The sequence below is a fragment of the Mycobacterium persicum genome (genome assembly GCF_002086915.1).
In the GTDB taxonomy this organism is placed as follows: domain Bacteria; phylum Actinomycetota; class Actinomycetes; order Mycobacteriales; family Mycobacteriaceae; genus Mycobacterium; species Mycobacterium persicum.
The window spans coordinates 4,492,535-4,550,205 of record NZ_MWQA01000001.1 but is presented as its reverse complement, the minus strand read 5'-3'; the positions used below and the strand labels follow the sequence as shown (position 1 = coordinate 4,550,205).

The 57,671-nt window shown below is 68.0% G+C and carries 47 protein-coding genes and 1 pseudogene (1 of these 48 cut by a window edge); 25 read left to right on the top strand and 23 right to left on the bottom strand.

The window, feature by feature from the left end; translation table 11 throughout:
- The 4 genes from B4U45_RS20755 to B4U45_RS20740 form a co-directional block, all read left to right on the top strand.
- Positions 1-571: the 3' portion of a sulfurtransferase gene (locus tag B4U45_RS20755; RefSeq protein WP_083153791.1), read on the top strand. The gene continues 323 nt to the left of window position 1, outside the view; the window shows 571 of its 894 coding nt (coding positions 324-894); the start codon falls outside the window, past its left edge; its stop codon occupies positions 569-571.
- Positions 568-987, top strand: a complete 420-nt coding sequence (locus tag B4U45_RS20750; protein ID WP_075547751.1) for a SufE family protein — start codon at positions 568-570, stop codon at positions 985-987. The genes B4U45_RS20755 and B4U45_RS20750 overlap by 4 nt, the downstream gene beginning before the upstream one ends.
- A 103-nt stretch (positions 988-1,090) precedes the next feature.
- Positions 1,091-2,887 carry an acetyl-CoA carboxylase biotin carboxylase subunit gene (locus B4U45_RS20745; protein ID WP_075547750.1) on the top strand — a complete coding sequence of 599 codons (1,797 nt, stop codon included), beginning with the start codon at positions 1,091-1,093 and terminating at the stop codon, positions 2,885-2,887.
- 231 nt (positions 2,888-3,118) lie between these two features.
- A complete protein-coding gene (locus tag B4U45_RS20740) occupies positions 3,119-3,523 on the top strand; it encodes an STAS domain-containing protein (RefSeq protein ID WP_241780268.1) in 405 nt (134 codons plus the stop codon).
- Here the strand turns inward: B4U45_RS20740 and B4U45_RS20735 are convergent.
- Positions 3,494-4,282 carry an RNA polymerase sigma factor SigF gene (locus tag B4U45_RS20735; protein ID WP_075547748.1) on the bottom strand — a complete coding sequence of 263 codons (789 nt, stop codon included), beginning with the start codon at positions 4,280-4,282 and terminating at the stop codon, positions 3,494-3,496. The genes B4U45_RS20740 and B4U45_RS20735 overlap by 30 nt on opposite strands.
- Complete coding sequence (locus B4U45_RS20730; RefSeq protein WP_075547747.1) at positions 4,279-4,716, bottom strand: anti-sigma factor; 438 nt, start codon at positions 4,714-4,716, stop codon at positions 4,279-4,281. Before B4U45_RS20730 ends, B4U45_RS20735 begins: the two co-directional genes overlap by 4 nt.
- Positions 4,717-4,874: 158 nt before the next feature.
- Here B4U45_RS20730 and B4U45_RS20725 point away from each other — a divergent pair, with 158 nt between their 5' ends.
- Positions 4,875-5,024: a hypothetical protein gene (locus B4U45_RS20725; protein ID WP_162877283.1), complete on the top strand. Its 150-nt coding sequence runs from the start codon at positions 4,875-4,877 to the stop codon at positions 5,022-5,024.
- 122 nt (positions 5,025-5,146) lie between these two features.
- On the opposite strand, the gene usfY is transcribed toward B4U45_RS20725, so the two are convergent.
- The 4 genes from usfY to B4U45_RS20705 form a co-directional block, all read right to left on the bottom strand.
- On the bottom strand, positions 5,147-5,458 hold the full coding sequence (gene usfY, locus B4U45_RS20720) for a protein UsfY (RefSeq protein ID WP_075547746.1): 312 nt from the start codon (positions 5,456-5,458) through the stop codon (positions 5,147-5,149).
- Between the two features lie 56 nt (positions 5,459-5,514).
- Positions 5,515-5,907 (bottom strand): hypothetical protein, encoded by a 393-nt coding sequence (locus B4U45_RS20715; protein ID WP_075547745.1) that lies wholly within the window; start codon positions 5,905-5,907, stop codon positions 5,515-5,517.
- Positions 5,908-6,002: 95 nt separating this feature from the next.
- Positions 6,003-7,352 (bottom strand): L-lysine 6-transaminase, encoded by a 1,350-nt coding sequence (lat, locus tag B4U45_RS20710; protein WP_075547744.1) that lies wholly within the window; start codon positions 7,350-7,352, stop codon positions 6,003-6,005.
- Between the two features lie 52 nt (positions 7,353-7,404).
- A complete protein-coding gene (locus tag B4U45_RS20705; RefSeq protein WP_075547743.1) occupies positions 7,405-7,857 on the bottom strand; it encodes an Lrp/AsnC family transcriptional regulator in 453 nt (150 codons plus the stop codon).
- A gap of 30 nt (positions 7,858-7,887) precedes the next feature.
- Between B4U45_RS20705 and hglS the strand changes: the two genes are divergently transcribed.
- Genes hglS through nei2 form a run of 5 tightly spaced genes read left to right on the top strand, consistent with a single transcriptional unit; the run spans position 7,888 to position 16,737 of the window.
- Positions 7,888-9,138, top strand: coding sequence for a 2-oxoadipate dioxygenase/decarboxylase (gene hglS / locus B4U45_RS20700; protein ID WP_099223251.1), 1,251 nt, complete (start codon positions 7,888-7,890; stop codon positions 9,136-9,138).
- Entirely contained in the window at positions 9,135-10,649 is a 1,515-nt protein-coding gene (gene amaB / locus B4U45_RS20695; protein WP_075547741.1) for an L-piperidine-6-carboxylate dehydrogenase, read from the top strand. Before hglS ends, amaB begins: the two co-directional genes overlap by 4 nt.
- 48 nt (positions 10,650-10,697) lie before the next feature.
- On the top strand, positions 10,698-11,375 hold the full coding sequence (locus tag B4U45_RS20690) for a TetR/AcrR family transcriptional regulator (protein ID WP_075547740.1): 678 nt from the start codon (positions 10,698-10,700) through the stop codon (positions 11,373-11,375).
- Positions 11,376-11,405: 30 nt separating this feature from the next.
- Positions 11,406-15,968, top strand: a complete 4,563-nt coding sequence (locus B4U45_RS20685) for an ATP-dependent helicase (RefSeq protein ID WP_122526382.1) — start codon at positions 11,406-11,408, stop codon at positions 15,966-15,968.
- Between the two features lie 4 nt (positions 15,969-15,972).
- The gene (gene nei2 / locus B4U45_RS20680) at positions 15,973-16,737 is read left to right on the top strand and encodes an endonuclease VIII Nei2 (protein ID WP_075547738.1); all 765 of its coding nucleotides are present in this window, start codon (positions 15,973-15,975) and stop codon (positions 16,735-16,737) included.
- Positions 16,738-16,884: 147 nt separating this feature from the next.
- Here the strand turns inward: nei2 and B4U45_RS30500 are convergent, their stop codons facing one another.
- The 5 genes from B4U45_RS30500 to pstS form a co-directional block, all read right to left on the bottom strand.
- Positions 16,885-18,861 (bottom strand): PE domain-containing protein, encoded by a 1,977-nt coding sequence (locus B4U45_RS30500; RefSeq protein WP_075547737.1) that lies wholly within the window; start codon positions 18,859-18,861, stop codon positions 16,885-16,887.
- A gap of 193 nt (positions 18,862-19,054) precedes the next feature.
- A complete protein-coding gene (locus B4U45_RS20670; protein WP_219859499.1) occupies positions 19,055-19,972 on the bottom strand; it encodes a CE1 family esterase in 918 nt (305 codons plus the stop codon).
- 51 nt (positions 19,973-20,023) lie between these two features.
- Positions 20,024-20,830, bottom strand: coding sequence for an MBL fold metallo-hydrolase (locus tag B4U45_RS20665; protein WP_075547736.1), 807 nt, complete (start codon positions 20,828-20,830; stop codon positions 20,024-20,026).
- Positions 20,831-21,060: 230 nt separating this feature from the next.
- The gene (locus B4U45_RS20660) at positions 21,061-22,215 is read right to left on the bottom strand and encodes a PPE family protein (protein WP_075547735.1); all 1,155 of its coding nucleotides are present in this window, start codon (positions 22,213-22,215) and stop codon (positions 21,061-21,063) included.
- A gap of 133 nt (positions 22,216-22,348) precedes the next feature.
- A complete protein-coding gene (pstS, locus tag B4U45_RS20655) occupies positions 22,349-23,404 on the bottom strand; it encodes a phosphate ABC transporter substrate-binding protein PstS (protein WP_240316588.1) in 1,056 nt (351 codons plus the stop codon).
- 452 nt (positions 23,405-23,856) lie between these two features.
- On the opposite strand from pstS, the gene B4U45_RS20650 reads away from it, so the two are divergent.
- A complete protein-coding gene (locus tag B4U45_RS20650; protein WP_075547734.1) occupies positions 23,857-24,210 on the top strand; it encodes a DUF732 domain-containing protein in 354 nt (117 codons plus the stop codon).
- Between the two features lie 30 nt (positions 24,211-24,240).
- Here B4U45_RS20650 and B4U45_RS20645 read toward each other — a convergent pair whose 3' ends face one another.
- Entirely contained in the window at positions 24,241-27,162 is a 2,922-nt protein-coding gene (locus B4U45_RS20645) for a sulfatase-like hydrolase/transferase (RefSeq protein ID WP_075547733.1), read from the bottom strand.
- Positions 27,159-28,013: a pseudouridine synthase gene (locus B4U45_RS20640; protein ID WP_075547732.1), complete on the bottom strand. Its 855-nt coding sequence runs from the start codon at positions 28,011-28,013 to the stop codon at positions 27,159-27,161. Before B4U45_RS20640 ends, B4U45_RS20645 begins: the two co-directional genes overlap by 4 nt.
- Before the next feature lie 511 nt (positions 28,014-28,524).
- On the opposite strand from B4U45_RS20640, the gene B4U45_RS29965 reads away from it, so the two are divergent.
- The 3 genes from B4U45_RS29965 to B4U45_RS20625 all read left to right on the top strand — a co-directional run bounded on the left by B4U45_RS29965 (position 28,525) and on the right by B4U45_RS20625 (position 31,076).
- Complete coding sequence (locus tag B4U45_RS29965; protein ID WP_075547867.1) at positions 28,525-28,824, top strand: hypothetical protein; 300 nt, start codon at positions 28,525-28,527, stop codon at positions 28,822-28,824.
- Positions 28,825-28,957: 133 nt separating this feature from the next.
- On the top strand, positions 28,958-30,709 hold the full coding sequence (locus tag B4U45_RS20630; protein WP_075547731.1) for a PPE domain-containing protein: 1,752 nt from the start codon (positions 28,958-28,960) through the stop codon (positions 30,707-30,709).
- A 19-nt stretch (positions 30,710-30,728) separates the two neighbouring features.
- Complete coding sequence (locus B4U45_RS20625) at positions 30,729-31,076, top strand: hypothetical protein (RefSeq protein WP_083155294.1); 348 nt, start codon at positions 30,729-30,731, stop codon at positions 31,074-31,076.
- A 17-nt stretch (positions 31,077-31,093) separates the two neighbouring features.
- Here the strand turns inward: B4U45_RS20625 and B4U45_RS30150 are convergent.
- The 3 genes and pseudogenes from B4U45_RS30150 to B4U45_RS20615 form a co-directional block, all read right to left on the bottom strand.
- A pseudogene (locus tag B4U45_RS30150) lies at positions 31,094-31,347 on the bottom strand (hypothetical protein); the annotation flags it as partial.
- A gap of 86 nt (positions 31,348-31,433) precedes the next feature.
- Positions 31,434-32,012: a hypothetical protein gene (locus tag B4U45_RS20620; RefSeq protein ID WP_082275466.1), complete on the bottom strand. Its 579-nt coding sequence runs from the start codon at positions 32,010-32,012 to the stop codon at positions 31,434-31,436.
- Between the two features lie 114 nt (positions 32,013-32,126).
- Entirely contained in the window at positions 32,127-33,146 is a 1,020-nt protein-coding gene (locus B4U45_RS20615; protein WP_075547729.1) for a magnesium transporter CorA family protein, read from the bottom strand.
- A 430-nt stretch (positions 33,147-33,576) separates the two neighbouring features.
- On the opposite strand from B4U45_RS20615, the gene B4U45_RS20610 reads away from it, so the two are divergent.
- Both B4U45_RS20610 and B4U45_RS20605 read left to right on the top strand, forming a co-directional pair.
- Positions 33,577-37,980 (top strand): cation-translocating P-type ATPase, encoded by a 4,404-nt coding sequence (locus B4U45_RS20610; RefSeq protein ID WP_219859577.1) that lies wholly within the window; start codon positions 33,577-33,579, stop codon positions 37,978-37,980.
- A 78-nt stretch (positions 37,981-38,058) separates the two neighbouring features.
- On the top strand, positions 38,059-38,667 hold the full coding sequence (locus B4U45_RS20605) for a DUF5994 family protein (protein WP_219859498.1): 609 nt from the start codon (positions 38,059-38,061) through the stop codon (positions 38,665-38,667).
- A gap of 48 nt (positions 38,668-38,715) precedes the next feature.
- Here B4U45_RS20605 and B4U45_RS20600 read toward each other — a convergent pair whose 3' ends face one another.
- The 3 genes from B4U45_RS20600 to B4U45_RS20590 all read right to left on the bottom strand — a co-directional run bounded on the left by B4U45_RS20600 (position 38,716) and on the right by B4U45_RS20590 (position 43,508).
- Positions 38,716-40,251, bottom strand: coding sequence for an FMN-binding glutamate synthase family protein (locus tag B4U45_RS20600; protein WP_075547727.1), 1,536 nt, complete (start codon positions 40,249-40,251; stop codon positions 38,716-38,718).
- The gene (locus B4U45_RS20595; protein ID WP_075547726.1) at positions 40,248-41,999 is read right to left on the bottom strand and encodes a glycerol-3-phosphate dehydrogenase/oxidase; all 1,752 of its coding nucleotides are present in this window, start codon (positions 41,997-41,999) and stop codon (positions 40,248-40,250) included. The genes B4U45_RS20600 and B4U45_RS20595 overlap by 4 nt, the downstream gene beginning before the upstream one ends.
- A gap of 78 nt (positions 42,000-42,077) precedes the next feature.
- Complete coding sequence (locus tag B4U45_RS20590; RefSeq protein WP_075547725.1) at positions 42,078-43,508, bottom strand: NAD(P)H-quinone dehydrogenase; 1,431 nt, start codon at positions 43,506-43,508, stop codon at positions 42,078-42,080.
- 165 nt (positions 43,509-43,673) lie between these two features.
- Here B4U45_RS20590 and B4U45_RS20585 point away from each other — a divergent pair, with 165 nt between their 5' ends.
- The gene (locus B4U45_RS20585) at positions 43,674-44,153 is read left to right on the top strand and encodes a gamma-glutamylcyclotransferase family protein (protein ID WP_083155292.1); all 480 of its coding nucleotides are present in this window, start codon (positions 43,674-43,676) and stop codon (positions 44,151-44,153) included.
- Positions 44,154-44,193: 40 nt separating this feature from the next.
- Here the strand turns inward: B4U45_RS20585 and B4U45_RS20580 are convergent, their stop codons facing one another.
- On the bottom strand, positions 44,194-44,841 hold the full coding sequence (locus B4U45_RS20580) for a DUF5134 domain-containing protein (RefSeq protein ID WP_158006354.1): 648 nt from the start codon (positions 44,839-44,841) through the stop codon (positions 44,194-44,196).
- Between the two features lie 197 nt (positions 44,842-45,038).
- Here B4U45_RS20580 and B4U45_RS20575 point away from each other — a divergent pair, with 197 nt between their 5' ends.
- Together B4U45_RS20575 and B4U45_RS20570 are read left to right on the top strand one after the other, a co-directional pair.
- Complete coding sequence (locus B4U45_RS20575; protein ID WP_075547723.1) at positions 45,039-45,338, top strand: DUF1490 family protein; 300 nt, start codon at positions 45,039-45,041, stop codon at positions 45,336-45,338.
- Between the two features lie 55 nt (positions 45,339-45,393).
- The gene (locus B4U45_RS20570; RefSeq protein WP_089025239.1) at positions 45,394-47,709 is read left to right on the top strand and encodes a copper-translocating P-type ATPase; all 2,316 of its coding nucleotides are present in this window, start codon (positions 45,394-45,396) and stop codon (positions 47,707-47,709) included.
- A gap of 495 nt (positions 47,710-48,204) precedes the next feature.
- Here the strand turns inward: B4U45_RS20570 and B4U45_RS20565 are convergent, their stop codons facing one another.
- Positions 48,205-49,374 (bottom strand): M20 family metallopeptidase, encoded by a 1,170-nt coding sequence (locus B4U45_RS20565; protein WP_075547721.1) that lies wholly within the window; start codon positions 49,372-49,374, stop codon positions 48,205-48,207.
- Positions 49,371-50,558 carry an amidohydrolase gene (locus B4U45_RS20560; RefSeq protein ID WP_075547720.1) on the bottom strand — a complete coding sequence of 396 codons (1,188 nt, stop codon included), beginning with the start codon at positions 50,556-50,558 and terminating at the stop codon, positions 49,371-49,373. Before B4U45_RS20560 ends, B4U45_RS20565 begins: the two co-directional genes overlap by 4 nt.
- Before the next feature lie 116 nt (positions 50,559-50,674).
- On the opposite strand from B4U45_RS20560, the gene B4U45_RS20555 reads away from it, so the two are divergent.
- Both B4U45_RS20555 and B4U45_RS20550 read left to right on the top strand, forming a co-directional pair.
- Positions 50,675-51,490: a purine-nucleoside phosphorylase gene (locus B4U45_RS20555; protein WP_075547719.1), complete on the top strand. Its 816-nt coding sequence runs from the start codon at positions 50,675-50,677 to the stop codon at positions 51,488-51,490.
- Positions 51,491-51,502: 12 nt separating this feature from the next.
- On the top strand, positions 51,503-53,083 hold the full coding sequence (locus B4U45_RS20550) for a phospho-sugar mutase (protein WP_083155289.1): 1,581 nt from the start codon (positions 51,503-51,505) through the stop codon (positions 53,081-53,083).
- Position 53,084: 1 nt separating this feature from the next.
- Here B4U45_RS20550 and upp read toward each other — a convergent pair whose 3' ends face one another.
- Complete coding sequence (gene upp / locus B4U45_RS20545) at positions 53,085-53,708, bottom strand: uracil phosphoribosyltransferase (protein WP_075547717.1); 624 nt, start codon at positions 53,706-53,708, stop codon at positions 53,085-53,087.
- Between the two features lie 91 nt (positions 53,709-53,799).
- On the opposite strand from upp, the gene B4U45_RS20540 reads away from it, so the two are divergent.
- From B4U45_RS20540 to B4U45_RS20525, 4 genes are all read left to right on the top strand, one after another.
- Positions 53,800-54,675: an alkaline phosphatase family protein gene (locus B4U45_RS20540; RefSeq protein ID WP_240316585.1), complete on the top strand. Its 876-nt coding sequence runs from the start codon at positions 53,800-53,802 to the stop codon at positions 54,673-54,675.
- A gap of 48 nt (positions 54,676-54,723) precedes the next feature.
- Positions 54,724-56,049, top strand: a complete 1,326-nt coding sequence (gene satS / locus B4U45_RS20535) for a protein export chaperone SatS (protein ID WP_075547716.1) — start codon at positions 54,724-54,726, stop codon at positions 56,047-56,049.
- 94 nt (positions 56,050-56,143) lie between these two features.
- Positions 56,144-56,437 (top strand): hypothetical protein, encoded by a 294-nt coding sequence (locus B4U45_RS20530; RefSeq protein WP_131808313.1) that lies wholly within the window; start codon positions 56,144-56,146, stop codon positions 56,435-56,437.
- A gap of 16 nt (positions 56,438-56,453) precedes the next feature.
- A partial coding sequence (locus tag B4U45_RS20525) for a PPE domain-containing protein (RefSeq protein ID WP_219859497.1) occupies positions 56,454-57,671 on the top strand: 1,218 nt, incomplete at its 3' end.

Here is a 57,671-nt window from a genome sequence, read left to right as displayed (position 1 = left end):
GTGGGTTTTCACCCTGTTCGGCCACCCCGATGTGCGCCTGCTCAACGGTGGACGTGACCTTTGGCTCGCCGAGCGCCGCGACACCACCCTGGAGGTGCCGGACAAGACGTCGACCGGCTACCCCGTGGTGCAGCGCAACGACGGCCCCATCCGCGCATTCAAGGACGACGTGCTGGACATCCTGGGCAATCAGCCGCTGATCGACGTGCGTTCGCCCGACGAGTACACCGGCAAACGCACCCACATGCCCGAGTACCCCGAGGAAGGCGTGCTTCGCGGCGGCCACATTCCCACCGCCCGGTCGATTCCGTGGAGTAAGGCGGTCGACGAGAGTGGACGGTTCCGCAGCCGCGAGGAGCTGGAAGAGCTCTACGGGTTCTTGAGCCCGGACGACAAGACCGTCGTCTATTGCCGCATCGGCGAGCGGTCCAGTCATACCTGGTTCGTGCTCACGCATTTGCTCGGCAAGCCCGGCGTCCGCAACTACGACGGGTCGTGGACCGAATGGGGCAACACCGTGCGCGTGCCGATCGTCGCGGGCGAAGAGCCGGGAGCCGTGCCGCAGCGATGAGTCTGCCCGCGCCGTTGGCCGAGGTGGTGTCCGACTTCGCCGAAGTCCAGGGCCAGGACAAGCTGAAGCTGCTGTTGGAATTCGCCGACGAACTCCCGGCACTGCCCGTCGACCTCGAGGAACAGGCCATGGAGCCCGTGCCCGAATGCCAGTCCCCGCTGTTCCTGCATGTCGACGCGAGCAATCCGCAGCGGGTGCGGCTACACTTCAGCGCGCCGGCCGAAGCGCCGACCACCCGCGGATTCGCCTCCATCCTGGCTGCCGGGCTGGACGGGCAACCGGCGGCCGCCATCCTGGCGGTGCCCGAGGATTTCTACGCCGAACTGGGTTTGGCCGCTCTGATCAGCCCACTTCGACTGCGCGGCATGGCGGCGATGCTCGCCCGGATCAAGCGCCGACTGCGCGAAACGGTTTGAATCGGGGAACCGCGTGACCGGCTCCACGGCGCGGCGCATAAACTTCCCCGAACAAGACTTGTAAGAAATTCTCTTAAAGACGTTCAGCCCTACAGGAGGCGCAGTGGCCAGTCACGCCAGCTCCAGGATCACTAAAGTTCTGGTCGCCAACCGCGGCGAGATCGCAGTCCGGGTGATTCGGGCGGCCCGGGATGCCGGCCTGGCCAGCGTGGCCGTCTACGCCGAACCCGACGCAGACGCCCCGCACGTACGGCTGGCCGACGAGGCGTTCGCCTTGGGCGGTCAAACCTCGGCCGAGTCCTACCTGGACTTCGAAAAGCTGCTCGATGCGGCGGCAAAGTCCGGTGCCAATGCCATCCATCCCGGCTACGGCTTCCTGTCGGAAAACGCCCACTTCGCCCAGGCCGTGATCGACGCCGGCCTGATCTGGATCGGGCCCAGCCCGCAGTCCATCCGCGACCTCGGCGACAAGGTCACCGCCCGTCACATCGCCGCCCGCGCCCAGGCGCCGCTGGTGCCCGGCACCCCGGACCCGGTCAAAGACGCCAACGAGGTGATCGCCTTCGCCAACGAATACGGACTGCCGATCGCGATCAAGGCCGCTCACGGCGGCGGCGGCAAGGGCATGAAGGTGGCCCGCACCATCGACGAAATCCCCGAACTGTACGAGTCGGCCGTGCGGGAAGCCACGGCCGCGTTCGGCCGCGGCGAGTGCTTCGTCGAGCGTTACCTGGACAAGCCGCGCCACGTCGAGGCCCAGGTGATCGCCGACCAGCACGGCAACGTGGTGGTCGCCGGGACCCGCGACTGCTCACTGCAGCGCCGCTACCAGAAGCTGGTCGAGGAGGCACCGGCGCCGTTCCTGACCGACGCGCAGCGCAAGGAGATCCACGAATCGGCCAAGCGGATCTGCAAAGAGGCCCACTACTACGGCGCCGGAACCGTCGAATACCTGGTCGGCCAGGACGGCCTGATCTCCTTCCTGGAGGTCAACACCCGCCTTCAGGTCGAGCATCCGGTCACCGAGGAAACCGCCGGCATCGACTTGGTGCTACAGCAGTTCAAGATCGCCAACGGCGACAAGCTCGACATCACCGAGGACCCCACCCCGCGCGGGCACGCCATCGAGTTCCGGATTAACGGCGAGGACGCCGGGCGCGGCTTTTTGCCCGCACCCGGCCCGGTGACCAAGTTCCACCCGCCCAGCGGCCCGGGCGTGCGGCTGGACTCCGGCGTGGAAACCGGCTCGGTGATCGGCGGCCAGTTCGACTCGATGCTGGCCAAGCTGATCGTCCACGGCGCCGACCGCGCCGAGGCGCTGGCGCGTGCCCGCCGGGCGCTGGCCGAATTCGAAGTCGAGGGTCTGGCGACGGTCATCCCCTTCCACCGGGCGGTGGTGTCCAACCCGGCGTTCATCGGCGACGAGCACGGATTCTCGGTGCACACCCGCTGGATCGAGACCGAGTGGAACAACACCGTCGAACCCTTCACCGGCGGCGAGCCGAGCGACGAAGAGGACGCCCGGCCGCGGCAGAAGGTGGTCGTCGAGGTCGACGGCCGCCGGGTCGAGGTGTCACTGCCTGCCGATCTCGCACTGTCCGGCGGTGGCGGGTGCGACCCGGTCGGTGTTATCCGGCGCAAGCCCAAGCCGCGCAAGCGTGGCGCCCACAGCGGTGCGGCTGCCTCCGGCGACGCTGTGACCGCGCCCATGCAGGGGACCGTGGTGAAGGTCGCGGTCGAAGAAGGTCAGGAAGTGGTGACGGGCGATCTGGTGGTTGTCCTGGAGGCGATGAAGATGGAGAACCCGGTCACCGCGCACAAGGACGGCGTCATCACCGGATTGGCCGTCGAAGCCGGGGCCGCAATCACCCAGGGCACGGTGCTCGCCGAGATCAGGTAGCCGCTCACCGCGCCAACCCCGCCTGACCAGCGATTCTCTGAGTCGGATCGGAGAACGTTGTCGCCCCGGCACCCGCCGGGTAGCCTCAAAACAGGTTGAGTTCACAGCCGCCCGGAGCTACGTCCTGTCAGTGCGTCAGGGTCGCGAGGGAGGCAAATTCCCTGCTTAAGCGGCGCAGCGCACACTCGACGTGGTCGACACCAAAGAATGTTCGATGGATGGAGTCCACGATTGTCTGTGATCCAATCCTGGCAGAAATGCGGAACCGCTGACTTCACCGCCAGCTATGGTTCGTCGTCCGGCGTGGTCACCGTAGAAGGTGAGCTCGACGCCGCCAACGCCGACCATCTCGCCGGATACGTCCAGCAATGCGTGAAGTACTGCCGGTGGCTGACCCTGGACCTACGGCGTCTGGAATTTATTGGGACTGCCGGGTTTTCCGCTCTTCACCGAATCAACGTGGTCTGCTCGGCGGCCGACACCCAGTGGGCGATGGTGCCGAGCCGGGCCGTATCGCGGTTACTGGAAATTTGCGATCCCGACGGCGCGCTGCCGGTCATGGAGCCGGTGAACCGGGTGAACGGCGCCCCCGACGGCGACCTGCGCCTACTCGAGCTGGTCGCGGAGCCGCGCTAGCGACTTGGCCAGCAGCCGGGACACGTGCATCTGGGAGATGCCGACCCGCTCGGCGATCTGGGTCTGCGTCATCGATTCGAAAAACCTGAGGATCAACACCGTTCGCTCGCGCTCGGGCAGCGCCTCGAGCAGCGGGCGCAGCGACTCGCGATCTTCGATTCGGTCCAGGCCGGCATCCATGTCGCCGAGGGTGTCCGCGATGGCGCGGGCGTCGTCGTCTTCGTTACCACCACCGCTGTCGATGGACAGCGTGTTGTAAGAGCTGCCCGCCACCAGCCCCTCGACCACCTCGCCGCGGTCCATCCCGAGTTCGGCGGCGAGTTCGGTGGCGGTGGGCGCCCTGCCGAGCCGCTGCGACAACTCGGCGGTGGCGGTGCCCAACCGCAGGTGCAGTTCCTTCAGCCGGCGAGGAACCTTGACTGACCAGCTGTTGTCCCGGAAGTGCCGCCTGACTTCCCCCATGATGGTGGGCACGGCGAACGAGACGAAGTCCGACCCGGTATCGACATCGAAGCGGACTACCGCGTTGACCAGTCCGACCCGGGCGACCTGAATCAGGTCGTCGCGGGGTTCGCCGCGTCCCTCGAACCGCCGGGCGATGTGATCGGCCAGCGGCAGGCAGCGCTCCACGATCTTGTCGCGGTGGCGCTGGAAATCCGGTGAGTCGGGGTCAAAACCGGCCAACTCACGAAACATCTCCGGGACATCGGCGTATTCGTTCGGCCGTGAAGCAGAACCGCCGGCAGCACGCGGCGTCACCTGCCAGAGGCCGCCCGTCGGGCCGTCAACACAATGCCGAACACACTGCCGGCGGCGTCAGGCATGCGGCCGTCGTGGAAAGTCTGGACGTCGTCGGCCAGCGACGTCAGGACATGCCAGCTGAAGCTGCCCGGCGCCACTACGTCGTGGGTGTCGCACATCGCGGACGCCTCCACCACGAGTTCGTCGTCGCGCGGGTCGACCACCAGCGTCAAGGTCGCGTTCGGTGTGGCGGAACGGATCAGCCGGGTACACACTTCGTCGACCGCCAGTCTCAGGTCGGCGACCGCGTCGAAATCCAAGTCCTCGAAGGTGCCGATGGCGCCGACCAGGGTGCGCAGGATCGCCAAATTCTCCAAGCGCGCAGCAACCTTCAGCTCGACGGCGCGCTCGCCGCGTTGGTGCCTGTTGGGACGCGCATCGGCATCGCTCATGTGGCCTCCCGGCAATTTTTGACCGACACTACTACTACTGATTTGGGTCCCGAGTTGACTGTCGATTTCGGTCCCTTTCCGATCGCCTCCCGGAGGCCCGTTTTGGGCCGCGCGTTCTAACCGGTTGGTCATGGCCGCCACCGGGTATTCAACCAGCCATGGACGAGGCGGACGGGACCGACACAATCCGGACGCGCCGGCTCCGGCGCGTCGCCGTGATCGCCGTGATCACCTTGGTGGTTTTCATCGCGGTCGCAGCAGCAATCTATGTCGGTGCCTTCGTGATTCTGTCCCCGATGATGGGGTGACAGCGCCGACGCGGCAAAGCCAGTACTCGTCATGGTTCACACCTGATACCCCGTCGACGCCACCGGTAAAACAAAACCGTCGCCCGGTTTTGTGGCGCGGCGTCAACCGGCACTGGAAGCCGCTAGCTGGCCAGCCGTTGGCGCGGTACCTCCGGGTGTTCGGCATACCACCGCTCGGCGATTCGGCGCACCCGCCGGTGCTCCACGGCCAGCCACACCAGCCCGGCCACCGTGACCACGAGCGCCGCGACACCGGCGACCATGCCCTGGGAGTGATGCCCGGTGCCGAAGGCGGCAAGAGACCCGACACCGCCGATAACCCCGGCCACCACCAGCAGGTACCCGGGCCAGTGCAGCACGTCGATCAGTGACTCGCCGGCCAGCGGCCGCGTCGTATGCAGGTGGTCGACGGGGTCGTGGTAGGTGTCCCCCATGGTTCCTCCTCGTTCTCACTCGTCAGCGGCCGGACTCGCGGGACACGATGGCGGGGTCAGAGCCAACTAACCGCCAGTGCCGGGCCGGCGATGGGAGGCACGCCCATGGACACGGCCACCACCATCAGCGTCAACAAGAACCATCCGGCACCGTGCCATCCCCACCAGGTACCGCGGGCTCGCCACACCTGATAGGTGCGGATGAAGGCCCAGATGCCACCGGCCAACAGAATCAGCGGGCCGCCGAAGGCCAGCAGGGTCCGCTCCGGCGGGCCACAGGCCACCGTGTCCACGGCCGCGCCGCCGCACGTGCTGACCCACAAGGCCGCCATGATGACAAACCCCGCACCAGCGCCGGCGGCCAGGACTGCGAACCGGATGGCGGCGCGAACCTCGGCGTCGTCTTGTCCTAGTCGGTCACCGGGTGACCGTTCGCGTGTCTTCTGCATCCTGAAAACCCCAATCCCGCGTTCGCGGAGTACAACGTTTCCATACCCCGCGCTCAGCCCAGGCAAACGGTGCGACCAGGTCCGACCAGGTCCGACTACGTCACAGCCGTCAATGCGGCACGTACACCGGCGATCGCGGCATCGATCTCGGCGCGCGTGACGGTCAAGGCCGGACGGAAACGCACCCCGTCGTCACCGGCCGGCAGCACGATCACCGCGCGTTGCCACAACTGGCGGATCACGTCGTCACGGTCCGCGGTGGTCGGCAGGCTGAAGGCACACATCAGCCCCCGCCCGCGCGGATCCAGTACCAGGCCCGGGAACTCCTGGGCAAGCTCGTCGAGCCGGGCGCGCAGGTGTCGGCCCTGCCGGGCCGCATGTTCGAAGAGTCCGTCGTTTTCGATCACCTCCAGGATGCGGCGGGCCCGCACCATGTCGACCAGGCTTCCGCCCCACGTCGAGTTGAGCCGCGACTTGACCGCGAACACGTTGTCGGTGACCTCGTCGACGCGGCGGCCTGCCATCACCCCACAGACCTGCGTCTTCTTGCCGAAGGCCACGACATCGGGCGCCACGGCCAATTGCTGGTAAGCCCAAGGGGTTCCGGTGATTCCACAGCCGGTCTGCACCTCGTCAAATATCAGCAGCGCGTCGTGTTCGTCACACAACTGCCGCATCGCCGCGAAGAACTCGGCCCGGAAGTGGCGGTCGCCGCCTTCTCCCTGGATCGGCTCGGCGATGAAACAGGCGATGTCGTGGGGGTGCGCCTCGAATGCCGCGCGGGCCTGCCGCAGCGCCTCGGCCTCCAGCGCAGCCATGGCCGACTCGGTTAACCCCGGCCGGATATGGGGCGCGTCGATGCGCGGCCAGTCGAATTTCGGGAAGCGGGCCACGGTGACGGGTTTGGTGTTGGTGAGCGACAGGGTGTAGCCGCTGCGGCCGTGAAATGCGCCGCTCAAGTGCAGCACCCGGGTGCCCAGCGCCGGATCGATGCCGCGGGCCTGGTTGTGGCGGCTTTTCCAGTCGAATGCGACCTTGAGGGCGTTCTCCACCGCCAAAGCGCCGCCCTCGACGAAGAACAGATGCGGCAGCGCCGGGTCGCCCAACACCCTGACGAAGGTCTCGACGAAGCGCGCCATCGCCACCGAATACACATCGGAGTTGCTGGGTTTGTTCAACGCGGCCTCGGTGAGTTCGGCGCGGAATTCTTCGTCACCGGCCAGCGCCGGATGGTTCATGCCCAGCGCCGACGAGGCGACGAAGGTGAACATGTCCAGGTAGCGCCGGCCGGTTCGGGCATCGACCAGATAGCAGCCGGCCGACCGGGACAGATCGAGCACCAAGTCGAGGCCGTCGACCAGCATGCTGCGGCCCAGCACCTCGTGGACCTGGTCTGGCGTGACGGGCCGGCGGGTGTGCGCAGACAATCTCACGGCCGCGGTCATATCACCATGCTAGCCGTGATTTTACGGAGCACGATGACATCTATCGGAAAGATTATGGTATGAACTGCCGATCACTGTAAAAAGTATTCAGGATGATGGTGCTTCGAGTGCGCACGTTGGCGGCGGTCCGGATTCGCTGCAGTAGGTCCTCCAATGCCCGGGCGGACTCGACGCGCACCAGCAGGACGTAACTCTCCTCGCCGGCCACGGAGTGACACGCTTCGATTTCGTCGATGTGTTCCAGCCGGGCGGGCGCATCATCGGGTTGGGAAGGGTCCAAAGGAGTGATGGCCACGAACGCTGACAGCAGGTGCCCGACGGCCTCCGGGTTGACCCGCGCCGTATACCCGGTCACCACGCCGCGCGACTCCAGCCGGCGCACCCGCGACTGGACAGCCGAGACCGACAGACCGGCACTGGCGGCCAGCTCCGCGAGGGTGGCCCGCCCGTCGGCGACCAGCTCGCGCACCAGGATCCGGTCGATGTCGTCGAGCCTGTCAGCCATGGCCGGAGACTATCGCAGCGGCGGCACCCGATGACTCCGGTCACGAGGCTGGCCACCTGGCAACTGCGGGCCCGCTTCGCCGCCGGTCTGTCGGCCAGGTATGCCGCCGAAGTGCCCGCCTACACCACGCTCGTGACGGTGAGTACGCAGGTCAACGCCGACTACGCGGCGCGCCACGGCGACGCCGAACGGTTGGGCTCGCTGCGGCGGGTCACCGCCGAACGGCATGGCGCCATCCGGGTGGGCACCCCGGCCGAGCTCGCCGCCGTCGCCGACATGTTCGCCGCGTTCGGCATGGAACCGGTCGGCTGTTACGACCTGCGCTCGGCGCGGTCGCCGATTCCCGTGGTGTCCACCGCATTTCGCCCGATCGACGCAGATGAACTGGCGCGCAACCCGTTTCGGGTGTTCACGTCGATGCTGGCCACCGGCGACAGCCGGTTCTTCGATGCCGGGCTGCGCAACCGTGTGCAGAACTTCCTGGCGCGGCGGCAGTTGTTCGATCCCGCGCTGCTGGCCCGGGCGCGGGTGATCGCGGCCGACGGCGGCTGCGACGCCGCAGAAGCGCAGGTTTTCGTCGCGGGCGCGGTGGCCGCATTCGCGCTGTCGCGAGAACCGATCGACAAGTCCTGGTACGACGAGCTGTCCCGGGTGTCGGCGGTGGCCGCCGACATCGCCGGGATCGGCAGCACCCACATCAATCACCTGACGCCGCGGGTGCTGGACATCGACGAGCTGTACCGCCGGATGAGCGGGCGCGGGATCGCCATGATCGACACCATTCAGGGTCCGCCGCGTACCGGCGGACCCGCCGTGTTGTTGCGGCAGACCTCTTTTCGCGCGCTGGCCGAACCGCGGCTGTTTCGCGGTGCCGACGGCCGTATCACCGAGGGCAGCCTGCGGGTGCGCTTCGGTGAAGTCGAGGCGCGCGGTGTCGCCCTCACCCCGCGCGGGCGTCAGCGCTACGACACCGCGATGGCACATGCCGACCCGGCCGCCGTGTGGGGGGACTACTTCCCGGCCACCGATGCGGAGCTGGCCGCGCAGGGTCTGGCCTACTACCGTGGCGGCGACCCGTCGGCGCCCATCGTCTACGAGGACTTCCTGCCGGCCTCGGCGGCCGGAATCTTCCGCTCCAATCTGGACGGCGACGGCAGCGCCGGCAGGGACGTCGGCGATGATTCCGGCTACGACGCGCAGTGGTTGGCCGGGGCCATCGGACGCGATATCCACGACCCCTACGCACTCTATGAAGCACAGGCCAAGGAGGCTGTCGCATGACCAGCACCAGCGAGCTACGCGACCGGGTCCTGGGGGCTTTCGACGCGATCGGGGTGACCGCCGGCCTGGGCGAGCCGGGCGGGCACGGGATGCCGGTCAGCACCCCGATCACCGGCGAGTCATTGTTCACGCTCGCCTACACCACGCCCGAGCAAGCCGATCGCACGATCGCCGAAGCGGTGCAGGCGTTTTCGACCTGGCGCGGCACGCCCGCGCCGGTGCGCGGCGCGCTGGTGTCCCGGCTCGGGGAGTTGCTCACCGCGCACCGGCACGACCTCGCCACGGTGGTGACGGTCGAAGTAGGCAAGATCACCGCCGAGGCGCTGGGCGAAGTCCAGGAGATGATCGACATCTGCCAGTTCGCGGTCGGCCTGTCGCGCCAGCTCTACGGGCGCACCATCGCCTCGGAGCGCCCGCGGCACCGGCTGATGGAGACCTGGCATCCGCTGGGCGTGGTCGGGGTGATCACCGCGTTCAACTTCCCGGTCGCGGTGTGGGCGTGGAACACCGCGGTGGCGCTGGTGTGCGGGGACACCGTGGTCTGGAAACCCTCGGAGCTGACCCCGCTGACTGCGCTGGCCTGTCAGGCATTGCTGACCCGGGCCGCCGCCGACGTCGGCGCCCCGCCCTCGGTGAGCGGCGTGCTGTTGGGCGAGGCGGATCTGGGAGAACTGCTCGTCGACGACCCGCGCGTCGCGCTGGTGTCGGCGACCGGTTCGGTGCGGATGGGCCGGCAGGTCGGTCCCCGCGTCGCCGCCCGCTTCGGCCGGGTGCTGCTGGAGCTGGGCGGCAACAATGCGGCCATCGTGGCGCCGTCGGCCGATCTGGAGCTGGCGGTGCGAGGCATCGTGTTCGCCGCCGCCGGCACCGCCGGCCAGCGCTGCACCAGCCTGCGCCGGCTGATCGTGCACCGCTCGATAGCCGACGACGTGGTGACCCGGGTCACCGCCGCCTTCCGCAACCTGCCCGTCGGCGACCCGTCGGCGCCGGCCACGCTGATCGGCCCGCTCATCCACGAGACCGCCTACCGCGATATGGTGGGCGCGCTGGAGCAGGCGCGTGCCGATGGCGGTGAGGTTATGGGCGGCGAGCGGCACCAGGACGAGCACCCGAGCGCCTACTACGTTGCGCCCGCGGTGGTCCGGATGCCGTCGCAGACGGCCATCGTGGCGACCGAGACGTTCGCGCCGATTCTCTACGTGTTGATCTACGACCAGCTCGACGACGCTATCGCGCTCAATAATGCTGTGCCGCAAGGTCTTTCGTCGGCAATCTTCACCAATGACCTGCGCGAGGCGCAGCGCTTCCTCGACGAATCCGACTGTGGAATCGCCAACGTGAACATCGGTACCTCGGGTGCGGAGATCGGCGGCGCCTTCGGCGGCGAAAAGCAAACCGGCGGCGGGCGCGAGTCCGGTTCGGACGCCTGGAAGGCCTACATGCGCCGCGCCACCAACACGATCAACTACTCCCCCGAGCTGCCGTTGGCCCAGAGCGTGCGGTTCGGCTAAGAATCAGGTCTAGCGGAGCCGGTAGTCGACATGAGTAATATCGTCCCCATGGCGACAGCCAGGAGGCGGTTATCCCCTGAGGACCGACGCGCCGAACTGCTGGCCCTGGGGGCGGAAGTTTTCGGAAAGCGACCTTACGACGAGGTCCGCATCGACGAGATCGCGGAGCGCGCCGGGGTGTCGCGCGCGCTGATGTATCACTACTTCCCCGACAAGCGGGCGTTCTTCGCCGCCGTCGTCAAGGACGAGGCGGACCGGCTGTACGCGGCCACCAACAAACCGCCCGCCCCGGGCCTGACGATGTTCGAAGAGATCCGCACCGGCGTGCTGGCCTATATGGCCTATCACCAGCAGAACCCGGAAGCAGCCTGGGCGGCCTATGTCGGCCTGGGCCGATCGGACCCGGTGCTGCTGGGCATCGACGACGAAGCCAAGAACCGCCAGATGGAACACATCATGACCCGCATCGGCGAGGTCGTCAGCGGCATCCCGGGCACCAGCGCGCTGGAGCCGGAGGTCGAGCGCGACTTGCGGGTGATCATCTTCGGCTGGATCGCGTTCACCTTCGAAATCTGCCGGCAGCGGATCATCGACCCCACCACCGACGCCGAACGCCTTGCCGACGCCTGTGCACATACCCTGCTGGACGCGATAGCACGGGTGCCACAGATCCCGGAGGAACTGGCCCATGCGATGGCGACCGCGCGCGACTTGCCGCAACGGTGAGTTGTCGGTAGTCGTTGGCACGATGGTCAGGTGAGTTCTGACCCGCTAGGCCGATTCAGCGCGATCACCCGCGACTGGTTCGCCAGCACTTTCGCCGCGCCCACCGCCGCGCAGGCCAGTGCCTGGGCCGCCATCGCCGCCGGTGACAACACCTTAGTCATAGCTCCGACCGGCTCCGGCAAGACGTTGGCCGCCTTCCTGTGGGCGCTCGACAGCCTGGCCGCCGCGCCGGGTCGGCCGGCCGGAACCCGCGTCCTCTACATCTCGCCGCTCAAGGCGCTCGGGGTCGACGTCGAGCGCAACCTGCGCACCCCGCTGGCGGGGCTGACCCGGCTGGCGGAGCGCCGGGGTCTACCCGCGCCCGGCATCAGCGTCGGGGTCCGCTCCGGCGACACCCCGCCCGCGGCACGCCGGCAGCTCATCGCGCGGCCACCCGACGTGCTGATCACCACGCCGGAGTCGCTGTTCTTGATGTTGACCTCGGCCGCCCGCGAGACGCTGGCCAACGTCGAGACCGTCATCGTCGACGAGATCCACGCCATCGCGGCCACCAAGCGGGGCGCTCATCTGGCGCTGTCGCTGGAGCGCCTCGACGACTTGGCGGACTTGACGCCGGGGCCGGGCGGGAGGCGCCGCGCGCAACGCATCGGCCTGTCGGCGACGGTGCGTCCGCCCGAGGAACTCGCCCGGTTCTTGTCCGGACAGTCGCCGACCACCATCGTCGCTCCGCCCGCGGCCAAGACCCTGGAGCTGTCCGTGCAGGTGCCGGTGCCCGACATGGCCAACCTGGCGAACAACTCGATCTGGCCCGATGTCGAGGCCCGGCTGGTCGACCTGATCGAAGCCCACAATTCGACCATCGTGTTCGCCAACTCGCGACGGCTGGCCGAACGACTCACCGCGCGGCTCAACGAAATTCACGCCGAACGCTGCGGCGTCGAGCTCGGTGCCACGCCTGATCAGAAAACCAACCCGCAGGTGGCCGGCGGCGCCCCCGCCCACATCATGGCAAGCGGCCAGAGCTTCGGCGCCCCGCTGATGTTGGCGCGCGCCCATCACGGATCGGTCAGCAAGGAGCAGCGCGCCCTGGTCGAGGAGGACCTCAAACGCGGGCTGCTCAAGGCGGTGGTGGCGACGTCGAGCCTGGAGCTGGGCATCGACATGGGTGCGGTCGATCTGGTGATCCAGGTGGAGGCGCCGCCGTCGGTGGCCAGCGGCCTGCAACGCATCGGGCGGGCCGGCCATCAGGTTGGTGAGATCTCGCGTGGCGTGCTGTTTCCCAAGCACCGCACCGACCTGCTCGGCTGTGCGGTGAGCGTGCACCGCATGCTGGCCGGCCAGATCGAGACCATGCGGGTGCCGGCCAATCCGCTGGACATCCTGGCCCAGCACACGGTGGCGGCGGCCGCGCTGGAGCCGCTCAACGCCGACCGCTGGTTTGACACCGTGCGCCGCAGCGCCCCGTTCGCGACCCTGCCGCGCAGCGCGTTCGAGGCCACCCTGGATCTGCTGTCCGGCAAGTACCCGTCCACCGAGTTCGCCGAGCTGCGGCCGCGGTTGGTCTACGACCGGGATACCGGCATGCTGACCGCGCGTCCGGGCGCGCAGCGACTCGCCGTCACCTCCGGCGGCGCCATCCCCGACCGCGGGCTGTTCACCGTGTGGCTGGCCACCGAAAAGCCTTCGCGGGTAGGCGAACTCGACGAGGAGATGGTTTACGAGTCGCGCCCCGGCGATGTCATCTCGCTGGGGGCCAGCAGCTGGCGGATCACCGAGATCACCCACGATCGGGTGCTGGTGATCCCCGCGCCGGGCCAGCCGGCGCGGTTGCCGTTCTGGCGTGGCGACGACGTCGGCCGCTCGGCCGAGCTGGGCGCCGCGCTGGGCAAACTGACCGGCCAGCTGGCCCGCCTGGATCGCGAGGCGTTCGGCAAGCGTTGTGCCGCTTTGGGTTTCGACGACTACGCCACCGACAACCTGTGGGGCCTGCTGGCTGAGCAGCGCGCCGCCACCCGGATGGTGCCCACCGACACCTCCCTGCTGGTCGAGCGGTTCCGCGACGAGCTGGGCGATTGGCGGGTGATCCTGCACTCCCCCTACGGGCTGCGGGTGCACGGACCGCTGGCGCTGGCGGTGGGCCGGCGGCTGCGGGAGCGCTACGACATCGACGAGAAGCCCACCGCCTCCGACGACGGCATCGTGGTACGGCTGCCCGATTCTGGGGACGCCCCGGCGGGGGCCGAACTTTTCGTCTTCGACGCCGAGGAGATCGACGCCCTCGTCACCGCCGAGGTGGGCGAGTCGGCACTGTTCGCCTCCCGGTTCCGGGAGTCGGCGGCGCGGGCTTTGCTGCTACCCCGTCGCCACCCCGGCCGCCGCTCGCCGTTGTGGCACCAGCGCCAGCGCGCCGCCCAGTTGCTGGAGGTGGCCCGCAAATATCCCGACTTCCCGATCGTGCTGGAAACCGTCCGCGAGTGCCTGCAAGACGTCTACGACGTCGCGACCTTGACCCGCTTGATGGCCGATATCGCCCAGCGCCGGGTGCGGATCGCCGAGGCCGACACCGCGACACCCTCCCCGTTCGCCGCCTCACTGCTGTTCGGTTACGTCGGTGCGTTCATCTACGAGGGCGATGTCCCGCTGGCCGAGCGCCGCGCGGCGGCGCTGTCACTGGACAGCACGCTGCTGGCCGAGCTGCTGGGCCGCGTCGAGTTGCGTGAGCTGCTGGACCCGGAGGTCATCGCCGCGACCGGTCGCCAGTTGCAGCACCTGACGGCCGACCGGGCGGCCCGCGACGCCGAAGGCGTGGCGGACCTGCTGCGGCTGCTGGGTCCGCTCACCGAGGCCGAAGTCGCCGCACGCGCGGGCGCGCCCGACGTCGGGGGCTGGCTGGAGGGGTTGCGCGCGGCCCGGCGCGCCCTGACGGTGGCCTTCGCCGGGCGCAACTGGTGGGTGGCCGTCGAAGACATCGGCCGGCTGCGTGACGGCGTCGGCGCGGCGGTTCCGGTGGGGCTGCCGACCGCGTTCACCGAAGAAGTAGCCGACCCACTGGGCGAGCTGCTGGGCCGCTACGCGCGCACCCATACGCCGTTCACCACCACCGAGGCCGCGGCCCGGTTCGGCCTGGGCCTGCGGGTGGCCGCCGACGTGCTGGGTCGGCTGGCCGGTGACGGCCGGCTGGTACGCGGCGACTTCGTCGCCGCGGCGGCGCCGGGCGGCGCCGGGGCCGAGCAATGGTGCGACGCCGAGGTGCTGCGCATCCTGCGGCGCCGGTCGCTGGCCGCGCTGCGGGCCCAGGTCGAGCCGGTCAGCACCGCGGCCTACGGCCGCTTCCTGCCGGAGTGGCACCAAGTGGGCGCCACCGACGCGGGCGGCGTCGACCGGCTCGCGGCGGTGATCGATCAGCTTGCCGGCGTGCGGATTCCGGCTTCGGCGCTGGAGCCACTGGTGCTGGCCCCGCGAGTCCGCGACTACTCCCCGGCGATGCTCGACGAGCTGCTCGCCAGCGGCGAGGTCACCTGGTCGGGCGCCGGGTCGATCTCGGCCAGCGACGGCTGGATCAGCTTGCATCTCGCCGATTCCGCGCCCTTGACGCTGGCATTGCCTGCCAACCAGCCCGCCGAGATCGAGTTGACCGATGCCCATCGGGCAATCCTGGACACGCTGGCCGGCGGCGGCGCGTACTTCTTCCGCCAGCTCACCGGAAACGGACCTGCCGAGACCGACCTCAAAGCCGCGCTGTGGGAACTGATCTGGGCCGGCTGGGTCACCGGCGACACGTTCGCGCCGGTGCGCGCGGTCCTCGGCGGCGGCCCGGGCGCCCGTAAGCGGTCCGCCCCCGCCCACCGCGGACACCGCCCGCCGCGGCTGAGCCGATACAGCGTCGCGCATGCCCAGGCGCGCGCCGCCGATCCCACGGTGGCGGGGCGATGGTCGGCGCTGCCGCCCCCCGAACCGGACTCCACGCTGCGGGCCCACTATCACGCCGAGCTGCTGTTGAACCGCCACGGCGTGTTGACCAAGGGCGCGGCGGCCGCCGAAGCTGTGCCGGGCGGGTTCGCCACCCTGTACAAGGTGTTGAGCGCATTCGAGGAGGCCGGCCGCTGCCAGCGCGGCTACTTCGTCGAGTCGTTGGGCGGCGCTCAGTTCGCCGTGGCATCCACCGTGGACCGGCTGCGCAGCTACCTCGACGGGATCGACCCGCAGCGGCCGGAGTACCGAGCTGTCGTGCTGGCCGCCACCGACCCGGCCAATCCCTACGGCGCCGCACTGCCGTGGCCTATCGCCGAACGTGAGGGCGCGGCCCGGCCGGGCCGCAAGGCCGGGGCACTGGTCGTGCTGGTGGACGGCGAGCTGACCTGGTTCCTCGAGCGCGGCGGCCGCACCCTACTGACCTTCACCGACGACCCGGGTTCCAGCCACGCGGCGGCCATCGCGGTGGCCGATCTGGTGGCGGCCCGCCGGGTCGCGTCGATCCTGGTGGAACGCGTCGACGGGATACCGGCCCTACAGCCTGGCGGGCCGGGCTCGGTGACCGACGCCTTGACCGATGCTGGCTTCGGACGCACCCCTCGCGGCTTGCGGCTGAGGTGAGCCGATGCCCGAGGGTGACACCGTTTGGCATACCGCGGCCGTACTGCGGCACCAGCTGGCCGGCCGGACGCTGACCCGCTGCGACATCCGGGTGCCGCGGTTTGCCACCGTCGACCTCAGCGGGCACATGGTCGACGAGGTGCTCAGTCGGGGTAAGCATCTGTTCATCAGAGTCGGCGGGGTCAGCATTCACTCCCACTTGAAGATGGACGGCAGCTGGCGAGTTGCCGAGCGCCCGGTGCGGGTGGATCATCGGGCGCGAATCATCTTGGAGGCAGGCAACATTCGGGCGGTCGGTGTCGACCTGGGTGTGCTGGAGCTGCTGGACCGGGACAACGACGGCGCCGTCGTCGCCCATCTGGGACCCGACCTGTTGGGCGAGGATTGGGATGCCGCGGTTGCGGCCGCCAACCTGGTCGCCGATCCGGACCGGCCCATCGCCGAGGCGCTGCTCGATCAGCGGGTACTGGCCGGGATCGGCAATGTCTATTGCAACGAGCTGTGTTTCGTCAGCGGGCATCGGCCGACGGCGCCGGTCAGCGCCATCGCCGATCCGCGGCGCCTCGCCGCCCGTGCGCGAGAGATGCTGTGGGCCAACCGTTTCCGCTGGAGTCGTTGCACCACCGGCGACACCCGGGCCGGTCGGCGGCTGTGGGTCTACGGACGGGCCGGTGAACCCTGCCGGCGCTGCGGAACCCGCATCGAATACCTGCACGCCGGTGGCAGCGCCGGGCGAGTCCAGTTCTGGTGCCCGAGCTGCCAGCACTGACCTAATCCCTTCCGCGCCAAAAGAACTGCACCGTGGCTTGTGACCGGTCGAAAGCGCGTCGTGGCCCGGGCGGTCGCCTGGGCAGATATTGGGTGCTGCCCGGCGGCCAGCACCCACCGCGGGCAGGCCCAGCGGCTACCCGCAGCCTTAGGGGTAGAAGGGGTTGAGAACCGGCGGGATGATTTGGTTGCCAGTCACACCGGTGAGCCTGACCCAGATCTGAGCGGGGATGTTGAGCGACTGGTAGAAGGCGGCGCCGAGCCATGAGACCGGTAGCTGTAAGAAGCTGGGCACCGCGTCGACGATGTTTTGTATCGGGGAGTACACGAAGTAAGGAATCGTGGCCGCGACCGTGCGCGACCCCAGACTCAGGTCGGTCGCGATATCCGGATACCCCTGTCCGGCGAAATCGGCGCTGAGCACACTGAACAGGTTGGGGCCGGGATTAACGTAAGTGCCGTCGAAGACGGTGGACGTCAGGGGCGCACCTTGCATATACGGCAGCGGCGGAATGCCGAATTGGTCCATGATCGTCGGCGTCGTGCTGACGATTTGCCAGGAGTTGTTGATATACCCGTCTCTCACATCATTGAAGGCCTGATCGAAGATCAGGAATGTCGCTGTCTCACGGGGTGATTGGAAGCCATGAGTGAGGCTGAAGTTTTGGGGTCCGATTTCACCATGGTCGGTGACCACCAGCGTGGAGAATTGCTCGGTGGGGTGCATCTGTTCCCAGTCGGCTACCGCTCCCAACAGGCCTGAACCGCCCATACTCGTAGGAAGTTGCCGACCGAGGTTGTAGTCCATGTTCCGAATGGCCTCTTGGTACTGCGGCGAATCACCGCCATACATGTGCGCGTTTTCATCGACCCCTACGAAGTAGGAGAAGATGAGATTGCCCTTGTTTGGATCGGCGGCCAGAATCGCGGTCTGGGACTTCTGGCCGACCAGGTTCTGCGTCGCTATCCAGTTCGTGTCGCCCGCGATCTGCGGGACGAATTCGATGTGGTCGGCCGGGTGCGAGCCGGCGCCGGCGATGTCGGTGATGACGGGCCAGTTGGCGATGACCGTGGTGTTGACCTGATCGCCCCAGGTGCCCTCGAGTTGGTTGTACACCGTCGACCAGGTGTCGTACGTCCACGCGGTGTAGACATTGTTGGTCACACCGGCAGTCTCGCTCCACACACCGGTCTGGATGGTGGTCCACGACGGGTTGGAGATGCTGGTGTGCCCGACGATCGTCGACGCGGAGGTGACGCTTTGCGTCATCAGCGCGTGGAAGTTCGGGGTGCCGCCGGGGTCGGCCAGGATCGCGGCCAGGTTGGTGCCGTCCGTGCCGATCAACAGGAAATTCGCGTCCGGCGCCATCGAAAGCAGAGCAAGGGCCTGTTGTTGAGACACCGTCAGCACCGCTGGATGCTCCCCGACGCTGCCGGTGGCTCCCGGGGCACCAAACAGGGACAACGCTCTTCCGCCCAACCCGCCGGTCCCGGCTGCGATGGATCCTATGCCGAGCCCGCCGGTACCGCCGGCCCCGCCGTTACCCAGCAGCCAGCCGCCCGTGCCGCCGGCGCCGCCGGCCCCGCCTCCGATACCGCCGGTGCCGCCGACGCCACCGTTACCGATCAACCCGGCACTGCCGCCGATCCCTCCCCGCTGGCCCACCGGACCCGACCCACCCGCGCCGCCGTTGCCCCACAGGATCCCGCCGGCCCCACCGGGTTGTCCGGTGCCGGGCATGGCGTCAAGCCCGTCGCCGATCAATGGACGCCCCAACAGGAAGTTCGTGGGCGCATTGATCACACCGAAGATGTCGTTAACGAGGGGCTGCAATGGGTTGACATTGGCCGCCTCGGCGGCCGCATATGCCCCGCTGGCGGCACCCAATGCCTGCACAAATTGCTCATGAAACGCCACCGCCTGCGCGCTGAGCGCCTGGTATGCCTGGGCGTGGCCGGAAAACAGCGAGGCAATCGCCGCCGATACTTCGTCAGCAGCAGCAGCCATCAGCGTGCTGGTCGGCGCCAATGCAGCCAGGTTCGCGGCCCGCACCGAGGAGGCGATACCCGCAGCATCGACGGCTGCTGTCGTCAACATGTCCGGTACGGCGATGAGATACGACATGGTGGCCCTCCAACCCGGCAACATGTTGACATCGGAAGATGTGGTGCTGCTCATAATTGCACGATTCCGGCACTTTTCCGAGTACTATTCCGCGGCGGCTGGCGTGGCACTGCTGATGAAGTCCTCGCCGGCGTCGCCGCTGCGGTGGCTGATCGTGTTAAGTTGTGCCGCAGGCAAATCCAACAAAGCACTCTCAGGCCCGGCCGTGCGACATAAAGAACTGCACAATGGCTTGCGACCCGTCAAAGGCGCGCGTTGTGCTACCGACGATCGTCTTGGGCAGATACTGCTTGCCGCCGGGCCGGGTGTGCCCGCCGTTGTCGATTCGATAGAAGATCACTTCGGTCCCGGCCACACATGACCGCGAGTCATAACGGCGTACCACGGTTCCATCGCCGACGTTGGGCAGTTCGTCCATCGTGGGATCGCCCTGACATCCGTCGACCGCGCGCCACCGGTCGATCATGCTGGCAGCCGAGATGGCTTGGCTGGGACCGCCGCGGCCGCGCACTTTCCCGCCGTTGAACGGCACCACCGGATCGGCGGTGCCGTGCGCCTCCATCACCGAGACCGGCCGCGACGGATTGCAGGCCACACCGACGCCCAGCGTGCCGGAGATCGGCGCGATCGCGGCGAACACGTCGGCGCGGTCGCACGCCAACCGGTTGGACATGAATCCTCCGTTGGACATTCCGGTGGCAAAGACGTGGCCGGCGGGAACCGAAAACTCGCTTTGCAGCTTGCCCACCAACGCGACCAGAAAGCCGACGTCGTCGAGATGGCGGCGGTCCGCCGGCGAGGCTCCCCGCCCGTCGGCCCAGCTCTTGTCGTAGCCGTCGGGATAGACCACCAGCAGATTGTTGGCGTCGGCGACGGGGTCGAAGGCTGACAGGCTCTGCTGACCGGCGCCGGTACCACCACCCCCGTGCAGGTTGAGCACCAATCCCACCGGCGCGCCCGGCGGCGAATGCACGATATAGGTTCGCTTCAGGCCGCCGAACTGGAATGTCCCGGCCTGATCTCGAGAACGTGCCGCCGACACGTGCTGTTCTCCGCAGCCGCCCAGGCATGCCACGAGAACGAGCGACAAGAACCATCGCACCCACGGCATGACGGCCAAGTTACCGATCGCCGCCGCGTTACGGTTGGCCACCTCGGGAATTCACACGGTTACCGAAGCGCCGCGCTCCAATTCGATGATTCGGTCGGCCAGACCACGGCGCCTCATCTCGCGGATGAAGTCGGCCAGCGGCGATGCGAAGACACCGTAGTCGTCGAAGTGGATGGGGATCAGCGTCGGCAGCCCGAGCAACTGCACCAATCCCGTGCCCTGGCGTGCGTCCATGGTCACGGTCAGGCCGAAGTGCAGTCGGCGGCCGGCCGGCAGCCGGGTCCCGCCCAGGTGCAGCACGCCCAGATCGATCGAATCGAAACGACGGGGAATCTCGTTGAGCTCCTCGACGAGCAAGGTGTCGCCGGAGACATACAGTCGGCGCAGCATCGAAGAGTCGGCGGATGTGAATTCGAGCATGGTGCCCATGACCGGCGGCAGCAGCCGATGAATTCCCAGCGGCGCGTGCCGGCCGGGCAGCGATGTCATGGTCAGCCTGACGCCGGCGTTGCTGATCGTTTGCCGCTGCCAAGTGGGCAGGCCGAATGCGTGCCGGAAACCGCGACGACGCAGCCGTTTGGCGGCATGCGGAGTGGTGACGACGGGCAGGTCGTGATCGAGGCCCCGTTGCGCCACCCGGTCCCAGTGATCGCCGTGCATGTGCGACAGGACAATGGCGTCGATCGGCGGCAGTTGATCGATGCTCAACGCCGGCTCCCGCAGCCGCTTGGACACCAGCCCGTAGCCCAGGTAGGCGTGCTGCCCCCGATGCAGGAAGTTCGGATCGGTCAGCACGGTCAGGCCACCGGCGCCGATCAGCGTGGTGGCGTTGCCGATGAACGTGACGGTGATTGCCATGACGTCCAATGCCTTCCCAGATTCCATCGTCGGCGACTACCCGAATAGCAGCGGTTCAAGCAGCCCGAAAACTCGTTCCGACAGCGGGTCCCCGCATGACCTGCAGTCCACGCGTGTGACCCGCTTCTTGTCGGGGACCTCGGCGCGTTTCGACATCGCCGCGTTTGCCGGGGTTTGCGACGACGGCCCATGCCGACCGTTTTCGAAGTGTTGCCGGTGATACGGTCCGATCAGCCCGCCGACGGCGGTCGCGGCATCACGGTGCCCTTGAGCTCCACACCGTATTCGAGGTCCTCGTACTTTGGTTGTTTCCTCTTACGCCAACCACTACCGGCCGAAATCGGCGGCGGCATCAGTGGCGGGAGCATCGGGAATCCGGAATCCCCCGCGGGCAGAGGGGACACCGCCGAGGCCAGCTGCACCGGCGTGTGGGAAGCGGCCAACAGCCCGACCACCGCGGGCGGTGCGGTCAGGTTGCCCATCGACACCCCGACGCCCAACGCTGCCGCGGGTGCTTCCGCTGCCCCCAGGGCTCTGGCCGCGCTGGAAAAATTAGCGGCCGACATCCCCAGCGCCGATTCGCCCTCCGATAGGCCCTCGGCGATGTCGGGTGCCACCGATTGCAGTGCCTGGGCTGACGTGTTTTGCGCCAGGTAGCTGAGCAGGTTGATGGGAAACCCGGACGAAATGAACTGGTTGGCGTACGTATTCGCCAGCCCGAACCAGCCGCTGTTGGGGTCGAAGGCGACCCCAAACGCTTGCAAAACCGCATCTACCGGAGAGGCAGCGGCGGCGGGTGCAGCGGGGGCCGGCGCTGCGGCGGCGGCTGCCACCCGCGTGGCTTGAGCAGCCACTCCCCCGGGAGCCGCGATGGCCGGCGGCGAAACGAACTGGGGTAGCACCAGAGCTTGCGCCGTGGCGGCCGCATACCGGTACATGGCCGCCGCATTATTCACCCACATGGCGTGGTACTGGTTCTCGGTATCGGCAATTGCCGCGAGGTTTCTGCCGAATCCGTTGGTGGCCAATAGCTTTGCCAGCTGGATCCGGTTGGCGCCGACCTCGGAGGGATGAACCATCGCCGATAGCGCGGAGTCGAATGCTGCCGCAGCAACCTGGGCCGAGGAGCCCAGCTGCCGACATTGCTGTGCGGTGACACGCAGCCAGGCAAGGTATGGGCCGATGGCCTCAACCATCGCCCGCGAGGATGGGCCCTGCCAGGAGCCGGTCAGCGCAGACAGCACCGGGGCATACGCGCCGGCAGACTCTTCCACATCGGCGCCGAGCCGCTGCCACGCGTCGGAAGCCTCGAGCAGTGACTGCGGGCCAGGTCCCGAATGGATTAGCGCCGAGGTGATCTCGGGCGGCAGGCTTATGAAATCCATGACATCTCACATTGACTAAGCGGGGTGATTGGATGCGACATTGCACTGGTCAAGGCGGGAAAATCGCTGGTCGGTTGAGGGTCGCCGTTCCGGGCGCAGACCAGCGTTCCCCGCCGGTAGGAAGGACCACCGATCACGAGACGGCGCTGACCGCGGTCGACAGTCGGGTCTTGAACTCGGCGGGAACGGGGACATATCCGCTGTCCTGCAGACCACGCTGGTCGGCATCGATCGCACTCTGCAAAAATGCCCTGACGGCGATACCGACCTGGTCATCGGGATACTTCGAGCACACGATCTCGTATGTCGCCAACACGATTGGGTAGGAGCCGGGCCGGTTCGGCCGGTAGAACGAGATGGTGTCGAATGCGAGGTCGTTGCCTTCCCCGATGAACCAGGCAGCCGAAATCGTTTTGCCCACCGAGTCGGCGCCTATGGCCACCGGATCCGGGCCCGCCGACGTGATGATCTTGGCCATGCCCAGCTGTCGCGCCCGGGCGAACGACCATTCCACGTAGCCGATCGATCCTTCGGTGCGGCTGACGGCCGCGGCGGCGCCGTCGTTGCCTTTGACGCCCTCGCCGGCGTCGCCGTTGAACCGCTTGCCCGCCCCCCTGCCCCATGCGCCGTTGGAAGCGGTATCGAGGTATCTCTGGAAGTTGTCGGTGGTTCCGGATTCGTCGCTGCGGAACACGACTCGAATTGGTTCATCTGGCAGGGTGACGCCGGGGTTGAGCGCCTGAATCGCAGGATCGCTCCAGGTCATGATGCCGCCGTTGAAGATCTTGGCCGCGGTCGGACCGTCGAGGCTCAGCGACGCCAGGCTCGTGACGTGATAGGTAATCGCGATGGGCCCGAACGCCACGGGCAAGTTCCACGCGGGCGAGCCGCACCGTTGCTCCGCGCTGGCATACTCCTCTTTGTTCAGCGGTGAATCGGAGCTTCCGAAATCGGTTTGGCCGCCCGTGAACTCACTAATGCCGGCACCGGAACCGTTGGGCGTGTAATTCACCGACTGCCCCGGGCAGGCGCGTTCGAAATCCTTGGTAAATCTCACCATTGCGTTTTCCTGAGCGGTGGAACCGCTTGCCTTCAGCGTCGGCTTACCGCCGCAAGCGACTTTGCTCGACGGCGTTACTGTTGCCGCATCTGCTCCTAAAGTGTTGTCGCTGCCACATGCCGTCAACATCACTGCAAAGCCGAGGCTGCCCAGGGTGGTCCAGAATCGGCTGCGCTTCCGTGGAACTCGTGAGGACAGCCCGAAAGGGACAATCGCTGCCGACCGATCTGCGGCCCGCCAAACTGCTGTCTTCCTCCCAGCCATGAGGCATGGTAACCACATCGGGTATACGAACTTTGGGCCCAACCATGCCTGGGCACAATATGATTCACGATTTCATCGACAGTTTCCACCTGGTATACGGTCGCGACATGCCGACGCCACCAAAGGTGGTGAGGCTTTGCTCACGCTTTACCAACAACCGAAGAACACTGGCCATAGCCGTGGACCGACGAGGTCAGGCCATCGCAACTTTGGCTAACGCGCGGCCCGCAGCAAGGAGTTCGCACGTCCGATTACGCCGGGTAATGATCGCAGGCGGCGTGGCATGCCGTTGGATTTGTCAGCGGGAGGTTCCAGCGATGGCGACCAGCCTGATGCGGCAGAGCGGAACCGCCCGAACGCTGCCGGTGCGCCTCATCCTGGTAGTCGCGCTGTTTTGCCTAGCCGAACTGGGCACCCCGACGGCACAAGCCGACGGGGTCGATGCCGCGTTCCTCAATGCGGTGAAGGCCAAAGGCATCAACTTCGCATCGCCGCAGACCGCTATCATGGCCGGCCACCAGGTGTGCGATGAACTCGATCAGGGCAGGCACAAGGCCGACGTCGCGAATGACCTAGCCAAGGGCGGCAACTTGGACGGCTATCACGCCGGATACTTTGTCGGCCTGAGCGTCGCCGCGTATTGCCCCAGACATCACCACACCTCGACCTGAGCCATCCGGTTGTCTCGAGGCCTGCCCGGGTCAGCCCGCCGCACCCTGACCGACGGCCTGCACCGAAGCGTGTTCGTGTAACGCCTTCTCGGCTTCGGGATGAACGGGCTTGAGGTCGAAGATCACCTCTTTGACGGTTCCGGTGAACGCGTACGGCGCCTTGTCTTCGTAGTCGCGGTCGACCACCAGCCCGTTGTCGCGGCCGATGTCCATCCCGGCGTAGGACGTAAACGACAGACTCACCGTTTGGGGCAGCCGACCCTCGCCGATCAATCGGTCGTCGGCCCACAGCGTCACCTTGCCGCCGGAGCCCACCACGGGCTGCTCGGTTTCGAAGAGCAGCCGCGCCGTGACGTCGCCGGCGGGCAGCGGCTCCGTCGATACCTGTCGATAGGTCTCGACGCCGAGGAAGGAGTAGGTGTGATGCAGCCGCTGCTGCTCGTCAACCCACAGCGCGAACCCGCCCATGAAGTCGGCGTTGGCGACGATCACGCCCTGCGCCCCGGTGTCGGGGATGTGCAGCCGTCCCTCGATCGCGTAGGAGCGGCCAAAGATGCGCGGGACCATGCCGCGCTGGATGTTCTGCACGTCTCCCTGGAAGGCGAAGCGGGTGGTGGTGGGCAGTGGCGGCAATTCACCGAACATCACGGCCAGCCCGCCCAGCAACGGCAGCACCCGGTTGCGTTCGGCTTCCTGCCACCACAGCTGCCGCAGTTCGGCCAGCTTGTCCGGATGTTCGGCCGCCAGGTTGTTGGCCTGGGAGAAGTCGTCGGGCAGATAGTACAGCTCCCAGATGTCCTGGTCGGGGTCGTAATTCCCGGGCGCGAAGCGCTGCATCGTCTGCGGCGACAGGTCCCACGGCGCCCGGTCCAGCCGAGCACAGGCCCACCAGCCGTCGCGGTAAATGGCGCGGCTGCCGAAGTTTTCGAAGTACTGCACGGTGTGGCGCTCTTCGGCCTCCGGCCCCATGCTCGGGTCGAAGGTGTACAGGAAACTGGTTCCGTCCATCGGCTCCTGCTCGAAGCCGTCGACACTGATCGGCTCCGGTAAACCGATGGCCGCCAACACAGTTGGCGCGATGTCGATACAGTGGGTGAACTGGCCGCGGACCTGGCCGTCGGGCCGGATCCGGGCCGGCCAGGCCACCACCATCGGATCGCGGGTCCCTCCGAGATGGCTGGCCATCTGCTTACCCCATTGGAAGGGCGTGTTGTTGGCGTGCGCCCAGCCACTCGCGAAATGCGGTGCGGTGAACTCGTCGCCGAGAGCTTCGACACCGCCGTATTGCTCGATGAGCGCCAGCTGCTGATCGGCGTCGAGATCCAGGCCGTTGAGGAACGTCATCTCGTTGAACGAGCCGGTGTTGGTGCCCTCCATGCTGGCCCCGTTGTCGCCCCAGATGTAGAAGACCAGCGTGTTGTCGGCCTCGCCGAGATCCTCGATGGCATCCAGCAGCCGGCCGACGTTCCAGTCCGCGTTTTCGGAGAAGCCGGCGAACACCTCCATCTGCCGGGCGTAGAGCTTCTTCTGGGTATCCGACAAGCTCTCCCAGGCCGGGAACAGGTCGGGCCGCTCGGTCAGCTCGGTGTCCGGCGGAATGATCCCCAGCTGCTTCTGCCGTTCAAACGTCTTCTGCCGGTACACATCCCAGCCCTCGTCGAACTGGCCGCGGTACTTGTCGGCCCACTCCTTGAACACGTGGTGCGGTGCGTGCGTGGCGCCGGTCGAGTAGTACAGCAGCCACGGCTTGGTGGCGTTCTGGGCCCGTACCGTGTGCAGCCATTCGACGGCCTTGTCGGTGAGATCGTCGGGGAAGAAGTAGGGCTTGCCGTCTTCTTCGGCTGGACCCTCGGGTATGCCGATAACCGAATTGTCCTGCGTGATGATCGGGTCGTACTGGCCCGCGGCGCCGCTGGGGAAACCCCAGAAATGGTCGAATCCCCAACCCAGCGGCCAGTTGTCGAACGGCCCGGATGCTCCCTGAACGTTGTCCGGAGTCAGATGCCACTTGCCGAATGCCGCGGTCACATAGCCGTTGTCACGCAGGATCCGGGGCAGCGCGGCACAACTCTGCGGCTTGACCGTCGAATAACCGGGAAACGGACCTGGGAATTCACACACCGATCCAAATCCCACCCGGTGATGGTTGCGCCCGGTCAGCAGCGCCGAGCGGGTCGGCGAGCACACCGCGGTGACATGGAAACGGTTGTAGGCCAACCCGTTCTGCGCCACCCGCGACAGTGCCGGCGTTCGGATGCCGCCGCCGAAGGTGTCCGGTCCGCCGAACCCGGCGTCGTCGATCAGCACGATCAAGACATTGGGCGCATTGTCCGGCGCGCTCGGGCCGGGGACTATCGTCCAGTCGCCGACGGACTCTGCCATGGTGCGACCGATCGTGCCGCCGAAGCTACGCTGCGGTATCGGCAGCTTCGTACGGTCGGGATTGAACTTGCCCATCGCTTCTTGCAGTGCTGCGCCCAGGCTTCGTAATGTCGAATGACTGAGTTCTGCAACCGATTTCATCGGCGAACCGGCCAGGGTCTGCTCCACCGGAAGCCGGCCCGGCGCCGGTGTCACGACGATGATGACGGCACTGCCCGCCGACAGCGCTTGCCCGATCTTGTCGGCCAGCCCGCTCTTGATCCGATGGTGGGCGAAGGTGCCGGCCACTGCTCCGGTCGCGGCGCCCACCAACCCAGCGGCCAGCAGCGCCGGCGAGAACAAGCCCACCGCCAAGCCGACACCCGCGCCCCATTTGGCGCCGCGGCGACCGAGACGATTCCCGGTGTCGAGCAGCACCGGATTGCCCTCGTCGTCCTTACCGATCAGCACCGCGCCCTGCAGCGGGACCGTCTTGGCGTTGGCCCGGCCGGTGAGGTTCTCGAAATCGCTCCGGGCCGAATCAATGTCCTGATACCCGGCGACGATGACCAGTGCGCTGTCTTCACTCATGACCAGATTCCCTCTCGGCGGCTGATGAACTCACGGCGCGAGCCGGTGAGCGGATCGTCGAACTCGATGCGCTTCGCCAGCAGCTGCAGCGGCGAGCTGAAGTCACCGTCGACTTCCTGGAGCACCTTGGGGTACAGGGGATCTCCCGTGATCGGCAGTCCCAGTGACGCCATATGCACCCGCAGCTGGTGGGTGCGTCCGGTACGCGGCGTCAGCCGGTACAAGCCCCCCGGTGAGATCAGCTCGACCAACGTCTCCGCGTTCGGCTCGCCGGGTTCGCAAACCGCCTGCAGCTGACCGCGACGCTTGACGATGCGGCTGCGGACCACCCGCGGCAGCACCACCGCGCGGTTGACCGCCGCCCGAGCCAGGTAGGTCTTGTGCACCGCACCGCATGCGAACAGCGTCTGATAGCGGCCACGCAACTCGCGCCGGGTGGTGAACAGCAGCACCCCGGCGGTCAGCCGGTCCAGTCGATGCGCGGGGCTCAACTCGGGTAACCCGAGTTCACAGCGCAGCCGCACCAGCGCGGTCTGGGCGACGTGGCGCCCGCGCGGCATGGTCGCCAAGAAGTGCGGTTTGTCCGCGACGACGATGTCGTCGTCCTGATACAACACCGGCATCTCAAAGGGCACGGGAACTTCGTCAGGCACATCACGGTACAGGTGGACGAAAGACCCCGGCGGCAGCACCGTATCGGCGTCGACCACCGCGCCGTCACCGTCGCGGATTTCCCCGGCCAGCAGCTTTACCCGAGCCGGCGCACCGAACCGCGCCTCCAGCTCGGCCAGCACCGGCCCGCCGTGCAGCCGCACCCGCGCGGGCCCCAGCGCGTCACGAACGGCAAGCACGCTCGCAGACTATAGAACCCGAAGCGCTCCGGTAGCGCTAACCAACCCGGTCGACTGAGACCGCCTGGTACGTCAAAGTCGTAACTTGCCGAAGTTCACGCGTGTCATCCTTCGTGCGCGCTGTTACCGCGGGTGTTGATCAGGGGCTGCGGGGGTCTTCAGGTCGCGGGTGGGTGGCGGTTGGTTGGCGCTTGCGGTGTCCGCGACGCGATGGGGCGGCCGGGTGGCGGAACGAGTTTCTTGATGCCCCATGGTGTTTGGGTTTCGATGCCGTGGCGGTGGTGACCGGCCCCGGGGTGGCCAACGCTAGTTGGGTGGTTGGGGTTGGGGTTTGGGGCAAGTCGCCAATTTACCCTCAAATTCTCTTGGCTTGCCGGCTCCGGGCGTAGCCGGTTTTGTCCGGCCTCGGGGCTTGGCTGGCGCGGGGTTCGTGGTGTGCTGCGGGGTTGGCGGGTGCGGTTTAGGATCGGCTGACGTTTGTCTGCGGGCGGTGAGTCGGAGGCGGTGGGTGATGGTGTTTGCGATGGAGCCGGCGGTGGTGGGGGTTTCGGTGCTAGCCCAGGCGGGGTTGGCGGCGCAGCAGGGTGTGGGGATTGCCGCGGGGGCGCCGATGTTGGTGGGGGTGGTGCCAATGGGAGTGGATGCTGATTCGGCGGCGTTCGCTGCGGCGCTGGCCGCGGTGGGAGCAGCGTATGTGAGCGCCGCTGCTGAGCATGCCGCGGCGCGGGGGATGTTTTCTGATGCGCAGTCGGTGGCGGCCGGGATCACGGTGGCTAGTGAGGCGATGCGAGCGGCGGCCCTGGCCCAGTAGGGATTAGGGGATTGTGGTGGGCCATCCCTGGTCGGCGTTTTCCCCGGAGGCCAACTATGCGGCGTTGGCCTCAGGGTCTGGTCCAGCTTCGACGTTGGCTTATGCCGACACGTTGAGCGCGCAGGCGGCGTAGGTGCAGGCGGTGGTGGCGGCCTCGGCAGTCAGTGGGGCGGCCACCTACGGCACCGGTTGGCGCGGGGTGGGGGCGGCGGCCTCGGCGGTCACCCACGGTGCGCTGGATGCTCAGCATGAGCTGCTGGCGGCGGCGCTGGTGGACAAGGCGGCCCAGGTGGTGGCGGCGGCGGGTGCTCATCAGAGCGCGGTGGCGTCGATGGTCACCGCCGAGGAGGCGGCGGCTAATCGGGTGGATGAGGCCGCTGCGCAGCAGATTAACCCGTTGGTGTGGGGGGCGTTGACCCCGAAGATCGTGGCGTTGAACGTCGAGTATTACGGGCAGATGTGGCCGCATAACGCGGCTGCGGGTGCGGCCTATGGGGCGGCGTTGCGCGCTGCCGCCGCGGCGATCATGGTGCCGTTTCCGCCGGCGGTGCCCGGAGCATCACTGGCGGCTGCGGCGGCGGGGTGGGGCGAAGCCGGGGCGATCAGCGCGGCCGGGGCAACCCTGCGCGCCAGCGAGCAAGCCATCCACGCGGTGCTCACCCCGTCAGTGGCCGCGCTGGGAGATGCTGTGCCGTCGGCCGCCCCGAAGGCGGCCTCGGTGGCGGGCACCCCGATCGCGGCTCCGACAGTGCATCCGGCGCCGCAGGCTGCGGTGGGGATGTTCGCAAGGATCTCACCGGCCGGGGTAGTTGGCGCCCCCACCGGCGCTCCCCCTGCCGGTGAGGGGCCGGCCTCGGCGCAGCTCGCCGAGGCGCTGCAGAGCCGCGCCGGCGCCTTGACCCCGCCTGGATCGGAGCTGGGGCCTGGTGGGGTCAGCGGTTATCCGGGTGCCGGTTTCACCAGCTACGTTCGGCCCACCGGCGACGGTTTTGCCCCACCACCGGTCGAGCGGGCCGGCAGCAGCGCACCCGCGGGCATGCTCAACGCGGCCACGCTGGGCGGCCCGGTCACCACCCTCAACTCCCCACCCCCACCGCAACCTGCGGCGTCCCCGCCATCAGCACCCCAGCCGGATGCGCCGCCGGGCGGCCCACCGGGGCCGGCCACCGGTAGCAACGGCCCTCACGGCTCCGGGGGCCCGGGCGCCCAGATGCTGGGTACCGGGGCTGGCCCAGCACCCCAGGCGCCGCCGACGCCGATACCACTTGCTCCGCAACCACCGCCGCCACCGTCTCCGCCGCCGGGTAAACCCCCGCAGGGTCCGCCGCCCATTCCGCCTTGGGCCAGCCCACCGCCACCGGCCTCGCTGCAAGCGACACGCGACGCCTACAACAAGTTGACATACGATATCGACCACCACAACTTGAATCCGCCCAACCCTGCCGATTGGAACGCGGTAAACGCCTATAACCAAGAAGCCTGGTATTACAACTCATTAAAGGCGCAACTCGAGCGCCAATTAGATGCCGCGAACGTGCAATACACGCCCGCCAAAGACGCCGCCCGCGCCGACATCCCATACTGGACACAACCAGCACCAGAACAACCGCACGCACCGTCACCAGATCCATCGACGCCCACTGGTCAGCGCGGCGGCCCAATGGATGTCCGCCCCGGAACGAATGCTCCTACGACGATCGACGGGAGATCTTTCAGCGGACACGCTCTTGACCAAATGCAGGGTAGAGGCATTCCGGTGAGCGTCGTGGAAAATGCGCTTCAAACGGTCTGCGTGCGCCAAGCAGAGGAGGCAGGACAGTTTTCTATGATCCCGACAACCATATCAGCGTCATCCAAGCTGCCGACGGTACCATCATTACCGTGATCTTCGGGGATCTACGACCTTGACAAACCATGAGGATTCTCGCGACCGGATCGCTTATCTCCGGCAACTGGCGCTTGATTCAATCAACCATTACGATGGCAATTTTTCCGCACTTGAACGGCTAGATCGCGACTTGGAGTCGGTAATCCGATCTCTCGAAGAAGTCGCGGATCCATCCTGGACCAGCTCGTTGCTCCGGCTGTGGGGCCAGCTCGAAATCATTTATGCATCGATGCTAGATGAAGGACGTTTCCGGCTGACTCAAGACGACGAGGTCTATGTACAGGAAGTCGTCGCCAAGCTCGTTGCAGAGCTCCAGAGCTATGAGCTGCCGCCAGTCCGCGACACAGGCGAAGAACCTCGATAGCGGTAAAGAAAGTCTCCCAGCTTGAGCGCGGTGCGCAGCTGAGTGACCGTGGCGACCCGGGCCAGCTGCGCGTGCATCAAATCTCGCGCCGCCGCGTGCGGCGATGACGCCGACCTGATCCAGCGACAGCCGGCTCTCCCGTATGTCTTGCACACACTATGGGAACGCCGTTAGCCGGCTGGCGATGATGGAAATCGTGTGCGCGTTGGCCGGCGAGCAGCCGGTCACCGAAAGCGGCCTCCGCGGGGATGGCCGTTGTTCCCGCAGCCCCTTCCTCGTAACAGGCGGGCCAGTGTTCCTGCTTAGCTGAAAGCTCGAAGAGGGTTCCCAACGGTGCGGGATTCTAGCTGAACCCTCTCAATCTTCAGGCCACGACTTCGCCGAAAACATGAAGAGCCCCCAACTGAATCCGGCACCATAACTTTCCCCCACCCATGGAAATTCGTACTCCTCGTATGCGGGGAGAAACTTGTCAAACAACGGCCACTGACGGCCATCCCGCATGGGGCCAAAATGCTCCGTGAACTCGGTAACGTCCATGCCCCAAATGGGTACTTCGGTCGGAGAATTGAATCTGTGCGAATTGCGCCTTATATGCCAATACCGTGCCGACTCAATCAACCCGTCTTCATCGGTAACGGCGTTGAAGTCAAATCCGGGCCACAATACGCTGCTAAATTTCAAAGATGGGGCATCCTGGTTCACAACCCATAGCAAATTCTTCATATTTCCGAGGTAAGAGGCTTCATCGCCAAGAACCTCGGCTACCCGCTTATGTATACATTCCGCATCGTCTATGGAGAGCCTGTGTTCAGCCAGTTTGGCTTCTAGCTGAGCTTGTTTGCGCGACATTGAGATCCTTAGCTTCATCGTCATAAGCAGGTAGATCTCGAAGTCAATAATCGCAGGTGTGAACGCTGTATTCACAGCACGCATCCCCTCACTTACCAAGGTAGGGCAAGGTCAAGGAGTGGAAGTCCACCTCATAAGGCAACCTCTGGTGACAACGACATTCAATCCGCTCCTCGGGCGACTTCACGTCGGGAGCCGTCAAAGCCAGTCGCGACGCCTAAACGTCACATAAAGCACGATCATCAAGACGATGATCACGCTGGTGCTGACGAAGAAACCCGACAGGGAGCCGAAGCCGGGATAGGGGATGTTCTGGCCATAATAGCCAGTGATCGCGGTCGGGACCGCGATGATGGCCGCCCATCCGGTCAGCTTCTTCATCACGGTGTTCAACCGGGCATCCTGCAGGGACAGATTCGTTTCGAAAATGGTTGTGACCATGTCACGCAACGACTCGGTCCATTCCGACACCCGAAGTACGTGGTCGTACAGGTCGGCGTAGAGCGGGTCGAGTTCTCGGGCAGCTTCGGCCTGCGGGGCCTGCAACCGGTGATGCTGGATGGAGTTGACGACCTCGCGCATCGGCAGCGCAACTCGCCGCAGGTTCACCAGGTCTCTGCGCAACTGGAATGTTCGGCGCTGAAAGTCCGCCTGGCGTGAGTTGCCGTCGAACAGCTCGTCCTCGATGGCTTCAATGCAGTCGTCGAGGGCCTCCACCGCCGCGAAATGACTGTCGACCACGACATCGAGCAAACCGTGCACCAATGCGCCGACACCGTGTCGCTGGCCTCCGATGTCCCGCCACTGTCGGGTGACCCGTGCCATGTCGAAGTCGCGTGTCAGGCGCACCGTGATCAACCCCCGGGCGAGCACGAACGCCGAAATCCGGTGCATCGCCAGCATCGGCTGGCGATCGGTGCCGGCGCCGGCGTTGGCAACGAAGCTGACGTCGACGGCATAGACGGTGAAGAACGTGTGGGTGTCGTACGCGGTGGCCTTGACACGTTCGGCCACTGCCACGGCGTCTTCGACAGCCCAGGGGTTCAGGCCGAGTTCGGCCGCTAGCTCGCGCAATGTGTCGTGGTCCGGGTCGCACAAGTCGACCCACACCAAGGTGTCGTCCTCGACGAGGTAGTCGGAGATCCGGTCGAACTCGAAGTCGTCCTGTGGCTCACCGCAACGCCATACGCAACCCTGGCTACTCGACTCGAACTGCACCAGGTCATCTTGTCAGGCCACCTGCACTGTCCGGGTACACCGTGCCCCAGTGCGTCGACATCTCGTCGCTCGAGTCGAAGCCAACACCGGCGGGCACAGCGGCTGTCTTGCGCTGTCTCCCAACGTGACTGCCGCGCCGGTCGACGCAGCGCGGCGCTCGCCCACTTCGCATGGAAGCGGGTGGTGCGAACCCGCTGCCCCCGTCCGCGTGTCAGTGCCCGTTAGTCTGACGTTCAGGCGTAACTTGACTCGACATAATGCACGCGCCGATGTGGTGAGCCAAACGTGGCCCCGAACCGGTCTTTCGTTTCCGGCCGGCGTATTCGAGAATCGGTGCGAGGTGGGTGTGAACAGATTGATCGGCCCCGGTCGTCTGCCCGGTTTCGGCCTGGTGGCAGCGCCGCTGCGGGCTGCCGTGGCGGGCACCCGCATGACCGTCACCGCCGGCGCCGCCGTTGCGGGCGCCGCGCTAAACACCGTCCTGCTGGGCGGCAACACGGCAGCGACCGTGGGCAGGTCGTTATCCCTTGCAGCGCAAGATATTTCAAACTTTAGCCGCACGGCGGCGGGGGTTGCGATCGAGGCGACGGGCGGCCCGCCGGCACGGCGCAGCTGCACCACCGGATCGCGGTGCTGGATCGAGGTGCGCGGCCTCGGCGGTGAGCACGCCTCGGCGATCGCCGTCGACGTACTGGCGGCCGTCCGCAAAAGGCCCGGCGTGCATGAGGCTTTCCTGAACCCAACCCTGGCGCGGTTGGTTGTCACCGTAACCGCCGACGGGCCCTCGGCGGCCGAACTCTGCCGGATCGTCGCCGACGCCGAGCGGCGCCACGGGACCAGCGACACGCGCCAGCGTCCGGTGAGCCTGCCCGGCGACGACGCGCTGCTGATGGGACGGATGGTCGCGGCCGCTGCGGCCACCGCGGGCCTCGGCCTTTCGCTGACCGGCAGCCTGCTGCGGCTGCCCAGGCTGCCCGATTTGGTGGCCGTGCCGCCGACGCTGGCTGACCACCTGCCGCAACTGCGGAAAGAGCTGGAACGGCGCCTCGGACCCGAAGGCACCGACGTCTTGTTCGGTGTCGTCAACGCCACCGCGGCCGCGCTGACGCTGTCGCCGACGGCGGCGGCAGCCGAGGCCGCGACCCGCGCAATGCTGGTGGCCGAGGCCTGGACCGGTCGGCTCACCTGGCGTCGCCATGAACCCGGCCTGGGCGGCCGGTCGGTGCCCGACGACGCCGCGTCGGCACCCAGGAGCATCCCGACCCCACCCGACGGGCCGGCGGAACGCTACGCCAACCGCGCCGGTGCGGCCGGTATCGGCGCCGCCGCGGTGGTGGGCGTGCTGTCGCGCAACCTCGACATGGCCGGCGCCGCGGCGCTGACCGCCGTCCCGAAGCCGTTGCGCACCGTGCGGGAGGCATTCGGCTGCACGATGAGCAGCGGGCTGGCCGCCCGGCACGACGCGCTGGTGCTGCGTCCCGGTGCCTTGAGGACACTCGACCGGGTCGATGCGATCATGATCGACCCGCGGGCGTTCTACACCGACGATTTGATGGTCAGTCGCGTTCTGGGCGTGCCGGATTCGCAACGCACCCGGGCCTGGGAAGCGGTGCGGGCCGCGCTGGACGAGGCCGGGCTGACCCCCGGATGGCACGACCTGGCGGATATCCCCGGGGCCGGCGGCGGCGCCGGCCAGGCGCTGATCAGCCCGGTGCGCGATCCATTCGCCGCGGCGGTGCTCACCGAGGCGCGCCGGTCACACCCGCGGGTCTTCTCCCTCGATGACGACGGATTGCGTTCGCTGGCACAAGGATTCGACCAACTGTATCCCCTGGACGGGTCGATCGACGACGCGGTGGCGGCGGCTGTCGCGGAACTGAAGGCCAGCGGCGCCACCGTGGCGTTGCTGACCACCTCGCAGCTGCGGGCCGCGCATCGGGCCGATGTCACGATCGGGTTGCAGCGGCACCGGCATCCTCCGCCGTGGGGTGCCGACGTTGTCGTTTCGGAGCTGGCCGGCGCCTGGCGGGTGCTGCATGCGATGCCCGCCGCGCGCGCCGCCACCGACAACGCGGTCCGGTTGTCGGCCTCGGCGTCGGCGATCGGCGCCCTGATGTTGATTCCCGGTGTGCCGGGGCGCAGTTCGGTCTCGGTCAACGTCGGCATGGCCGCCAGCCTGTGGTTCGGATTCCGCTCGGCCGCAAAGGTTTTCCGCGACCCACTGCCGGAACCCGAAACCGTCCACGACTGGCACAGCCTGCCTGTAGCACAAGTGCGGCAGCTGCTGCCCCGGCCTCCCGACGAACACCGGGCGCCGGCGTCCAGTCGTTGGCACAACCTGCCGCCGGTTCGTCTGCTGCAAGCCGCGGGTGCGAAGTCATGGGGACTCGTGCGCGATTTCGCGGACGAGATGCGCTCCGACCTGTCCGACCCGATCACGCCGCTGCTGGCCACCGGCGCGCTGGCCAGCGCGCTGCTGGGCTCGCCGCTGGATGCGGTGCTGGTGGCTGGCGTGCTGCTGGTCAACGCCGGGTTGTCGGCCGAACAGCAGTTGCACGCCCAACGCATCCTGAATCGCTTACTGGCCGTGCAGGATCCGTCCGCGCGCCGGCTTACCGGTCCGCTCGATGAGCAGCGCCACGAAAAGGTGCCCGCCAAGCGGCTGCGCCCGGGCGACATCATCGAAGTCCATGCCGACGAGGTGATCCCCGCCGACGCCCGGCTGCTGCACGCGTCCGACGTCGAGGTCGACGAATCCATGCTGACCGGCGAGTCGCTGCCGGTGGCCAAGCAGACCGAACCCACGCCCGGCGCCCCGCTGGCCGAACGGACCTGCATGCTCTATGCCGGCACCACGGTGGTTGCCGGCACGGCCGTGGCCGTGGTGACCGCGGTCGGTTCGCGCTCGGAGGTCCGCCGGGCACTGGCGATGGCGCCGAGGAAGTCGCAGGAGATCGGCCTGCAACGACAGCTGCGGCGGATCACCCGGCGGGCGTTGCCGTTCAGCGTGGCCGGCGGCGCTCTGGTCGGGTTGCTCAGTGTGGCGCGGGGCACACCGCTGCGCGCGGCGGTGGGAAGCGCTGTCACGCTGATCGTCGCCGCCATTCCGGAGGGGCTGACACTCGTGGTGACGCTGGCTCAGCTGGCCGCCGCGCGCCGGCTCACCGGAGAGTCGGTGCTGATCCGTAATGCCCACTGCATCGAGGCGCTGGCCCGGCTGAACGTGGTGTGCTTCGACAAGACCGGCACGCTGAGTGAGAACCGGCTCAAGGTCAAGGTCGTGCGCCCGATGACGGGTTTCACCCCCGCGCAGGTGCTGGACGCGGCGCTGAGCACCACCTATTCGAGGCACGCCCACCGCGTTGAGCATGCCACCGACGATGCGATAAACCAGGCCGCCGCCGACCCCGCGCTTCGGGGTTCGCGGCCACAACCGCGGCCGAACCGGGACGCCTTCTTGCCCTTCCAATCGGGTCGCCCGTTCGCGGCCGCTCTGGTCGGTACCCGGCTGACCCTCAAAGGCTCACCCGAGGTCCTCTCGTCGGCGCTCGCCGGGCCCAGAACCCGGATTGCCCCGTTGCGCAAGCAGATCGACGAGTTGGCGGCCAAGGGGTTGCGCGTGCTGGCGGTGGCCGAACGCCGCCTCAGCCGCGAGCAGGCCGCGGCCGCAGCGGCCGATCCCGATCTGCTGGAAAACCTGTGCCTGTCCGAGCTAGCCCCGATCGGCCTGCTGGGGTTGGCCGACACCCCGCGGCCGATGGCCCGATCCGTGCTGACAGCACTCGCCGACCGCGACATCGGGGTCCGGCTGATCACCGGTGACCATCCCACGACCGCGGCCGTGATCGCCCAGGAGCTGGGCATTGACGTCACCGTCGAGCAGGTGGTTACCGGCAGCGACTGGGAAGCGCTGTCGGCCGACCAGCGCGCCGAGGCGGTCGCGTCGCAACCGGTCTTCGCGCGCATGACCCCGGAGCACAAGATCGAGGTGGTCCAAGCCCTGGAGCGGGCCGGGCTGGTCACGGCGATGGTCGGCGACGGTGTCAACGACGCGGCCGCGATCCGGGCGGCCAGCGTGGGCGTCGGAGTGGCCGCGCGCGGCAGCGACGCGGCCCGAACGGCGGCCGACGTGGTGCTGCTCGACGGGAAGATCGAAGCACTGTTGGACGCCCTGGATGAAGGCGAGCAGCTGTGGCGCCGCGTGCATTCGGCGGTGTCGGTGCTGCTGGGCGGCAACCTCGGCGAGGTGTGCTTTGCGCTGATCACCACCCTCCTGACCGGGCGTTCGGTGCTCAACGCCCGCCAGATGCTGCTGGTCAATATGCTGACCGACGCGTTGCCGGCCGCCGCCCTGGCCGTCAGCACCCAGGCGGGCACCGCCGAAGTCGACCGCGGCGAGGCGGCGATGTGGCGCGCGATTGGCATTCGTGGTGCGTCCACGACAATCGGCGCCATGCTGGCGTGGCTGCTGGCCAGCGCGACCGGCACCCGGCGCCGCGCGGCGACGGTGGCGCTGATCGGGTTGGTCGGCACCCAACTGGCCCAGACACTGGCCGACTCGCACAGCGCGCTGGTGGTGCTGACGGCCGTCGGGTCCTTCGGCGTGCTGGCGGTGGTGGGGAGCACGCCCGGGCTCAGCCACGTGTTCGGCTGCACCCCGGTCGGCCCGCTGGGCTGGGGTCAGGCGGTGGCCGCGGCGGCGGTGGCGGCCCTGGTCTCGGCGCTGGCTCCCCACCTGCTCGTTCGCGCGTCCGAGCACGCCCGGCGGGTCATCGGCAGCACCGCCGACACTGCGGCATCAGTCGACGACGCCGACTCTCTCGCACGCAGGTAACCAGATGTTTGTGCGGCCGCCACCTGGACGTTGGGTTTTCGAGTCGCAGGTGGCTCACGATCCCTCTACTTTGGTCGAGTGGAGCGTGAAACTCGGTTACAGCTCAAGCCCTTTCGTCCGGTCTCGGAGCATATCGACGGGGCCTGGTGGCCGCGGTCGAACAGCTTGGTCGACGAGCTACCCAGCTTGGCAGCGTCGGTATCGGACCGGCTGGGGCCGATCGCGATAGTCGGCTACCGCCGCAACGGCTGGGACCCGACGCCGTCCCTGGCTGAAATCGGCGGCCGCACTGTCGAACTGCTGGGATTCACCAGTGATGAGCCGACCAGTGTGATCCTGATCGGTGAAGACGGCCACCACATCACACTGCACGTCATCCCGCCCGACGTCGACGAAGACTGCGGCCAAAAAGCCCTTGACGACGCGCGGGCATACGCCGACCGCGACATGGCGTCGGCCAGCCGTTCCCTGGTGGCGCGGTCCGTGGCCGACGTGGCAGACAAGTTGGCCCGGCACGAGGGCCGCGACGACGACCAGCGAGTCGCGCAGATCAGGCGCTGGTGTGAGGAGGCCGCTCAACAGTTCGCCGACGCACCCGTACAGACCTTCGTCCCGATTCTCGTCGAACACATCGTTCGTAACCGCATGATCGAATCCCGCATAGCAAGCACCCCGCCGGTGGGCTGAGTCTGTCCCTTCGGGGCACGGCGCCGAGATCGCCGACAGCAGCCGCCGTCAGCCGGCCATGAGCTCCGTGATCGCTTCGACGTCGGCCGGCCCGGGCAGGCCCCAGTCGGGCTTATAGTCGAACAACTCGTCGACCTGCACGGTCTGCAGGTCGACGTCGAGCAGCTCGATGGCGTCCAGGGGTACCAGCGCCGGGTGGACATGGCCGCAGGCGCGGGCCAGGCACAGCAGCTCGAAGCGCAGCGTGGCCAGATAGTTGGCGCAGCGCACCGACTTCAACGCCGGATCGAGGCCATGCTGCAGCCATGCCGACTGGGTGGCGACTCCGGACGGGCAGCGGCCGGTGTGGCAGCGCTGGGCCTGGATGCAGCCGATGGCGAACATCGCGGTCCGCCCGACGTTGATCATGTCGCAACCCATGGCCAGGGCCAACAGGGCATTCTCTGGGATGCCGAGCTTGCCCGAGCCGATGAACACCACCTCGTGGTGCAGGCCCGCTTCGGCAAAGGCTCGGTAGACCCGGGGAAATGCCCACTTGAAAGGCAACGCCACGTGGTCGCTGAACACCAGCGGAGCCGCGCCGGTGCCGCCCTCGCCGCCGTCGACGGTCACGAAGTCGACACCGCGACCGGTGCGGGCCATGCGCGCAGCCAGTTGCGGCCAGAACGCCCCGTCGCCGACCGCCGACTTGATGCCCACCGGAAGACCGGTCTGCGCAGCGATGCCCTCGACCAGCTCGAGCAGCCCGTCGACGTCGTCGAATGCGGAATGCCCGGCGGGACTGCGGCAGTCCACACCGGCCGGAACGCCACGGATGGCCGCGATTTCCGGCGTCACCTTGGCGCCGGGGAGCATGCCGCCCAGCCCCGGCTTGGCACCCTGACTGAGCTTGATCTCGATGGCGCGGATCGACGGGGTGGCGGCTACCCGGTCGATCAGCCGGGGCAGGCTGAAGGTGCCGTCCTGGTTGCGGCAGCCGAAGTACCCGGTGCCGATCTGCCAGATCAGGTCGCCGCCGTTGAGGTGGTACGGCGATATCCCGCCCTCCCCGGTGGTCTGCAGTGCCCCGGCTATGGCCACGCCCTCGTTCAGCGCGGTGATGGCCGCGCCGCCCAGCGACCCGAAGCTCATCCCGGAGACGTTGACCAACGACGACGGGCGGAATGCTTTGGTCCGGCCCCGCGCACCGCCAAGCACCTTGGCCGCCGGCAGCGGCACCGCCGGGTCGGGGTGGCCCGGGTCGCCGTCCGGAGCCGCAACCGGGAACGCCGCGTGCTTGATGATCGGGTAGTTGTAGGCGCGTTCCAGATCGTTGTCGCTGCCGAATCCGAAGTACCGGTTGGTCAATTTCGACGACGTGTAAACCCAACGCCGCTGGTCGCGGCTGAAGGGCCGCTCGGCGTTGTTGTCGGTGACAATGTACTGGCGCAGCTCGGGCCCAACCGCCTCGAGAAGGAACCGTAGGTGGCCGATGATCGGGTAGTTGCGCAGGATCGTGTGCCGGCGCTGCACCAGGTCCCAGCCCACGACGCCGGCCAGGCCGCCACCGATTACGGCGGCCAGGGATGCCCGCTTCGCGCTCAATTGAGCGGCACCGGCTCGAGGATCTCGGCCCGTGCTTCGGGCGCGCTGGCCCGCAGCATGTCCGCCGACACGTCGTCGGGCTGCGCCTGCGAGAGCACCTCGGCTTCCACTCGCGCCTTGTAGTTGGCGACCTCCCGCTCGATGTCCGCGGCGGACCAGCCCAGCACCGGCGCGATGATGTCGGCCACCTCCCGGGCGCAGTCCACACCCCGGTGCGGATATTCGATGGAGATCCGCATCCGCCGGGCCAGCACGTCCTCGAGATGCAGGGCCGCCTCGGCGGTGACGGCGTAGAGGGCTTCGACCCGCAGGTAGCCGGGCGCCTCCTTGATCGGGCTGAGCAGACCGGGATCGTCGGCCGCCAACGCCAGCACCTCGTTGATCAGCGAACCGTAGCGGTCCAGCAGATGACGCACCCGGTACGGGTGCAGACCGTGCATCGCGCCGACGTGTTCGACCTGGTTGACCAGCGCGAAGTAGCCGTCGGCTCCGAGCAGGCTCACCTTCTGGGTGATCGACGGCGCGACCCGGGCCGGAATGAACTGCACGGCGGTGTCGATCGCGTCGGCCGCCATCACCCGGTAGGTGGTGTATTTGCCGCCGGCGATAGCCACCAGTCCCGCCGCCGGCACAGCCACGGCGTGCTCGCGGGACAGCTTCGAGGTTTCCTCGCTTTCCCCGGCAAGCAGCGGACGCAGCCCGGCGTACACGCCGTCGATGTCGGCGTGCGTCAACGGGGTTGCTAGCACGGTGTTGACGGTGCCCAGGATGTAGTCGATGTCGACCTTGGTGGCCGCCGGATGGGCCAGGTCGAGGTTCCAGTCGGTATCGGTGGTCCCGATGATCCAGTGACTGCCCCACGGGATGATGAACATGACCGACTTCTCGGTGCGCAGGATCATCGCCACGTCGCTGACAATCCGGTCCCGCGGCACCACCACGTGCACACCCTTGGACGCGCGCACCTGAAAACGTCCGCGCTGCTTGGACAACGCCTGGATCTCGTCGGTCCAGACCCCGGTGGCGTTGACCACGACGTGGCCGCGGACCTCCTTGATCGAGCCGTCCTCGGAGTCGCGAACCCGCACGCCGATCACCCGGTCACCCTCGCGCAGCAGCGCCACCACCTGAGTGGAGCAGCGCACCACTGCGCCGTACTGGGCCGCGGTGCGTGCGACCGTCATGGTGTGGCGGGCGTCGTCGACGACGGTGTCGTAGTAGCGGATACCGCCGATCAGGGAGGTTCGCTTCAACCCCGGACTCAATCGCAGCGCGCCGGCCCGGGTCAGATGTTTTTGCGCCGGAACCGATTTTGCGCCGCCCAGCCGGTCGTAGAGGAAGATGCCCGCGGCAATGTAGGGGCGTTCCCACCACCGCTTGGTCAGCGGAAACAGGAACGGCAACGGCTTGACCAGGTGCGGCGCCAATCGCGTCAGTGACAGCTCACGCTCGAAGAGCGCCTCGCGCACCAGGCCGAATTCCAGTTGCTCGAGGTACCGCAGGCCGCCGTGGAACATCTTCGACGAGCGGCTCGACGTGCCGGAGGCCAAGTCACGGGCCTCGACCAAGGCCACCTTGAGACCGCGGGTGGCTGCATCCAGCGCGCAACCGGAGCCCACCACGCCGCCGCCGATGACCACCACGTCGAATTGCTCGGCACCGAGCCGCTCCCAGGCCGACGCGCGCTGCTGCGGTCCCAGCGTCCCGGCGGGCTGCTCGCTCTGCGGTGCGCTGATTGGGTTGCTCACGGAAAGGGACTCCTGTCGATTACTGGTCGGTAGCGTCGCTCCACAAGGCTAGTTCCTGGGGCGTCGCGGGGCTGGCCTTCAGTCGAGATCGTCGTGCGCCATCAGGCGGCGGGCGGCCTCGGTGATCGAGCCCGACAACGACGGGTACACGGCCAGCGTCTGCGCCAGCTCGTTGACCGTGATCCGGTTCTGCACGGCCACCGCGATCGGCAGGATCAGCTCCGAGGCGATCGGCGCCACCACCACGCCGCCGATCACCACGCCGGTGGAGCGCCGGCAGAAGATCTTCACAAACCCTTGACGCAAACCCGACATCTTCGCCCGGGCGTTGGTCCGCAGCGGCAGCATGATGGTCCGCGCGGTCACCGACCCGTCGTCGATCGCCGACTGCGGCACCCCGACAGCGGCGATCTCGGGCCTGGTGAACACCGTCGCCGCGACCGTGCGCAACCGGATCGGGCTGACGCCCTCGCCCAGCGCGTGATACATCGCGATCCGACCCTGCATGGCCGCGACCGACGCCAACGGGAGCAGGCCGGTGCAGTCGCCGGCGGCATAGATGCCGGGCACCGACGTCCGCGACACCCGGTCCACGGTCAGGTAGTTGCCGGGCCCGAGCTCGATTCCGACCCGCTCCAGGCCCAGGCCGCCGGTGTTGGGCACCGACCCGATGGTCATCAGGGCGTGGCTGCCCTCGACGGTGCGGCCGTCGGTCATGGTGACCAACACGCCGGTGTCGGTACGGGTCACCGATTCGGCCCGGGCGTTCTTGACCAGCCGGACACCGCGTTCGGCGAACGACTCCTCCAGGACCAGCGCCGCGTCGGCGTCCTCGTACGGCAGCACCCGGTCGCGGCTGGCCACCACGGTGACCTGTACACCGAATTCGGTGTAGGCGTGGACGAACTCGGCGCCGGTGACTCCCGAACCCACCACGATCAGGTGCTGCGGCAGCGCCTCCAGGTCGTAGAGCTGGCGCCAGGTCAGGATGCGTTCACCGTCGGGCCGCGCCGACGGCAGTTCCCGCGGGCTGGCCCCGGTGGCGATCAGCACAACGTCGGCGTCGTGCTCACTGCTGACGGGGCCGTCCGGCCCCGAATGGGAATGGGTCGCCCTGACCCGGTGGCGGGCCAGGCCCGGGGTGGGGTCGATCAGCTCGGCCCGGCCGGCGATCACGTGGACTCCCATGCCGAGCAGCTGGGCGGTGATGTCGGCCGACTGCTCGGCAGCCAGTGCCTTGACCCGGGCATGGATCTGCGGCAACGAGATCTTCGCGTCGTCGATGTCGATGTCGAAGCCCAGGCGCTGCGCCCGGCGCAGCTCGGTGCGCAGGCCGGTGGAGGCGATGAATGTCTTGGACGGCACACAGTCGTCCAGCACGGCGGCCCCGCCGATCCCGTCGGAATCGATGACCGTGACTTGGACCGATTCGGGGTGTGCGGTGGCTGCGACGATGGCGGCCTCGTAGCCGGCCGGGCCGCCGCCGATGATCACGATGCGGGTCACCACAGGCTTAACCTAGCCCGGTCGCCCGGTGCTGCACGAGCAGGCCGCAGCGCGGCTCAACGGCAGCGGCGGCGCGGCACGCCCCAGCACCGAGTGAGGGCTGCATCACACTCGCCGCAGACCCTCGGGTAGCCGCCATCGATACGGCCGACGTTTAAGCTTTCTCCCGTGCCGCTCTACGCCGCCTATGGGTCGAACATGGATCCCGAGCAGATGCTCAAGCGAGCACCCCACTCACCGATGGCCGGAACCGGCTGGCTCAACGGCTGGCGGCTGACCTTCGGCGGTGAGGACCTCGGCTGGGACGGGGCATTGGCCACCGTCGTCGAGGACCCGGATTCCAGGGTGTTCGTCGTGCTCTACGACATGACGCCGGCCGACGAGAACAACCTGGATCGCTGGGAGGGCTCCGAGTTCGGCGTCCACAAGAAGATCCGGTGCCGCGTGGAGCGGTTGTCGTCGGACACCACCACCGACCCGGTCCTGGCGTGGCTGTACGTGCTGGACGCCTGGGAGGGTGGGCTGCCGTCGGCACGGTATCTGGGGGTGATGGCCGACGCCGCCGAAATCGCCGGCGCTCCGGCCGATTATGTGCACGACCTGCGCACCCGCCCGGCCCGCAACATCGGTCCCGGGACGACGACCTGACCCGCGCCGGGGTGGGCTGTCCCGGGCGAGCCGGCGGGTATTACCCCATGACGCCGAACATCAGCGCCGTGCCGACGGCGGCGAAGGCCTGCGACAGTAGCCCCAACTCGGCAAGCCGGCCGGCACCAGCCGACCGGCCGGCTCGCCGCGCGCCGACGTAACGCCATAGCCAGAGCATGGCCGCGACCGCGAACCCCAGGGTCACGATCCAGTTCGCCGTGGCGATCCACGATCCGGTCTGCGGCATCTGGGCTGCGGGCATCGACCCGCCGGCGATGTGCGTCGGCGCCGAGCCCGCCAGCATGGGGTCGGGCGAATGATCGCCGTGGGCCGCCGGGCCGCCGTTCATCAGCATGTACATCCACGCCATGGCGATCATCATGGTGGCGTTGTAGCAGTTGGCCATTCGGTCGCCGAGGGTGCAGCGTCGCCGGCCCGCCACGAGTACGAACCAGCCGGCCGCCAGGAGAAAGAAGACAATCGGCACTAGGCCGTGGGAGGCTGGTCCGATCCGCCAGGCCATGGCGATCATGGCCGCCGACATCGACAGGTGCAGCAGGTGGTCGACTGCGACGGTCGAGCGCAGATCCCGGGCGCCGAAGACGTAGGCGTCCGCCGCGATGCTGACGCCGAAGATCATCGCGACCGCCCAGCGCAGTGCCGCGTCGTTCAGCACGGCGGCAGACATCGCGAGGTCGGCTGTGCCTGGCGCGGCGTGGCCGGCGGCTGACTCGGGTGACCGGATTCGCCGGGACCACAAGTGAAATCGCCGCGGTTGCATTCTGTGGACTTGCCGTGAAAGAAGCCGACTTCGACCATGCTAGTACCCTACCGGGGTATTGTAGTTTTGCAAGCTGGCACGCACGATAGGAAAGGTTCGTTCACATGGTTTCATGGCATGGGCTCTTGGCGAAGTCGGTACCCACATTGGTGACCGGCGTGGTGGGAGCGGCGGCGTATGAGGTGCTGCGCAAGACGGCGGTGAAGGTGCCGTTGCGGGAGGCGACGGTCGCCACCACGGCGTGGGGACTGCGTGGGCTGCGCACCGCGGAACGCAAAGCCCAGCAGAGCTCCGAGCAGGCTCGGCTGACGCTGGCCGATGTGATCGCCGAGGCGAAAGAGCGTATCGGAGAAGATGTTTCACAGTCACAGGTAGCGGGCGGGTGCGATGACCACGATCGCTGAGCTGCGCCCCGACGCGGACGTCGAGCTGACCGTCGTATCCAATGCCGCAGGACGGATGCGGGTTCACGTCGGCGGGTCCGGTTTCGACGAGATTCGTGCCGTCGCGACCGAAGAGACCGTCGCGACGGTGGCCGGTGTCCGGGCCGTTCAGGCATATCCGCGAACCGCCTCGGTGGTGATCTGGTTTTCGCCCGGGCACTGTGATACCGCGGCGGTGCTCGCGGCAATCGTTGATGCCCAACACCTTCCGGCCGAGTTGGTGCCCTCGCGCGCCCCGCATTCGGCTGCCGAGCGCAACGGTGGCGTGATACGCACGATCATCGGCCGGCTGCTGGGCCGTTCGCGCGACGTCCCCGCGGATCAGGGCGGATGCGGCGAGGTTCAGGTCTCCTCGTGCCATGCCTCGCCCGGCGCGGATCCCGCAGCCGAGCGGCGGACCTGGTTGCGCCGGGTCTGGCTGGCCTGGCCGTTCGGGTTGCTGTCGGCCGGGTTGACGATGATTGCCGCCCCGTGGGCAGGGTGGTTGGCGTTGGCCGTCACGGTGCCGGTGCAATTCATTGCCGGCTGGTCGATTCTCAAGGAGGCCGTCGTGCAGGCCCGGGCGTTGAGCGCCAACATGGACACGCTGATCGCGCTGGGCACGCTGACTGCCTTCGGCTACTCCACCTACGAGCTATTCGCAGGTGGCCCACTGTTTTTCGACACCTCGGCGTTGATCATCGCGTTCGTGGTGCTCGGCCGCTATCTGGAGGCCAGGGCCCGGGGCAAGGCGTCGGAGGCGATCAGCAAGCTACTTGCCATGGGCGCCAAGGAGGCCCGGCTGCTCATCGACGGCGAGGAGCAGCTGGTCCCGGTCGACCGGGTGCAGGTCGGCGACCTGGTGCGGGTACGGCCCGGGGAGAAGATCCCGGTCGACGGCGAAGTCATCGACGGACGCGCCGCCGTCGACGAGTCGATGCTCACCGGCGAATCGGTCCCGGTCGAGAAAACCGTGGGTGACCGTGTTGCCGGGGCCACGGTCAACGTCGACGGGTTGCTGACCGTGCGCGCCGTCGCCGTCGGGGCAGACACCGCGCTGGCGCAGATTGTGCGTCTGGTCGAGCAGGCGCAGGGCGGCAAGGCCCCGGTGCAACGGCTGGCCGACCGCGTCTCCGGGGTGTTCGTACCGGCCGTGGTGGGTGTCGCCGCTCTGACCTTTGCCGGCTGGACGCTGCTGGCCGCCAACCCGGTCGCCGGCATGACCGCCGCGATCGCGGTGCTGATCATCGCCTGCCCGTGCGCGCTGGGTCTGGCCACCCCGACGGCCATCATGGTCGGCACCGGCCGCGGCGCGGATCTGGGGATCCTGGTGAAGGGCGGCGAGGTGCTGGAAGCCTCGCAGAAGATCGACACCGTCGTCTTCGACAAGACCGGCACCCTCACCCGCGCCCAGATGCGGCTCACCGACGTGGTAGCCGACGAGGCACACCAGCAAGACCTGGTGCTGCAGCTGGCCGCAGCCGTCGAGTCCGGTTCCGAACACCCGATCGGCGCCGCGATCGTCGCCGGCGCGCGTGAGCAGGCGCTGCCGATTCCGGCGGCAACGGCGTTCGCAAACCTGGCCGGACACGGCGTACGGGCCGAGATCGACGGCCGGGCGGTGCTGGTCGGTCGACGCAAGCTCATCGTCGAGCACGATTTGCTGCTGCCCGAACGCCTCGCCGCCGCGGCCACCGAACTCGAAGAGCAGGGCCGCACCGCGGTGTTCGTCGGACAGGCCGAGCGGGTTATCGGAGTACTGGCCGTGGCCGACACCGTCAAGGACGACGCCGCCGAGGTGGTCCGCCAGCTGCATGCGATGGGACTGCAGGTCGCGATGATCACCGGCGACAACACCCGCACCGCCGCGGCGATCGCCGCACAGGTGGGCATCGACCGGGTGTTGGCCGAGGTGTTGCCGCAGGACAAGGTCACCGAGGTGCGCCGGCTCCAAGACGAGGGCCGGGTGGTCGCCATGGTCGGCGACGGCGTCAACGACGCTCCCGCGCTGGCGCAGGCCGATCTGGGCATCGCGATCGGCACCGGGACCGACGTGGCCATCGAGGCCTCCGACATCACCTTGATGTCCGGCCGGCTCGACGGCGTCGTGCTGGCGATCCAGCTGTCCCGCCGCACCTTGCGGACGATCTACCAGAACCTCGGTTTCGCGTTCGGCTACAACACCGCCGCGATACCGCTTGCCGCGCTGGGCATGCTCAACCCCGTCGTGGCGGGCGCGGCGATGGGGCTCTCCTCGGTCAGCGTGGTGACCAACTCCTTGCGGCTGCGCCGCTTCGACCGGCTACCCACAGCCCCGAAGGAACTCCCCGGCGCGAGTGAACCCACCCGTTGACACGCTGCCGGGTTGGGACGGCGCTGATCTCCGCTCCCATCAGCCACATCAGTCTCCATGGCTCAAACCGCTTGTGGTGGCAGGCGTTCGGGGATGTCGCACGTGGTTACCGTATGGCTGTGATGTCGAGTGTGCAGTGACGGCTTTGACCGCGCTTGTAGGGCGGGAAAGCCCACGATCGGCCACCGCCAGCGCGCACTCGGCGCCATGCACGCACACTCAGCGCCGCCAGCGCACACCCGGCGGCGCCAGCACACACCCAACCGCACCGGCACGCGATTGCCATCTCCCCACACCGGAGCACGGCCCCACGACCGCCGTCAGCGACAATTCCATTGCGCGCCTTGGCTTGTCGCTGACGCACGGACTGCGCGGATTAATTGCGCACCGGCGACCCCGCAAACCACCGTTACCCGGGGGCCGCAGGCTGAAGCACAACGCGCCCGGGGCGCGCGGTGAAAAGTCCACTGCACCGGGGGATCTGGTAACGCCGGATCAGAACGCCGCCGCCTGCTCGATGATGTTGACCATCACCCGCAGCCCGATGGCCAGGGCTCGTTCGTCGAGGTCGAACGTCGGCTGATGCAGGTCCAATTGCGGGCCGTCGCCCGACCACACCCCCAGCCGCGCCATGGCTCCGGGAACCTCCTCGAGATACCAGGAGAAGTCCTCACCGCCGCCGGACTGCCGGGTATCGGCCAGCACGTCGGGGCCGACGGCTTCGATGGCGTGGGTCAGGATGCGGGTCGAGACGTCCTCGTTGACCACCGGCGGCACCCCGCGGTGGTACTGCAACGTGTGCTCGATGGCCAGGGGCGTCAGTAGCGCGTCGACCGCGTGGCGGATGATGTCCTCCAGATCCACCCAGGTCTGCCGGCTGGCGGTGCGGACAGTCCCGGACAGGATGCCGGTTTGCGGAATGGCGTTGGCGGCCACGCCCGCGTTGACCGCGCCCCAGACCAGCACGGTGCAGTTGCGCGGGTCGATGCGGCGTGACAGCACTCCGGGCAGGCCGGTGATCAGCGTGCCCAGGCCGTAGACCAGATCGGCGGTCAGGTGCGGACGCGACGTGTGGCCGCCCGGCGAATACAGCGTGATCTCTATCGAATCGGCTGCCGAGGTGATGGGGCCGTGCCGGACCGCGACCCTGCCCACCTCGAGGCGGGGGTCGCAGTGCAAGGCGAAGATGCGCGACACTCCGGTGAGCGCACCGGCCGCGATCGCGTCGATGGCGCCGCCGGGCATCAGCTCTTCGGCGGCCTGGAAGATCAGCCGCACCCCCACCGGCAACTCGGGCACCGACGCCAACGCCAGCGCGGTACCCAGCAGAATCGCGGTGTGCGCGTCGTGCCCGCAGGCGTGCGCGACATTGGGCATGGTCGAGGCATACGGCGCGCCGGTGCGCTCGGCCATCGGCAGCGCATCCATATCGGCGCGCAGCGCTATCCGCGGCTGATGTTCCGGGCCGAAGTCGCACGTCAGTCCGGTGCCGCCGGGCAGCACTTTGGGGTTCAGGCCCACGTCGGCCAACCGCTCGGCCACGAACTGAGTGGTGGCGTACTCCTGGCGGCCCAACTCGGGGTAGCGGTGGATGTGCCGACGCCAGGCGACCAGGTCGTCGTAGTGCGCGGCCAGCCACGACTCGGCAGTGTCGACCAGGCTCATCGGGCCGCCGCCCGGCGTTGTCGCGCAGCCAGCACCCGGTCCCGCTCTTCGGGGGTCTCGGCGAGGCGAACAACCGTGCGCGCCAACATGATTGCACCGTCGATGACAGCTCGGTCGGCACTCGGTCCGGCCGCGGCAGCGGCGAAGGCGCGCTGGTGAACCGTGGCCCCGCCGGCCTCGACACCGATCACCGGATGGATCCCCGGTAGCACCTGCGTCACATTTCCCATATCGGTGCTGCCCATCGGCAGCCCAGTCTCGGCGGCGGCGGGCACCGGGTCGCGGCCCAGCCGGCGCATTTCTTCTCGGCACGCGTCGACGAGCCATGGATCGGGATTCAATTCAGCGTATGGGGTTGCGGCGGCGTCGATTTCGTATTCGCAGCCGGCGGCCAGCGCTCCCGCGGCGAAGCAGGCATACGCCCGGCCCTCCAGGTCGCTCAGCGATTCCGAGTCGTGGGCACGCATCGCGTACTGCAGCATCGCGTGCCCGGGAATCACGTTGACCGCCTGCCCGCCGTCGATGACGATGCCATGCACCATCTGCCCCGGCGCCAGTTGCTGCCGCAGCAGCCCGATGGCCACCTGCGCGACGGTCACGGCGTCGGCGGCATTGACGCCCAGATGCGGGGCGACGGCGGCATGTGATTCCTTGCCGCGGTAACGCACGGTCACCTCGGACAGCGCCAGCGACCGGGCCCCGGCGATGTCCGTCGGCCCCGGGTGCACCATCACCGCCAGCGACACGTCGTCGAATGTCCCGGCCTGCAGCATCAGCGCCTTACCTCCCCCGGACTCCTCGGCGGGAGTGCCCAGTAGGGCAACGGTCAGGCCGAGGTCGTCGGCGACCTCGGCCAGCGCCAGCGCGGCGCCCACCGCCGACGCCGCGATGATGTTGTGGCCGCAGGCATGCCCGATCTCGGGAAGCGCATCGTATTCGGCGCAGATCCCGGTCACCAGCGGGCCGTGGCCGAAGTCCGCCCGAAAGGCCGTGTCCAAGCCGCCGGCGGCCGCGGTGATCGCGAAACCGCGTTCGGCGACCAGCGTCTGCACCTTGGCGCAGCTGCGATGTTCGGCGAACGCCAACTCCGGCTCGGCGTGGATGGCGTGGGAGAGTTCGACCAAGTCACTACCGCGGCATCGCACCAATTCCTCAACGCGGTCGGCAGCGGTGAGTGCGGGCATCCTCGCAGTATCTCATCGAAGCGGACCGGTCCACTGGCCAGCAGACACAGAGTCGCATCGCGCCGCCGAGCGGCGTGCGACTCTGTGTCTGCTGGCGCTGAGTAGGCTCGCGCAGTGTGACTGACCCGCTGCCGGAGCCCGTAGAACTCGCCCGGCACGCAGCGCAAGTTATCGCCGGGCGCACCGGGATCGGCCGTCATGACGTCGCCGTCGTTCTCGGGTCGGGATGGGCTGCGGCCATCGCCGCGCTGGGCCGGCCAACGGCCGTACTGCCCCAGGCCGACGTGCCGGGGTTCGCACCGCCCCGGGCCGCCGGACATGCCGGCGAGCTGCTGTCCGTGCCGATCGGCGATCACCGGGTGCTGGTGCTCGCCGGCCGCATCCACGCCTACGAGGGCCACGACCTGCGCCACGTCGTCCATCCGGTGCGCGCGGCGTGCGCGACGGGAGCACACACCGTCGTGCTCACCAATGCCGCCGGCGGGCTGCGGCCGAATATGCAGGTCGGTCAGCCGGTGCTGATCAGCGACCACCTGAACCTGACGGCGCGGTCCCCGCTGGTGGGGGCGCAGTTCGTCGACCTGACCGACGCGTATTCGCCGCGGCTGCGCCAGCTCGCCCGTCAATCCGATCCGCGGCTTACCGAAGGCGTGTACGCCGGCCTGCCCGGGCCGCACTACGAGACGCCCGCCGAGATCCGGATGCTGCAAACGCTGGGCGCCGACCTGGTGGGCATGTCGACGGTGCACGAGACGATTGCCGCCCGCGCCGCGGGTGCCGAGGTGTTGGGCATCTCGCTGGTGACCAACCTGGCGGCCGGCATCACCGGTCAGCCGCTCAGCCATGCCGAGGTGCTGGCCGCCGGTGCGGCGTCGGCGGCCCGGATGGGCGCGCTGCTGGCCTCAACGATCGAACGCATAGCGCGCGTCTGAACCGTGACGCCCGTGACGCCCCAGGAATGGATCGCCCACGATCCCGATCCCGAGACCGCCGCCGAGCTCGCCGCCTGCAGCCCCGGCGAACTCGCCGCGCGGTTTGCCCGCCCACTGACCTTCGGCACCGCGGGGCTGCGCGGACCGGTGCGCGGCGGGCCGGACGCGATGAACCTCGCGGTGGTGCTGCACGCCACCTGGGCGCTGGCTCGGGTGCTCGCCGAGCAACCCGGCGCGCGCTCCCAGACCGTCATCGTCGGGCGCGACGCCCGGCACGGCTCGGCGGCCTTCGCCACCGCCACCGCGGAAGTTCTTGCTGCCGAAGGTTTTTCGGTGCTGCTGCTGCCCGATCCGGTGCCCACACCGGTCGTGGCGTTCGCCGTTCGCCGCACCGGCGCCGCAGCCGGGATACAGATCACGGCGTCGCACAACCCGGCGACCGACAACGGGTACAAGGTGTACCTCGACGGCGGTATCCAGATCGTCTCGCCCACCGACCGCCGTATCGAAGCCGCGATGGCCGCCGCACCGCCGGCCGATCAGATTGCCAGAAAACCCGTCGAACCCGTCCACACCGATCTGCTGGACCGCTACATCGAGCGTGCGGCCGCGGTCCGCCGCTCGACGGGTTCGCTGCGAATAGCCCTGACCGCGATGCACGGCGTCGGCGGCGCGGTAGCCGTCGAAACCCTTCGCCGGGCGGGCTTCACCGACGTGCACACCGTCACATCGCAATTCGCACCCGACCCCGACTTCCCCACCGTCGCCTTCCCCAACCCCGAGGAGCCGGGCGCCACCGATGCGCTGCTGGCCCTGGCCGCCGATATCCACGCCGACGTCGCGATCGCGCTGGATCCCGACGCCGACCGGTGCGCGGTCGGCATACCCGCCGAAACTGGTTGGCGGATGCTCTCCGGAGACGAAACAGGTTGGCTGCTAGGCGATTACATCCTGTCGCACCCCCCAACAGGGCCACGGACGGTCGCCAGCACGGTGGTGTCGTCGCGGATGCTGGCGGCGATCGCCGCCGACCACGGCGCCGTCCACGTGGAAACTCTCACCGGGTTCAAGTGGCTGGCCCGCGCCGACGCCGACCGGCCCGGCACGCTGGTGTACGCGTACGAGGAGGCGATCGGGCATTGCGTCGACCCCGCCGCGGTGCGCGACAAGGACGGCGTCAGCGCCGCCGTATTGATGTGCGATTTGGCGGCAACACTGAAACGGCAGGGCCGTTCGGTGCCGGACAAACTCGACGAGCTTGCTCGCCGCTACGGCGTCCACGAGGTGGCGGCGGTGCCGCGGCGGGTCGCCGATGCCGGCGAGGCCGACGCGGTGATGACGCGGCTGCGCCACACCCCACCCGACCGGCTGGCGGGTTTTCCCGCGACCGTCACCGACATCACCGACGCGTTGATCTTCACCGGCGGCGACGGCGACACCTCGGTCCGGGTGGTGCTGCGACCCTCGGGCACCGAGCCAAAGCTGAAGTGCTACTTGGAGGTTCGCTGCGCGGCGGCCGTCGACGTGGCCGCCGCGAGGCGGCGGGCCAGGAAGTTGCGCGCCGAGCTGGTCACTTCGGTGGGCAGCTGGTGATTCAGCGGGGGCCGAATTGGCGGTCGCCCGCGTCGCCGAGACCCGGCACGATAAAGGCCGCTTCGTTCAGCCCCTCGTCGATGACGGCGGTGAACAACCGCGCGGTGGGCGCCACCTTTTCCAGTGCCGCAATGCCTTCCGGCGCCGCGCACACACACAGCACGGTGATGTCGCTCGCCCCACGGGACAACAGCAGCCCAACCGTGTACATCATCGATCCGCCGGTGGCCAGCATCGGGTCCAGGACCATTACCGGCAGACCATTGAGGTCGTCGGGCAGCAATTCCAGATATGACACCGGCTGATGCGTATTCTCGTCCCGGCCGACACAGACAAAGGCCACGTCCGCCTCCGGTAGCGCCGCATGCGCCTCGCCGACCATGCCCAATCCGGCGCGTAGCACCGGTACCAGCAGCGGCGGTTTGGCCAGCCGCACTCCCGTCATCTCGGCGAGCGGCGTGCGGATCGGGACCGGCTCGGTGGGCGCGTCACGGGTCGCCTCGTACACCAGCGCGAGTGTCAGCTCATGCAACGCGGCCCGGAAGGCGGCGTTGCGGGTGCGTTCGTTGCGCAGCACGGTCAGCCGGGCGGCCACCAGCGGGTGGTCGATGACGTGGACATCCACGGGGTGTGACCCTATAACGATCGGGCTCACGCCGGCTGACACGCTGAATCTCGCGCTGCGGCGGGTCGACGCCGCCCCCTATACTCCGGGCGTGCGCGGGTGTCTGGCGGGTGTGGGTCGAGCCCTGGCGGTCTTCGCTGCGGTGGCGGTGTCGGTGTGGGGCCAGGTCTGGGCTCATGACGGGGTGGAGCCGACGGCGGCGGCGCTGCCGATGTTCTCGCACGTGGTGATCGTGGTGGAGGAGAACCGCTCGCAGGCCAACATCATCGGCAACCCGGCGGCGCCGTTCATCAATGCGCTTGCCGCCAACGGCGCGATGATGGCGCAATCGTTCGCCGAGACGCATCCCAGCGAACCCAACTACCTGGCGATGTTCGCCGGCAGCACCTTCGGCCTGACCAAGAACACCTGCCCGGTCGACGCCGGCTCGACGCCCAACCTGGCCTCCGAACTGCTGGCCGCCGGGCACACTTTTGTCGGTTTCGCCGAGGATCTGCCCGCGGTGGGCTCGACCGTCTGCGGTGCCGGCAAGTACGCGCGCAAGCACGTGCCGTGGGTCAATTTCAGCAACGTCCCACCAACGCTGTCGGTGCCGTTCAGCGCGTTTCCGCAGCCGGAGAACTACCCGAGTCTGCCGACGGTGTCGTTCGTCATACCCAACGCCGACAACGACATGCACGACGGCTCCGTCGCGGCGGGCGATGCCTGGCTCAACCGCGAACTGTCGCCGTACGCCAACTGGGCCAAGGCCAATAACAGCCTGCTCATCGTCACGTGGGACGAGGACGACGGCAGCAGCCGCAACCAGATTCCGACGGTGTTCTACGGGGCGCACGTGCAGCCGGGCACTTACAACGAGCAGATCAGCCACTACAACCTGCTTTCCACGCTGGAGCAGATGTACGGCCTACCCAAGACGGGCAATGCAATGAACGCTCCCCCGATCACCGATATTTGGAGCGGCTGAGCACTACCGGGCCGGGGCCATCGCCCGGCCGTCGCTATTCTGTGCCGCATGGCTGCTGACCTCGTGCCCATCCGCCTGGGCCTGTCCGACGGTGACCGCTACACGCTGTGGGCACCGCGCTGGCGTGACTCCGGCGACGAATGGGAGGCGTTTCTGGGTAAGGACGAGGACCTGTATGCCTTCGAGAGCGTCGCAGACCTGGTGGCATTCGTCCGCGGCGACACCGACAACGACCTGGTGGACCACCCCGCGTGGCAGGAGCTGACCGAGGCGCACGCGCACAACTTCGATCCGGACGCCGACAAGACGTTCGATCTGGTGGTCGTCGAGGAGCTGGTGGCCGAAAAGCCGACCGAGGAGTCGGTGGCAGCGTTGGCGGCGACGCTGGCGATCGTGTCCTCCATCGGATCGGTGTGTGAACTGCCGGCGGTGTCGAAGTTCTTCAACGGCAATCCCACGCTGGGCACCGTGTCGGGGGGCGTCGACTACTTCACCGGTAAGGCGGGCCAAAAACGCTGGAACGCGATCGCCGAGATCATCGGGCGCAGCTGGGACGACGTGCTCAAAGCCATCGACGACATCGTCAGCGTTCCCGAGGTCGACGCCGACCTGGCGGCCAAGGCCGCCGACGAATTGGCCGAGGAGCCCGAGGAACCGGAAGAGCCGGAGACCGAGGGCGACGAGGAGGAGGCTGTTGATGAGGTCGCGGCGGCGGAGTCGGCCGGCCCGGACGATACCGACGACAGCGACGCCGATCTCCACGAAGAAGACGCCGAAGAAGAAGCCGAAGAAGATGAAGCCGCGGCCGCCGTCGTTCTGGGTAGCGACGAGGACTTCTGGCTGAAGGTCGGCATCGACCCGGTGCAGATCATGACCAGTGCCGGTAACTTCTACACCTTGCGTTGCTATCTCGATGATCGCCCGATCTTCCTGGGCCGCAACGGTCGCATCAGTGTGTTCAGTTCCGAGCGGGCGCTGGCCCGCTATCTTGCCGACGAGCACGACCACGACTTGGCGGACCTGAGCACCTACGACGACATCCGTACCGCGGCCACCGACGGCTCACTCGCGGTGGAGGTCACCGATGACAATGTCTATGTGCTGACCGGGCTGGCCGACGATTTCGCCGATGGGCCTGACGCCGTGGATCGTGACCAGCTAGATCTGGCGGTCGAGTTGCTGCGCGACATCGGCGACTATTCGGAAGAAAGTACCGTGGATAAGGCGCTGGACCCGGGCAAGCCGCTGGGCAAGTTGGTCGCCTACTTGCTCGATCCCGACTCGGTCAGCATGCCCGCGGGCCCCTATGCCAAGGCGGTACGCGAATGGGAGCGAGTGGAACGGTTCGTCGAGTCGCGGCTTAGGCGCGAATAGGGCGCGTGCCGGTGATGGCAGGCGCGAATAGTGCCGCCAAGTTTAGGATCATCGCCTGACGTTTGTCTGCGCGCGGGGAGTGAGGTCTCAGGTGATGGTGTTTGCGGTGGAGTCGGCTGTGGTGGGGGCTTCGGCGATGACGCAGGCGGGGTTGGCGGCGAGGCTAGGTGCTGGGGTGGCCGCGGCTGCACCGACGTTATCGGCGGTGGTGCCGGTGGGCGAGGATGCTGATTCGGCGGCGTGCACGGCGGTGGTGGACGCAGCGTATTCGAGCATCGCTGGTGAGCATGCGGCGGAGCGCGGGGTGTTTTCTGACGCCCAGTCGATGGCCGGCGCGACGATGGCGGTGGTTAGTGAGGCGATGCGCGCGGCGGCCCTGACCCGGTAGCAGTTAGCAGGTTGTGGTGGTGCATCCCTGGTCGGCGTTTTCGCCGGAGGCCAACTACACGGCGTTGGCCTCGGGGTCTGGTCCGGCCCCAACGTTGGCCTATGCCGAAACATTGAGCGCGCAGGCGGCGCACATACAGGCCGTGGTGGCGGCCTCGACAGCCACTGGGGCGGCCACCTATGGCACCACGTGGCGCGGGGTAGGGGCTTCGGCTTCGGCGGTGGCCCAGGCCGCGTTGGATACCCAGCATGAGCTGCTGGCAGCAGCGCTACTGGAGAAGGCATCCCATGTCGCGGCGGCGGCCGGTGCCCATCAGAGCGCGGTGGCCTCGATGGTCACCGCGCAGGAGGCAGAGGCCAATCGACGCGATGAGGCCACCGCCCAGCAGATCAACCCGCTGGTGTGGGGGGCGTTGACCCCGCATATCGTGGCGTTGAATCTGGAGTATTACGGGCAGATGTGGCCGCGCAATGCGGCTGCGGGCGCGGCCTACGGTGCGGCGTTGCGCGCGGCCGCGGCGGCGATCATGGTGCCGTTTCCACCGGCGGTGGCGGGAGGGTCGCCGGCTGCGGCGGCGGCGGGGTTGGCCGAAACCGGGGCGATCAGCGCGGCCGAAGCAACCCTGCAGGCCGGCGAGCAAGGCGCGCACGCGCTCATCCCCCCGCCAACCGTCGGTGCCGGGATGGGGGGTGCGCCGCCGGCGCCGTTGGCCGGCTCGGTCTCAGCGTCGGCGTCCCCAAGTGGTGCCTCGGCGGCGGCCACGCCCGCCGGGGCTCAGACACTAGCCCGGGCGCCGCAGCCTCCGATGGGGATGATCGCCCAGGTCGCACACGCCGGAGGAGTCGCCGCCCCCAGCCCAGCCATCCCGGGGCCAGGTTCTGCGCAGCTCAGCGAGGCGATGCAGAGCCGCGCGGACCCCCTACCCCCGCCAGCCGGATCGGGTCCAGGAACCGGTGGTGTGGTCAGCGGTTATCCCGGTGCGGGAGCAACCAGCTACATTCGGCCCACCGGTGACGGTTTCCCCCCGCCGGTCGTGAAGCGACCCGGCAGCGGCACACCCGCTGGCATGCTCACCACCGCTACGCTGCACAGTCCGGTCACCACCGGGCCCAACTCGACGGTGCAGCCGTTGGCCTACGTCCACCCACAGCCACCACGACCCGGCGGCGCGTCGTCACCAGCGCCCCGCTCGACCCCGGCGACACCGCCCACACCCTCAACTCCCCACCCCCAC

Coding starts and splice junctions, on each gene's coding strand:
- B4U45_RS20750 (WP_075547751.1), top strand. CDS start 568: ATGAGTCTGCCCGCGCCGTTGGCCGAGGTGGTGTCCGACTTCGCCGAA.
- B4U45_RS20730 (WP_075547747.1), bottom strand. CDS start 4,716: ATGAGCGATGCCGATGCGCGTCCCAACAGGCACCAACGCGGCGAGCGC.
- B4U45_RS20725 (WP_162877283.1), top strand. CDS start 4,875: ATGGACGAGGCGGACGGGACCGACACAATCCGGACGCGCCGGCTCCGG.
- usfY (WP_075547746.1), bottom strand. CDS start 5,458: ATGGGGGACACCTACCACGACCCCGTCGACCACCTGCATACGACGCGG.
- B4U45_RS20715 (WP_075547745.1), bottom strand. CDS start 5,907: ATGCAGAAGACACGCGAACGGTCACCCGGTGACCGACTAGGACAAGAC.
- lat (WP_075547744.1), bottom strand. CDS start 7,352: ATGACCGCGGCCGTGAGATTGTCTGCGCACACCCGCCGGCCCGTCACG.
- B4U45_RS20705 (WP_075547743.1), bottom strand. CDS start 7,857: ATGGCTGACAGGCTCGACGACATCGACCGGATCCTGGTGCGCGAGCTG.
- hglS (WP_099223251.1), top strand. CDS start 7,888: ATGACTCCGGTCACGAGGCTGGCCACCTGGCAACTGCGGGCCCGCTTC.
- amaB (WP_075547741.1), top strand. CDS start 9,135: ATGACCAGCACCAGCGAGCTACGCGACCGGGTCCTGGGGGCTTTCGAC.
- B4U45_RS20690 (WP_075547740.1), top strand. CDS start 10,698: ATGGCGACAGCCAGGAGGCGGTTATCCCCTGAGGACCGACGCGCCGAA.
- nei2 (WP_075547738.1), top strand. CDS start 15,973: ATGCCCGAGGGTGACACCGTTTGGCATACCGCGGCCGTACTGCGGCAC.
- B4U45_RS30500 (WP_075547737.1), bottom strand. CDS start 18,861: ATGTCGTATCTCATCGCCGTACCGGACATGTTGACGACAGCAGCCGTC.
- B4U45_RS20670 (WP_219859499.1), bottom strand. CDS start 19,972: ATGCCGTGGGTGCGATGGTTCTTGTCGCTCGTTCTCGTGGCATGCCTG.
- B4U45_RS20665 (WP_075547736.1), bottom strand. CDS start 20,830: ATGGCAATCACCGTCACGTTCATCGGCAACGCCACCACGCTGATCGGC.
- B4U45_RS20660 (WP_075547735.1), bottom strand. CDS start 22,215: ATGGATTTCATAAGCCTGCCGCCCGAGATCACCTCGGCGCTAATCCAT.
- pstS (WP_240316588.1), bottom strand. CDS start 23,404: ATGTTGACGGCATGTGGCAGCGACAACACTTTAGGAGCAGATGCGGCA.
- B4U45_RS20650 (WP_075547734.1), top strand. CDS start 23,857: ATGGCGACCAGCCTGATGCGGCAGAGCGGAACCGCCCGAACGCTGCCG.
- B4U45_RS20645 (WP_075547733.1), bottom strand. CDS start 27,162: ATGAGTGAAGACAGCGCACTGGTCATCGTCGCCGGGTATCAGGACATT.
- B4U45_RS29965 (WP_075547867.1), top strand. CDS start 28,525: ATGGTGTTTGCGATGGAGCCGGCGGTGGTGGGGGTTTCGGTGCTAGCC.
- B4U45_RS20620 (WP_082275466.1), bottom strand. CDS start 32,012: ATGCGTGCTGTGAATACAGCGTTCACACCTGCGATTATTGACTTCGAG.
- B4U45_RS20610 (WP_219859577.1), top strand. CDS start 33,577: ATGACCGTCACCGCCGGCGCCGCCGTTGCGGGCGCCGCGCTAAACACC.
- B4U45_RS20580 (WP_158006354.1), bottom strand. CDS start 44,841: ATGTCTGCCGCCGTGCTGAACGACGCGGCACTGCGCTGGGCGGTCGCG.
- B4U45_RS20575 (WP_075547723.1), top strand. CDS start 45,039: ATGGTTTCATGGCATGGGCTCTTGGCGAAGTCGGTACCCACATTGGTG.
- B4U45_RS20570 (WP_089025239.1), top strand. CDS start 45,394: ATGCGGGTTCACGTCGGCGGGTCCGGTTTCGACGAGATTCGTGCCGTC.
- B4U45_RS20565 (WP_075547721.1), bottom strand. CDS start 49,374: ATGAGCCTGGTCGACACTGCCGAGTCGTGGCTGGCCGCGCACTACGAC.
- B4U45_RS20560 (WP_075547720.1), bottom strand. CDS start 50,558: ATGCCCGCACTCACCGCTGCCGACCGCGTTGAGGAATTGGTGCGATGC.
- satS (WP_075547716.1), top strand. CDS start 54,724: ATGGCTGCTGACCTCGTGCCCATCCGCCTGGGCCTGTCCGACGGTGAC.
- B4U45_RS20530 (WP_131808313.1), top strand. CDS start 56,144: ATGGTGTTTGCGGTGGAGTCGGCTGTGGTGGGGGCTTCGGCGATGACG.